At 50.6% G+C, this 57,671-nt stretch carries 44 protein-coding genes and 8 tRNA genes (1 of these 52 running past the window's edge); 40 read left to right on the top strand and 12 right to left on the bottom strand.

Features of this window, described 5'->3' with window-relative positions; all coding sequences use genetic code 11:
- Window positions 1–2,178, bottom strand: partial view of a magnesium-translocating P-type ATPase gene (gene mgtA, locus HMPREF1039_RS03550; protein WP_007391031.1) — the 5' portion only. It extends 471 nt beyond the left edge of the window; the window shows 2,178 of its 2,649 coding nt (coding positions 1–2,178); it begins with the start codon at window positions 2,176–2,178; its stop codon lies off the left edge, out of view.
- Between the two features lie 200 nt (window positions 2,179–2,378).
- Here mgtA and HMPREF1039_RS03545 point away from each other — a divergent pair.
- The 3 genes from HMPREF1039_RS03545 to HMPREF1039_RS03535 all read left to right on the top strand — a co-directional run bounded on the left by HMPREF1039_RS03545 (window position 2,379) and on the right by HMPREF1039_RS03535 (window position 2,635).
- A tRNA-Asp gene (locus HMPREF1039_RS03545) sits at window positions 2,379–2,455 on the top strand.
- A 5-nt stretch (window positions 2,456–2,460) separates the two neighbouring features.
- Window positions 2,461–2,536 (top strand) — tRNA-Phe (locus HMPREF1039_RS03540).
- 13 nt (window positions 2,537–2,549) lie between these two features.
- A tRNA-Leu gene (locus HMPREF1039_RS03535) sits at window positions 2,550–2,635 on the top strand.
- 239 nt (window positions 2,636–2,874) lie between these two features.
- On the opposite strand, the gene HMPREF1039_RS03530 is transcribed toward HMPREF1039_RS03535, so the two are convergent.
- Window positions 2,875–3,306, bottom strand: coding sequence for a hypothetical protein (locus HMPREF1039_RS03530; RefSeq protein WP_007391002.1), 432 nt, complete (start codon window positions 3,304–3,306; stop codon window positions 2,875–2,877).
- Window positions 3,307–3,446: 140 nt separating this feature from the next.
- On the opposite strand from HMPREF1039_RS03530, the gene HMPREF1039_RS03525 reads away from it, so the two are divergent.
- The 3 genes from HMPREF1039_RS03525 to purB all read left to right on the top strand — a co-directional run bounded on the left by HMPREF1039_RS03525 (window position 3,447) and on the right by purB (window position 7,719).
- Window positions 3,447–4,844, top strand: a complete 1,398-nt coding sequence (locus tag HMPREF1039_RS03525) for an NAD(P)/FAD-dependent oxidoreductase (RefSeq protein ID WP_007391042.1) — start codon at window positions 3,447–3,449, stop codon at window positions 4,842–4,844.
- A gap of 341 nt (window positions 4,845–5,185) precedes the next feature.
- Window positions 5,186–6,268, top strand: a complete 1,083-nt coding sequence (gene yedE / locus HMPREF1039_RS03520) for a YedE family putative selenium transporter (RefSeq protein WP_007391024.1) — start codon at window positions 5,186–5,188, stop codon at window positions 6,266–6,268.
- 158 nt (window positions 6,269–6,426) lie between these two features.
- Window positions 6,427–7,719: an adenylosuccinate lyase gene (gene purB / locus HMPREF1039_RS03515; protein ID WP_007391043.1), complete on the top strand. Its 1,293-nt coding sequence runs from the start codon at window positions 6,427–6,429 to the stop codon at window positions 7,717–7,719.
- Window positions 7,720–7,821: 102 nt separating this feature from the next.
- Here purB and HMPREF1039_RS03510 read toward each other — a convergent pair whose 3' ends face one another.
- Window positions 7,822–8,835, bottom strand: coding sequence for a LacI family DNA-binding transcriptional regulator (locus HMPREF1039_RS03510; protein ID WP_007391003.1), 1,014 nt, complete (start codon window positions 8,833–8,835; stop codon window positions 7,822–7,824).
- A 119-nt stretch (window positions 8,836–8,954) separates the two neighbouring features.
- Here HMPREF1039_RS03510 and HMPREF1039_RS03505 point away from each other — a divergent pair, with 119 nt between their 5' ends.
- Window positions 8,955–9,152: a toxin-antitoxin system antitoxin subunit gene (locus HMPREF1039_RS03505; protein ID WP_007391014.1), complete on the top strand. Its 198-nt coding sequence runs from the start codon at window positions 8,955–8,957 to the stop codon at window positions 9,150–9,152.
- 75 nt (window positions 9,153–9,227) lie between these two features.
- Here the strand turns inward: HMPREF1039_RS03505 and HMPREF1039_RS03500 are convergent, their stop codons facing one another.
- Window positions 9,228–10,064, bottom strand: coding sequence for an NYN domain-containing protein (locus HMPREF1039_RS03500; RefSeq protein WP_007391005.1), 837 nt, complete (start codon window positions 10,062–10,064; stop codon window positions 9,228–9,230).
- 129 nt (window positions 10,065–10,193) lie between these two features.
- The gene (locus HMPREF1039_RS03495) at window positions 10,194–13,628 is read right to left on the bottom strand and encodes a pyruvate carboxylase (protein WP_007391004.1); all 3,435 of its coding nucleotides are present in this window, start codon (window positions 13,626–13,628) and stop codon (window positions 10,194–10,196) included.
- 333 nt (window positions 13,629–13,961) lie between these two features.
- On the opposite strand from HMPREF1039_RS03495, the gene HMPREF1039_RS03490 reads away from it, so the two are divergent.
- The 8 genes from HMPREF1039_RS03490 to HMPREF1039_RS03455 all read left to right on the top strand — a co-directional run bounded on the left by HMPREF1039_RS03490 (window position 13,962) and on the right by HMPREF1039_RS03455 (window position 22,259).
- Window positions 13,962–14,037, top strand: a tRNA-Thr gene (locus HMPREF1039_RS03490).
- Between the two features lie 7 nt (window positions 14,038–14,044).
- Window positions 14,045–14,130: transfer RNA gene (locus tag HMPREF1039_RS03485), tRNA-Tyr, on the top strand.
- 4 nt (window positions 14,131–14,134) lie between these two features.
- Window positions 14,135–14,210: transfer RNA gene (locus HMPREF1039_RS03480), tRNA-Met, on the top strand.
- A gap of 65 nt (window positions 14,211–14,275) precedes the next feature.
- Window positions 14,276–14,351, top strand: a tRNA-Thr gene (locus tag HMPREF1039_RS03475).
- A 5-nt stretch (window positions 14,352–14,356) separates the two neighbouring features.
- Window positions 14,357–14,433, top strand: a tRNA-Met gene (locus HMPREF1039_RS03470).
- A 133-nt stretch (window positions 14,434–14,566) separates the two neighbouring features.
- Window positions 14,567–15,754 carry an elongation factor Tu gene (gene tuf / locus HMPREF1039_RS03465; protein WP_007391044.1) on the top strand — a complete coding sequence of 396 codons (1,188 nt, stop codon included), beginning with the start codon at window positions 14,567–14,569 and terminating at the stop codon, window positions 15,752–15,754.
- Between the two features lie 168 nt (window positions 15,755–15,922).
- Window positions 15,923–17,236 (top strand): SLC5/6 family protein, encoded by a 1,314-nt coding sequence (locus HMPREF1039_RS03460; protein ID WP_007391046.1) that lies wholly within the window; start codon window positions 15,923–15,925, stop codon window positions 17,234–17,236.
- 286 nt (window positions 17,237–17,522) lie between these two features.
- The gene (locus HMPREF1039_RS03455; protein ID WP_007391036.1) at window positions 17,523–22,259 is read left to right on the top strand and encodes a TonB-dependent receptor plug domain-containing protein; all 4,737 of its coding nucleotides are present in this window, start codon (window positions 17,523–17,525) and stop codon (window positions 22,257–22,259) included.
- A gap of 77 nt (window positions 22,260–22,336) precedes the next feature.
- Here the strand turns inward: HMPREF1039_RS03455 and HMPREF1039_RS03450 are convergent, their stop codons facing one another.
- Complete coding sequence (locus tag HMPREF1039_RS03450) at window positions 22,337–24,202, bottom strand: sigma 54-interacting transcriptional regulator (protein WP_007390990.1); 1,866 nt, start codon at window positions 24,200–24,202, stop codon at window positions 22,337–22,339.
- Between the two features lie 201 nt (window positions 24,203–24,403).
- On the opposite strand from HMPREF1039_RS03450, the gene iorA reads away from it, so the two are divergent.
- Genes iorA through HMPREF1039_RS03435 form a run of 3 tightly spaced genes read left to right on the top strand, consistent with a single transcriptional unit; the run spans window position 24,404 to window position 28,145 of the window.
- Window positions 24,404–26,185 carry an indolepyruvate ferredoxin oxidoreductase subunit alpha gene (gene iorA / locus HMPREF1039_RS03445; RefSeq protein ID WP_007391025.1) on the top strand — a complete coding sequence of 594 codons (1,782 nt, stop codon included), beginning with the start codon at window positions 24,404–24,406 and terminating at the stop codon, window positions 26,183–26,185.
- A complete protein-coding gene (locus HMPREF1039_RS03440) occupies window positions 26,186–26,803 on the top strand; it encodes an indolepyruvate oxidoreductase subunit beta (RefSeq protein ID WP_007391009.1) in 618 nt (205 codons plus the stop codon).
- 4 nt (window positions 26,804–26,807) lie between these two features.
- Window positions 26,808–28,145 (top strand): acetyl-CoA hydrolase/transferase family protein, encoded by a 1,338-nt coding sequence (locus HMPREF1039_RS03435; protein WP_007391038.1) that lies wholly within the window; start codon window positions 26,808–26,810, stop codon window positions 28,143–28,145.
- Window positions 28,146–28,204: 59 nt separating this feature from the next.
- Here the strand turns inward: HMPREF1039_RS03435 and HMPREF1039_RS03430 are convergent, their stop codons facing one another.
- Window positions 28,205–29,092, bottom strand: coding sequence for a mechanosensitive ion channel family protein (locus tag HMPREF1039_RS03430; protein ID WP_007391011.1), 888 nt, complete (start codon window positions 29,090–29,092; stop codon window positions 28,205–28,207).
- 194 nt (window positions 29,093–29,286) lie between these two features.
- Here HMPREF1039_RS03430 and HMPREF1039_RS08150 point away from each other — a divergent pair, with 194 nt between their 5' ends.
- The 7 genes from HMPREF1039_RS08150 (at window position 29,287) to sdaAA (ending at window position 40,226) form a co-directional block, all read left to right on the top strand.
- Window positions 29,287–29,433 carry a hypothetical protein gene (locus HMPREF1039_RS08150; RefSeq protein ID WP_009369533.1) on the top strand — a complete coding sequence of 49 codons (147 nt, stop codon included), beginning with the start codon at window positions 29,287–29,289 and terminating at the stop codon, window positions 29,431–29,433.
- A 21-nt stretch (window positions 29,434–29,454) separates the two neighbouring features.
- On the top strand, window positions 29,455–30,399 hold the full coding sequence (locus HMPREF1039_RS03425) for a cation diffusion facilitator family transporter (protein ID WP_007391019.1): 945 nt from the start codon (window positions 29,455–29,457) through the stop codon (window positions 30,397–30,399).
- Window positions 30,400–30,424: 25 nt separating this feature from the next.
- A complete protein-coding gene (locus HMPREF1039_RS03420; RefSeq protein ID WP_007390999.1) occupies window positions 30,425–31,468 on the top strand; it encodes an ADP-ribosylglycohydrolase family protein in 1,044 nt (347 codons plus the stop codon).
- A gap of 167 nt (window positions 31,469–31,635) precedes the next feature.
- The gene (locus HMPREF1039_RS03415; RefSeq protein WP_007391048.1) at window positions 31,636–35,010 is read left to right on the top strand and encodes a PD-(D/E)XK nuclease family protein; all 3,375 of its coding nucleotides are present in this window, start codon (window positions 31,636–31,638) and stop codon (window positions 35,008–35,010) included.
- Window positions 34,997–38,650: a helicase-exonuclease AddAB subunit AddA gene (addA, locus tag HMPREF1039_RS03410; RefSeq protein ID WP_007391032.1), complete on the top strand. Its 3,654-nt coding sequence runs from the start codon at window positions 34,997–34,999 to the stop codon at window positions 38,648–38,650. The genes HMPREF1039_RS03415 and addA overlap by 14 nt, the downstream gene beginning before the upstream one ends.
- 21 nt (window positions 38,651–38,671) lie before the next feature.
- Window positions 38,672–39,331, top strand: coding sequence for an L-serine ammonia-lyase, iron-sulfur-dependent subunit beta (gene sdaAB / locus HMPREF1039_RS03405; protein ID WP_007390993.1), 660 nt, complete (start codon window positions 38,672–38,674; stop codon window positions 39,329–39,331).
- Window positions 39,332–39,341: 10 nt separating this feature from the next.
- A complete protein-coding gene (gene sdaAA, locus HMPREF1039_RS03400) occupies window positions 39,342–40,226 on the top strand; it encodes an L-serine ammonia-lyase, iron-sulfur-dependent, subunit alpha (RefSeq protein ID WP_007391029.1) in 885 nt (294 codons plus the stop codon).
- A gap of 58 nt (window positions 40,227–40,284) precedes the next feature.
- Here the strand turns inward: sdaAA and HMPREF1039_RS03395 are convergent, their stop codons facing one another.
- The gene (locus HMPREF1039_RS03395) at window positions 40,285–40,506 is read right to left on the bottom strand and encodes a hypothetical protein (RefSeq protein ID WP_007390998.1); all 222 of its coding nucleotides are present in this window, start codon (window positions 40,504–40,506) and stop codon (window positions 40,285–40,287) included.
- A 215-nt stretch (window positions 40,507–40,721) separates the two neighbouring features.
- Between HMPREF1039_RS03395 and HMPREF1039_RS03390 the strand changes: the two genes are divergently transcribed.
- The 15 genes from HMPREF1039_RS03390 to HMPREF1039_RS03320 all read left to right on the top strand — a co-directional run bounded on the left by HMPREF1039_RS03390 (window position 40,722) and on the right by HMPREF1039_RS03320 (window position 53,315).
- Window positions 40,722–41,096, top strand: coding sequence for a fluoride efflux transporter FluC (locus HMPREF1039_RS03390; RefSeq protein ID WP_007390997.1), 375 nt, complete (start codon window positions 40,722–40,724; stop codon window positions 41,094–41,096).
- Window positions 41,097–41,216: 120 nt separating this feature from the next.
- Window positions 41,217–41,909, top strand: coding sequence for a suppressor of fused domain protein (locus tag HMPREF1039_RS03385; protein WP_007391018.1), 693 nt, complete (start codon window positions 41,217–41,219; stop codon window positions 41,907–41,909).
- A 25-nt stretch (window positions 41,910–41,934) separates the two neighbouring features.
- Window positions 41,935–42,171, top strand: a complete 237-nt coding sequence (locus HMPREF1039_RS03380) for a hypothetical protein (RefSeq protein WP_007391017.1) — start codon at window positions 41,935–41,937, stop codon at window positions 42,169–42,171.
- The gene (locus HMPREF1039_RS03375) at window positions 42,168–42,686 is read left to right on the top strand and encodes a hypothetical protein (protein WP_007391012.1); all 519 of its coding nucleotides are present in this window, start codon (window positions 42,168–42,170) and stop codon (window positions 42,684–42,686) included. Before HMPREF1039_RS03380 ends, HMPREF1039_RS03375 begins: the two co-directional genes overlap by 4 nt.
- Before the next feature lie 26 nt (window positions 42,687–42,712).
- Window positions 42,713–43,498 carry a selenium cofactor biosynthesis protein YqeC gene (gene yqeC / locus HMPREF1039_RS03370; protein WP_007391035.1) on the top strand — a complete coding sequence of 262 codons (786 nt, stop codon included), beginning with the start codon at window positions 42,713–42,715 and terminating at the stop codon, window positions 43,496–43,498.
- A 2-nt stretch (window positions 43,499–43,500) separates the two neighbouring features.
- On the top strand, window positions 43,501–44,430 hold the full coding sequence (locus HMPREF1039_RS03365; RefSeq protein WP_007391006.1) for a polysaccharide deacetylase family protein: 930 nt from the start codon (window positions 43,501–43,503) through the stop codon (window positions 44,428–44,430).
- 342 nt (window positions 44,431–44,772) lie between these two features.
- Window positions 44,773–45,792: a 3-deoxy-7-phosphoheptulonate synthase gene (gene aroF, locus HMPREF1039_RS03360; RefSeq protein WP_007391040.1), complete on the top strand. Its 1,020-nt coding sequence runs from the start codon at window positions 44,773–44,775 to the stop codon at window positions 45,790–45,792.
- Window positions 45,793–45,801: 9 nt separating this feature from the next.
- Window positions 45,802–46,680, top strand: coding sequence for a prephenate dehydrogenase (locus HMPREF1039_RS03355; protein ID WP_007391028.1), 879 nt, complete (start codon window positions 45,802–45,804; stop codon window positions 46,678–46,680).
- Window positions 46,667–47,728 (top strand): 3-dehydroquinate synthase, encoded by a 1,062-nt coding sequence (aroB, locus tag HMPREF1039_RS03350; protein ID WP_007390996.1) that lies wholly within the window; start codon window positions 46,667–46,669, stop codon window positions 47,726–47,728. The genes HMPREF1039_RS03355 and aroB overlap by 14 nt, the downstream gene beginning before the upstream one ends.
- 7 nt (window positions 47,729–47,735) lie before the next feature.
- On the top strand, window positions 47,736–49,016 hold the full coding sequence (aroA, locus tag HMPREF1039_RS03345; protein WP_039891742.1) for a 3-phosphoshikimate 1-carboxyvinyltransferase: 1,281 nt from the start codon (window positions 47,736–47,738) through the stop codon (window positions 49,014–49,016).
- Window position 49,017: 1 nt separating this feature from the next.
- The gene (gene aroC, locus HMPREF1039_RS03340; RefSeq protein ID WP_007391015.1) at window positions 49,018–50,112 is read left to right on the top strand and encodes a chorismate synthase; all 1,095 of its coding nucleotides are present in this window, start codon (window positions 49,018–49,020) and stop codon (window positions 50,110–50,112) included.
- Between the two features lie 2 nt (window positions 50,113–50,114).
- The gene (locus tag HMPREF1039_RS03335; protein ID WP_007391047.1) at window positions 50,115–50,972 is read left to right on the top strand and encodes a prephenate dehydratase; all 858 of its coding nucleotides are present in this window, start codon (window positions 50,115–50,117) and stop codon (window positions 50,970–50,972) included.
- Complete coding sequence (locus tag HMPREF1039_RS03330) at window positions 50,935–51,756, top strand: shikimate dehydrogenase family protein (RefSeq protein ID WP_007391027.1); 822 nt, start codon at window positions 50,935–50,937, stop codon at window positions 51,754–51,756. The genes HMPREF1039_RS03335 and HMPREF1039_RS03330 overlap by 38 nt, the downstream gene beginning before the upstream one ends.
- The gene (locus HMPREF1039_RS03325; RefSeq protein ID WP_007391001.1) at window positions 51,743–52,246 is read left to right on the top strand and encodes a shikimate kinase; all 504 of its coding nucleotides are present in this window, start codon (window positions 51,743–51,745) and stop codon (window positions 52,244–52,246) included. The genes HMPREF1039_RS03330 and HMPREF1039_RS03325 overlap by 14 nt, the downstream gene beginning before the upstream one ends.
- Before the next feature lie 103 nt (window positions 52,247–52,349).
- Window positions 52,350–53,315, top strand: a complete 966-nt coding sequence (locus HMPREF1039_RS03320; protein WP_007391039.1) for a D-alanyl-D-alanine carboxypeptidase family protein — start codon at window positions 52,350–52,352, stop codon at window positions 53,313–53,315.
- A 103-nt stretch (window positions 53,316–53,418) separates the two neighbouring features.
- On the opposite strand, the gene HMPREF1039_RS03315 is transcribed toward HMPREF1039_RS03320, so the two are convergent.
- The 4 genes from HMPREF1039_RS03315 to rbr form a co-directional block, all read right to left on the bottom strand.
- Window positions 53,419–54,639 carry a YadA C-terminal domain-containing protein gene (locus HMPREF1039_RS03315; protein ID WP_007391033.1) on the bottom strand — a complete coding sequence of 407 codons (1,221 nt, stop codon included), beginning with the start codon at window positions 54,637–54,639 and terminating at the stop codon, window positions 53,419–53,421.
- 244 nt (window positions 54,640–54,883) lie between these two features.
- On the bottom strand, window positions 54,884–55,738 hold the full coding sequence (gene panB / locus HMPREF1039_RS03310; protein ID WP_071585842.1) for a 3-methyl-2-oxobutanoate hydroxymethyltransferase: 855 nt from the start codon (window positions 55,736–55,738) through the stop codon (window positions 54,884–54,886).
- Window positions 55,662–56,582, bottom strand: a complete 921-nt coding sequence (locus HMPREF1039_RS03305) for a Rossmann-like and DUF2520 domain-containing protein (protein WP_007390991.1) — start codon at window positions 56,580–56,582, stop codon at window positions 55,662–55,664. The genes panB and HMPREF1039_RS03305 overlap by 77 nt, the downstream gene beginning before the upstream one ends.
- A gap of 281 nt (window positions 56,583–56,863) precedes the next feature.
- Window positions 56,864–57,400, bottom strand: coding sequence for a rubrerythrin (gene rbr / locus HMPREF1039_RS03300; protein ID WP_007391020.1), 537 nt, complete (start codon window positions 57,398–57,400; stop codon window positions 56,864–56,866).
- Window positions 57,401–57,671 lie beyond the last annotated feature (271 nt).

Raw genomic sequence — 57,671 nt, 5'->3', positions numbered from 1 at the left:
TTTCGGATAGGCAATATCTTCTTCATCGACCGTATCCCACGGCAGGACAATACAAAGGGCGTCATAAAATAAATTTAACAGCAGTAATTGCAGGGACGTCATGGGCAGGAAGGGCAGGCAAAGCCCGGCCATGACGACGGAAATAATATTTCCCAAATTGGAGCCGGCCGTAATTTTTAAATATTTTAACATATTCGTAAAGGTTTTTCGCCCTTCCCTAATGGCGGTTGCCAAAATTTGTAAATCTTTATCCAGTAATACGAGATCGGCGGAATCTTTCGTGGCCGGTACGGCCGTATCGACGGAAATGCCCACATGGGCGGCCAGTAATGCCGGCATGTCGTTAATGCCGTCGCCCATAAAGCCGGTCATGGCCGGTTGACGGTTGATACTTTGGACGATTTGCACTTTTTGTTCCGGACTGAGTTCGGCAAATACCGTGTTTTTTCGTACCGTTGCGTCGAAGGCCGCGGCATCCAGGTCCTGTAAGTCCGCCCCGCTGACAATATGCTGCGCCGGAATGCCGACGCGACGGCAGACGGATTTGGCAATTTCTTCGGCATCGCCGGTCAGCAGTTTGGGGGTAATGTGCAGGGCTTTTAATTCTTCCAGGGAAATGCGGGCCGACGGTTTGGGCGCATCGAAAAAGGCAATATACCCGAGGAGGGTCAAGTCTTTTTCATCCTGCGGACGGATGACGGTCGTGCCTTTCGGAAACGTTTTGACGGCAACGGCAATGACTTTCATGCCGTCTTCCAACATATCCTGTACGATCGTATAGACATCGGCAAAAGAACCGTTGCGAATCGGCAAGGTTTTGTTTTCATAGGCGACGGCGGTGCAGCGTTTATAAATATCTTTTAAATTTCCTTTGGCAATCAATATGGGTTGTTTTTTGGGGGCGCCCACCAGTACTGTCGCGATTTTACGGGTGTAATCGAAAGGAATTTCCGCCAATTTATGATAATATTCGGTTAAGGTGCGGTAATAGTCGGTGCGACGAGGCATGGCGGCGCAGGACAAAATGGCCGTGTCTATGGGATTGCGAATGCCTGTATGGTAAAAACTGTTGATATAGGCCAAATCCAGGACTTTATGACTTTCTTTGCCTAAAATATCCATAAAATATTCGAGAACTATATTTTCCCGCGTTAAGGTGCCCGTTTTATCCAGACAAAGCACTTGCAAACTGCCGAGCCCCTGGAGCGTATTTAAGTTTTTGACGATCGTTTTTTTGTGCGATAAGGAAATACTTCCCTTGGCCAAGCAGGCCGTTAAGACCATGGGCAGCATTTCCGGAATCAAGCCTACGGCTACGGCCAGGGAAAAGGCCAAGGCGCTGCTCCAATGGTGATCGGGAAGACCCCGTAAAATAAAAATGAGGGGAATAAAAATAAAAATAAAGCGCAACATGACATAGGAAATGGAGCGGGTGCCTTTTTGGAAACTGTCCTTAAACGGGCGGGACACCCGGGCGGCTTTTCCGTATCGGGTCCGGTTACCGACGGCAATGACCGCACCCAGTCCCGTGCCGGAGAGAACCGTCGTGGACATGTAGGCCATATCGGGCGCCGTACGACCGGCGGCCGGTGCGGCGGGAGCGGCCGTTTTTTCTATAATGCGGCTTTCGCCGGTCAGGGCGGCTTCCGAAACAAATAAATCGGCAGTTTGTAATAAGCGAATATCCGCCGGAATGGTTTGCCCGGCCGTGAGCAGGACAATATCGCCGACGACCAGTTCCGTATGGGCAATATGGCAGCACTTGCCTTGTCGCCGTACGGTGACGGTCGTATGGAGTAAGGCGCGTAATTGGTCGCCTGCATGTTTGGCTTTTATTTCTTGTGAAAATCGCAGCAGACCGCCGATGACAATCATGATGACAATAATGCCCGCCTCTACTTTCCCGCCGGCGGAAAAGCCGTTCGTATAGGAATCGGTGACATATGAAATAAAGGCGACAATGGCCAAAATAATACAAAAAGGATTAATAAACGCACAGCGTATACGATAGCATAAGGTATCGGCAGGTGCCTGCGAAAACGTATTTTCACCGTCTTGCGTACGGCGGTGGCGGACTTCTTCCGGGCGTAAGCCGTCAAGGGTTACCTGCAAGTGTTGCAATACGGCGTCGCCCGACATGGCGGCAAAATCGGGGGCGTCATGAGAATCCTGTGCCATATGGCGTTCATCCTTTCTTTTTATCAATGATTATCCTTATTGTAACACGGATTGTCCAAAATAATATAAGAAAAACCTTGCTTTTTTCTTGCTTCCCTTGTTCCGGGCAAGAAGGCGGAAAAAAAGACTTGCCAAAGAAACCATTACATGATAAAATGTTTTTTGTTCGAAGCTGGTTGCTTCGGAGGAAAGTATGATACGGCCCCGTGGTGTAGCGGTTCAACATGTCGCCCTGTCACGGCGAAGATCGTCGGTTCAAATCCGATCGGGGTCGCCATATTTGCTCAGGTAGCTCAGTCGGTAGAGCAGGGGACTGAAAATCCCCGTGTCGGCGGTTCGATTCCGTCCCTGAGCACCAACTATGTATATAGGCGGTCGTGGCGGAACGGCAGACGCGCTACTTTGAGGGGGTAGTGAACAATAGTTCGTATGGGTTCAAGTCCCATCGACCGCACCAACAGTACATAAGCGTTTCTCGAGAAATTCGGGAAACGCTTTTTTTGTTGTCGCCGAGAAGCGGGTAATGTGTCGTAATGCGGGCAGGGGAAAGCCTGCTTCGGCGATTTCCGGCAGGGCGCGCCGACCGGGCGGTTGCGGGGTAAGCGGAAGGGCTTTAAGCGGTACGCCGCCGGCCTTGCCGCAGTAAGCGGGCGGCGCCTTCCGCAGGGTAGGTCGAGCGGCAGCGGCGGCGTCTCTTCAGTTACGTCGCAGGGGAGGGGCCGTATTGCCTTTGATGATCAGGGTGCCGAGGCCGCGATATAACATATAGAGGGCGAAGAAAAAAGCACCGAGAAAAATTAAGGCGTCGTTTTCCGTGAGCGGTTGCCGCAGGGCATATACGTGCATACAGGCGAGGGTCAGCCCGGCGCCGAGGTAGGTGGACAGGGCGGCGCAGCAGGTCCGTTGCCCCCGTTCGCGGTGCCGAAAGAAGCGGCGCCGGCGATAATAGGTAAGGCCGCTCAGGGCGCATAGGAGTATGCCGGTTGCCGGACAGGCGTAGGGAAAGGGCGCCCGATAGAAACTGTATAGCAGGAAGAGGGTCAACACGAGGCTCAGGAGAAAGAGCTTTCCCTGCAAGTGTTTTTCGTCGGCGTCCGTCATTCGGTCCGCAGGTTTTACATGATACATGGCGATCATCCTTTCTTTATCGTGTACAGTTTATATGTATAAGTATAGCACAGGAAAGAAAGGAAGTCCGTCAGTAGCCTTTTTTACGGGTTCCGTGTACAATAGAAGGGAAGACAGCTATAGACGGAGGAGGATTTCGTATGAACAGGAAGGCGGTACAGACGTATGATGTCATTATTATCGGTGCCGGCCCGGCCGGCATTTTTACGGCCTTGGAGTTGGCCGATAAAGGCTTACGGATTTTAATCGTAGAAAAGGGGCAGGATATTGCGGAGCGGCTGGCTACTGCGCATAATCCCGGGGCGCGGAAAGAGGATAAAATGCGCAATGTCGTCAGCGGTTGGGGCGGTGCCGGGGCGTTCAGTGACGGCAAATTGACCTTGACTACGGAGTATGGCGGCAATTTGGACGAGTATATGTCCAAGCGGGAGCTGATGGATAAAATTCAATATGTGGACCGGGTGTATTGCCGCTTCGGCGGGCAGGATCGGAAGGTTTACGGCGAAGAAAATGAAGCGGCCATTCGGCAGCTGCAACGGCAGGCGACGGCGGCGGAACTGCGGTTGATTCCGGCCCGTATTCGGCATTTGGGAACCGATGTCAATGCGGAAATTTTGACGGCCATGCGCGCGTATTTGGAAGGCAAAGCGGATATTGCGGCGAATACGGCGGTTGAGCATATTGTCGTAAAAGAAGGGACGGCGGCCGGTGTTATGATCGGGGACCAATGGTATGCCGCCCCGTATGTGGTAGCGGCGCCGGGACGGGAAGGCTCGGAGTGGTTTGTCGGGGAAGCGGAGAAACTGGGGTTGAAATTCACTTCCAATGCGGTGGATATCGGCGTACGGGTGGAAATGCCGGCGGAAGTTTTGGAACCGATTACGGATATTGTGTATGAGTCGAAACTTATTTATTTCAGTAAGTTTTTTGATGATCGCGTGCGGACGTTCTGCATGAATCCGTACGGGTTTGTGGTAGAAGAAAATAATGACGGCTTGTTGACGGTGAACGGGCACAGCTATGCGCATAAAAAAAGTGAAAATACGAATTTTGCTATTTTAGTGTCCAAAAAATTTACGGAACCGTTCCATGAACCGATTAAATACGGAAAGTTTATTGCCGATTTAGCCAATATTTTAGGCGGCGGCGTGATGGTGCAACGGTTGGGCGATTTGTTGGACGGGCGGCGTTCCACGGTTGAACGGATTCAACGAGGACTGGTGCGGCCGACGTTGACCAAGGCCGTTCCGGGAGATTTGTCGCTCGTATTGCCGTATCGGCATTTGCAGGATATTAAAGAAATGCTGGAAGCGTTGGATAAGGTGGCGCCCGGCGCCAATTCCCGGCATACGTTGCTGTACGGTGCGGAAGTGAAATTTTACTCCAGTCGGTTGGCGCTGTCGCCGCAATTGGAAACGGCGATTCCTAACTTTTTCGCCATCGGTGACGGTGCCGGGATTACTCGCGGCTTGGTACAGGCTTCCGTCGCCGGCGTGACGGTGGGACAGGAGATTTTAAAAAGAGCGCAACACGCCTAGGCTTTTAAAAGACCGCTACGCAGGCAGCGGTCTTTTTTTTATGAAAAAACGGTCTGTATACTATGTGAAATAAGCAAGAAAAAAGTACGGCGTGCCGAGACTGTTAAAAAAACACGAAATATTACTAGGTAATAATAGCAGATGATTATAAAAAAATGAAAATAGTTAAAAAAAAAGATATAAACTGAAAATAAATTTAAAATGAAAATATATGAAAAACGGTACTTCATACAAAAGTATACTAAAAAGGTGATTTACATTTCTGAACTAATGGCATATAATGCAAGTGTGATCGGGAAGACATCACAAACGTTCAGCAGACTCGAAAGGAGGGTATTACAATGGACGTAGAAAACAAAAAGAGTTATGTAATTATAGGCGGTTTGATTATAGGTATTATTGCCGCATTATTATCGATGGCCGGTAACCCCGCCAATATGGGGTTTGATATTACAGGGTTTATTCGTGATACGGTCGGTGCGTTGGGCTTGCATCAGGATACGGGGGCGCAATATATTCGTCCCGAATTAGTCGGCCTGGTATGGGGCGCTTTGATTTTGGCGCTGGCTCGCGGACAACATAAGGCGGTCGGCGGTTCTTCGCCGTTGGTACGCTTTGTGATCGGCTTCTTTGTTACGGTAGGCGCCTTGGTATTTATGGGCGATCCGTTCCGTATGGTATTACGTATTGCCGGCGGTGATTGGAACGCTATTATCGGTCTTATCGGCTTTATTGTCGGCGTAGCGGTCGGGGTGTATTGCCTGAAGAAAGGCTTTGCGCTTAAACCGGCAACGGTTGCCGCAAAATTGGACAGTGCGTTTGCACCGATTGTTAAAATTGTGTTGTTGATTTTAGTTTGCGCCGCTCCCGCATTTATTGTGTTCTCCGACGGCGACGGCGTAGGGGCACATCATGCAGCGATTATCGCTTCCTTAATCGGCGGCTTGCTGGTCGGGGCGATTGCACAGCAGACCAAGCTCTGCATGGTGGGAACTTTCCGGGATTTGTTTATGGACCGGAAAACGACCATGCTTTGCGGGTGGATTGCCGTATTGGTAGCCGCCTTTGTGGTAAATTTACTTACCCATCAATTCCAGGGCGGTGTGGATATGCAACCCTTTGCACATACGGACGGCGTTTGGAATTTCTTAGGAATGGGCTTAGTCGGTTGGGGTTGCACCTTGTTGGGCGGCGACCCGTTGCGTCAACTGGTTCTCTCCGGTGAAGGGAATACGGATGCGGCGGTTACCGTTATCGGCATGGCTTTCGGTGCGGCTATTTCGGAAAACTTCGCGTTGGCGTCAACGGTCAGCGGCCCTACGATGAACGGTAAAGTAGCCGTTATTATCGGTTTGATTGTTGTCCTGATTATTTCGGGGTATTATATTTGCGGGAAAGGTTGCTCGCAGGAACAACAGGAATAACGCGCGTTTTCCCGACACAGAACGGTAAAAGGACGAAGCTTCGGCTTCGTCCTTTTTTTGTGTCGCGTTTTGACTATCTTCACGCATACAGTTGCGGTATAATAAAGGAGAAGTATATTTTATTGCCGACAATACGGCGGACAAAGGAGAGATTCATTGTGATTGAACGCTATACGGAAGAAGAAATGGGCCGGATTTGGACGGAACAAAATGAATGGAATACGTTAAAAGAAGTGGAAATATTGGCCAGTGAAGCACAAGCGGAATTGGGCAATATTCCGGCAGAGGCGGCCGCGGAAATTCGGGCGAAAGCCGCTTTTTCCGTAGACCGTATTCATGAAATTGAAGCGGAAACGCATCATGATATTGCCGCTTTTGTTTCCAACGTAGCGGAAAATATAGGCGATGCGGGAAAATATGTGCATTTGGGCCTTACTTCGACGGATGTGAAAGATACGGCGTTGGGGGTTATGTTGAAACAGGCTTCGGACGTATTATTGCGGGATTTGGAAGCGTTGCGGCAAGTGTTGCGCCGGCGGGCGACGGAATTCAAATATACGCCCTGCATCGGGCGCACGCACGGTATTCATGCGGAAGCGACGACGTTCGGCCTGAAGTTGTGCAATTGGCTGGCGGAAGTGGAACGGGATATAGACCGGATGCAGCATGCTAAAGAAACGATTGCTGTCGGCAAGATTTCCGGCGCAGTCGGTACGTATGCGGATGTGGATCCCTTTGTGGAAGACTATGTGTGCCGTCATTTGGGGATTGCACCGGCGCTTATTTCTTCCCAAACGTTACAGCGGGATCGGCATGCCGAATTTTTGACCGCCTTGGCGGTGATTGCCAGCTCCATTGATAAATTTGCCACAGAAATTCGTCATTTACAGCGAACGGAAGTGCGGGAAGCGGAAGAATATTTCAGTCCCAAACAAAAAGGGTCTTCCATTATGCCGCATAAACGCAATCCGATTACGTGCGAACGCATGTGCGGCCTGGCGCGGGTGATTCGCGGCAATGCACAGGCCGCCTTGGAAGATGTGGCCTTATGGCATGAACGGGACATTTCTCACTCTTCGGTGGAACGGGTCATTTTGCCGGACAGTACGATTGCTTTGGATTATATGTTGAAGACCTTCACCCGGGTTATAGATAAGTTGCTGGTATATCCGGAAAAGATGCTGGCAGATTTGAATTTGACGGGCGGCCTGATTTACAGTCCTATTTTATTGAATACGTTGGTGGCCAAAGGGGCGGTACGCGAACAGGCGTATCGTTGGGTGCAGCGAAATGCCATGAAACGTTGGCTGGAAGGGGAAGATTTCCTGGAAAATCTCAAGCGCGATGAAGATATTGCCAAGATTATGACTCCGGCGGAAATTGAAGCCTGCTTTGATGTACATAAGATGCTGCGGCATGTGGACACGATTTTTGCCCGGTTCGGGTTGTAAGATCGGAAGCGCGGTTCGTAAAAAAAGACGGTATGCGAAAAGCCCCCCGTACGTCGGTTTGCGGGCCGACTTCGGGGGGCTTTTTTCGTCGCGTCGGGTTTTTTATTCCGGTGACGATTGGCGAATGATTTTGGTGCCGTCCACATAGAGCACGGTAGGATTGGGGCGTCTTTTTTCCAGTAAATCGACGGCCAGGCGCAGACAGGCGGCGCCGATTTCGCCCATCGGAATGTCGATGCGGGAAAGGGACGGTACGGCGTAATCATTTACGGCCGGGCTGTTAATTCCCATGGTGAAGACTTCCAGCTGTTGCGGAATGGCAATTTGCAGATTATGGCAGGCGTAGAGCACGCCGTGTGCTAACAGATCGGATTCACAAAAGATGGCGCGCGGCAGGGCCTGCGCGGCATGTAACCGGCGAATTAACGCGACCGCGTCGCCGGCATGGGGCGAGCAGCGCAAAATATGGTCGGCCGCCAGCGGATGGCCGTTTTGACAAAACGTGTTTAAAAACCCGTGCGTCCATTGACTCATAATGGGCAAGTCCGCGTTATGCGTGAGAATGGCGGCATTATAGACTTTTTTTCGGAGAAAGTGGCGCGCCACCCGGCAGCCCAACTTGTAATTATCCATGGTGACACTGCTGTAGTAGGGCGATTCTCTATTAAACAGTACGACCGGATACGTCAGCCGGCAATGTTGCAGGTAGTCCATATCTTTATCGGAAGTGTTGGCGATGATAATACTGTTAAAAAATTCATTTTGCAGGGATTCCATCTGCTCCTGTAAATGATCCGCTTCATACGGTACGACCGCCAAATGAACGACGTTATGTTGGCGCATAATTTCCTGCTGAATACCCAGGGTAATACGGGCTAAATAATGAATCCGGAAGTCGGTGGCCCAATAAAAGGCGATGGCATAATGCCCTTGTCCGGCGGCGCGTAATTTTTTGGCCGACTGATTGGGCACATAGTGTAATTTTTGGGCAATCGCGTGAATGCGGGCCTGCGTTTCGGTGGAAATTTTGCGCGCCCCGCCTTTGCCGTTCAAGACGATGGAAACGGTGGCAATAGAAACGCCGGCTTCCCGCGCAATATCTTTGATAGTAGACATGGACCTCTCCTTATACATGATAGTACTTGTATTGTGACATAAAAGCACGCCTTTTTCAAGGCGGTCGCCGCGAGGGCGACGACGAGCGGGCAGGAAGGCGCAAAAAAGGGGGAAACTATATGGATGAAACGTTGCGGAAACAGGCGGCGGCTATTTTTCAGCGTCTGGGATTGGCGGAAGACGAGGCGATTACGTTGTTTTATAAACGTACAGTCGCGGCGGGAAAACTTCCTTTTGCCGCCGCCGGGGAGCGTAAAAAAGATATACGGAAGAAAAAAAGGATGAATGAACGGTTTGCGGAATGGGATGCCCGATAAGGGGTTTTTTCCGGAAACCGGGAACGCTTTTTTCGGAGCGAATAAACGGGGCACTCTGCAAGAGTGCCCCGTTTATTAAGTACGCGTATGTTTATGATGATAATGGGAGCCCTGTGAAGGCGGTCGATGTTGAATTTTCAGCTTGAAATAATTGTGTTTTACGGTTTTATTTTTATCATCCGTAATGGTATTGACTTCAAAAATACCCAAGGACTCAATAAAAGGAACAAATTTTTTAAAGCCGAAATTACGCACATCGAAATCGGAAAATTGTTTACTCAACAAGTTACCCAAGGTGCCTGAAAAAATCCACCCCGTATCATCGGAGTTTTCATCGGCCAGTTTGATAACCGCTTGTTTGATGATAATAAAATCTTTTCCCGGTGTCGTATCGGTGCGACGGACTTCGGGACTTTTTGCCGCTACGCTGTCCGTATCCGTCGGCGTGTCGCCGGTCGCCGTTTCTTCTTCCGCTTCTTCCACTAAAATATCCAGATACAAAAATTTATTGCATGCCGAAATAAAGGAACGGGGCGTTTTACTTTCGCCCATTCCCAGGACATATTTTTGCGATTCCCGTAAACGGGATGCCAAGCGCGTAAAATCACTGTCGGAAGAAACAATGCAAAATCCGTCTAAATTACTTTGATATAATAAGTCCATCGTATCAATAATTAATGCGGAATCCGATGAATTTTTACGAATAGTATTACTGTACTGCTGTACGGGTTGAATGGCGTTATCCAAGATGGTCGTGCGCCATGAGGCCATTTGCGGGGTAGTCCAGTTGCCGTAAATTCGCTTGTAAATCACATCTCCCAAATTGTTGGCTTCAGAAAGAATGACTTCAATATATTTACTGGAAATATTTTCCGCATCAATGACGACAGCCAATTTCATTTCATGATCCATAACTATATATCCTCCTTTCTGTATTGTAGCATTAGTGAACAAAAAAATAAAGGCGCACTCCGGCGGCATATAAAAGGCCCCTCGCGCCGGCGGCTGACCGTCGCAGCGAGGGGCCGGGGACAACGCCTGTCAGTCGACTATTTCCAATAAGCAATCGCCGCTGATAATGGCCTGGCCTTTGGCGGCGTAAATTTCCCCGACGGTACCGTCAATGGGGGCCGTAATGGTGGTTTCCATTTTCATCGCTTCCGTGACCAATAAGGGATCGCCTTTTTTTACTTTTTGGCCTTTGGTGACGAGGATATTGACTACCGAACCGGACAAGGTGGCGCCGATATCGCCGGGCACTTCGGGATCGGCCTTGCGTTTGGTTACGGTGTGCAAATCAATGCTTTTATCCGGGACTTGAATTTCCCGTTCCACGCCGTTAAAGAGGAAAGTAATCGTACGGATTCCGCTGTCATCGGGATCGCTGATATTAATCAGGGTAATAATCAAGTCTTTCCCTTTTTCGATTTCTACATGCAGTTCTTCGTTCTTTTTCATGCCGAAGAAGAACGTGGGCGTATCCAGCACACTGACATCGCCGTAAACTTTCAGCTTTTCATTATAGTCGCGGAATACTTTGTCATATTGACAAAAGGCGCTGATATCTTCGTCTTCGTGTTTATAGCCCGCATCGGCCAGTTTTTTGCGTACGCTTTCAAAATCAACGGGCGGCAAGGTTTTGCCGGGACGTTCACACAACGGTTTTTTGCCTTTTAAAATAATTTTTTGCAGACGTTCCGGAAAACCGCCGTACGGAACGCCCAAGTATCCTTGGAAAAATTCCACGACCGATTGGGGGAAATCCAGAATGTCGCCTTTGTCGTATACATCTTGTTCGGTTAAATTATTTTGTACCATAAACAAGGCCATATCGCCGACTACTTTGGACGACGGCGTTACTTTGATAATATCGCCGAACATCATGCTGACCGTATGGTACATGGTTTCGATTTCATGCCACCGGTCTCCCAGACCCAACGATTGCGCCTGCTGTTGTAAATTGGAGTATTGACCGCCCGGCATTTCATGCTGATAGACGGACGTATCCGGATAGGCCTTCGCCCGATCGACTCCTTTATAATAGGGGCGTACGGTCGCCCAATAGCGGGACATTTCTTCCATGGCGTGTACATCCAGCGGCAGACGGCGTTTGTTGCCGGCTAAGGCATAGTAGACCGTACTCATACTCGGTTGGCTCGTGCTGCCGGCCAAGGCGGAATACGTGGCGTCAATAATATCGACCCCGGCATCGACGGCACGGCATAAGGTGCCTACGGCATTGCCGGCACCGTCGTGCGTATGCAGATGCACCGGTACGGACAGGGCCTCTTTCAAGGCGGTAATCAGCCGGTAGGAAGCTTCCGGCTTGAGCAGACCGGCCATATCTTTGATGGCGATAATGTGGGCGCCGGCTTTTTCCGCTTCTTTGGCCATTTTGACATAATAGGCCAAGTCATATTTGGCACGCGCCGGATCCAGAATATCGCCGGTATAGCATAAGGCCACTTCGGCAATTTTTCCCGTATCCCGAACGGCCTGAATGGTTTCGTACATATTGTCCAAACTGTTGAGGCAATCAAAGATACGGAAGACGTCAATGCCGTTTTTGGCGGCCAGCTGCACAAAATGGCGTACCACATTATCGGCATACCCCGTATAGCCGACGCCGTTGGCTCCGCGAATTAACATTTGTAATAAAATATTCGGCGCTTTTTTACGCATTTCCCGCAACCGTTCCCACGGATCTTCCTGCAGGAAACGGTAGGCCACATCAAAGGTGGCGCCGCCCCAACATTCATAGGAAAATAATTGCGGGAGTTTTTTGGAGGACGCTTCCAGGACGCGCAACATGTCAATGGAACGAATTCGCGTGGCCATTAACGATTGATGAGCATCGCGCATGGTCGTATCCATCAAAAAGACCGTGTCCTGTTCTTTTATCCAACGGCAGAATTTTTCGGCGCCCAGGCGGTCGAACTGCTGCTTGGTGCCGGCGGGAAATTCGCCTTCCGGTACGGTCGGCAGTTGTAAAGGCGCGAACGACGGCTTGTCTACATGCCCTTTGCCGTTATACCCGTTAATGGTGGTTTCGCCGATATATTTCAGTAATTTGGTGCCGCGATCCTGTACGACCGGCAAATTAAATAATTCCGGATGATCGTCAATGAAGTTGACGTCATAGGACCCGTCTACAAATGACGGCGTACGCAATACGTTGATTAAAAATCCTATATTGGTTTTTACGCCGCGAATACGAAATTCTTTCAAAACGCGCAGCATTTTTTTTACGGCGCCCGCATGGGTTAAGGAGTAGGCTACGGTTTTTACCAGCAGCGAATCATAATAGGGTGTAATGATGGCGCCCGTATAGGCATTGCCGCTGTCCAGGCGGATGCCGAAACCGCCGCCGCTGCGGTAGACCATGATTTTTCCCGAATCGGGCATGAAATTGTTCATCGGGTCTTCGGTGGTAATGCGGCATTGAATGGCATTGCCCAGGCATCGTACCGATTCTTGCGAGGGAATGCCGATTTCTTTACTGTTTAACGCATACCCTTCGGCTACCAAAATCTGCGTTTGCACCACATCGATGCCGGTGATCATTTCCGTAATGGTATGTTCCACCTGTACGCGCGGATTGACTTCGATAAAATAGAAATTTTCATCGGGCGTGACGAGAAATTCCACCGTGCCGGCATTGACGTAATGTACGTTTTTCATTAACGTAATGGCGGCGTCGCAAATTCGTGCCCGTAACGCCGGAGGCAGAGAAAAGGCCGGCGCCACTTCCACCACTTTTTGATGGCGGCGCTGAATGGAACAATCCCGTTCATGCAAATGAATGACGTTGCCGTGTTCATCGCCCATGATTTGTACTTCAATATGTTTCGGATTTACAATACATTTTTCCAAATAAATTTCATCATTGCCGAAAGCCAATTTGGCTTCCGATTTGGCGCGATCGTACGCCTCCTGTAAATCCGCCATGTTGTTTACCATGCGCATGCCGCGGCCGCCGCCGCCGTTGACGGCTTTGAGCATAATGGGAAAGCCTACTTCCTTGGCGAACCGTTTTACTTCTTCATAATTCATGACCGGCCCGTCACTGCCGGGAATAAATTGAATGCCCGCTTTTTTGGCTTGAATACGGGCATTGATTTTATCGCCGAACATGATTAAATGTTCTACACGCGGTCCGATAAAAATAATGCCTTCTTCTTCACAGCGTTTGGCTAAATCGGCATTTTCCGATAAAAAACCGTATCCCGGATGAATGGCATCGACATCATGTTCGTGCGCAATGCGGATAATATCTTCAATATCCAAATAGGCGTCAACCGGTTTTTTTCCGGCGCCTACCAAATAGGATTCATCGGCGCGAAAACGATGGAGCGATAATGAATCTTCCTGGGAATAAACGGCAACGGTGCGAATGCCCATTTCATTACAGGCACGAAAGACACGAATGGCAATTTCTCCCCGGTTGGCCACTAAAACCGAACGAATTTTTTTCATGAAAACACCCTCCTGATAATTGCTATACCCAAATCCAGCGTCTAAGAAACGGTATGCGTTCTTCTTTTTCACTGTATTTTCCATTATAGCAAAATTGGCGTACATTACAAGGCAAACGGGACGGGAAGCAAAATAAATACTGTATACAATAGGATACAATAGAGCGGTTAAACGTAAAAAAAGCGGGGGCGGTTGCAATTTTAAACAAGTGTGGTATAATAAATAAGTCGGAGTTTTTCATCCGTAAAAATTCCGCGAGAAAATAGGAGCAGGGTCTTGACAAGAATATCTATGCCTAGTATAATCAGTTGTGTTCTCTGATGTAGCGAACAAGCCGACGTAGCTCAATTGGTAGAGCAACTGACTTGTAATCAGTAGGTTGTAGGTTCAAGTCCTATCGTCGGCTCCAATTATCAGGTGGGGTTCCCGAGCGGTCAAAGGGAGCAGACTGTAAATCTGCCGGCTTTCGCCTTCGAAGGTTCGAATCCTTCCCCCACCACCAATGACGCGGGGTGGAGCAGTTGGTAGCTCGTCGGGCTCATAACCCGAAGGTCGCAGGTTCAAGTCCTGCCCCCGCTACCATACTTTTTTTGTTTCCCGAAAGGGAAAGCACGATAATACTATATTGTTGCTTTGAACGGTAATAGGCTGTTGTAGCTCAGTCGGTAGAGCGTATCCTTGGTAAGGATAAGGTCACCGGTTCAATCCCGGTCAATAGCTCCACACATGGCGGCTTAGCTCAGTTGGCTAGAGCATACGGTTCATACCCGTAGTGTCCAGAGTTCGAATCTCCGAGCCGCCACCACATCATAACCTCGTAAAAAACGAGGTTATTTTCTATATGCAAATTATTTTTTCGGAAAAGAGAGAAAAAAATAATATTGTGTGGTAGAATACAGGTAGTCAATATATTGATCCTAAAGGAGGAATCGAGTGCTATGGCAAAAGAACATTATGAAAGAACCAAACCGCATGTTAATATTGGAACCATCGGTCACGTTGACCACGGTAAAACCACGTTAACGGCTGCGATTACAAAAGTATTGTCGAAAAAAGGCTATGCCAAGTTTGAAGATTATGCCGATATCGATAAGGCCCCGGAAGAACGGGAACGCGGTATTACCATTAATACGGCGCATGTGGAATACGAAACGGACAAACGGCATTATGCGCATGTGGATTGCCCGGGCCATGCCGATTATGTTAAAAACATGATCACCGGCGCGGCACAGATGGACGGCGCTATTTTGGTTGTTTCCGCCGCCGACGGCCCTATGCCGCAGACTCGTGAACACATCCTCCTGGCTCGTCAGGTCGGCGTACCGGCAATTGTTGTTTACCTCAACAAAGCCGATCAGGTGGATGATCCGGAACTTATTGAATTGGTGGAAATGGAAGTACGGGAATTGTTGTCTTCTTATGATTTCCCCGGCGACGACGTGCCGATTATTGTCGGTTCCGCATTAAAGGCTTTGGAAGGAGATGCGGAAGCGGAAAAAAGTATTCTGGATTTAATGGATGCTGTAGATTCGTATATTCCGACGCCGGATCGCCCGACGGACAAACCGTTCCTGATGCCTGTTGAAGACGTCTTCACCATTACCGGCCGCGGTACGGTGGCCACGGGTCGTGTAGAACGCGGTACGGTTAAAGTCGGTGATACGGTGGAAATCGTAGGCTTGGCGGATAAACCGAGAGAAACGGTAGTTACGGGCGTGGAAATGTTCCGTAAATTGTTGGATTTGGCGGAAGCCGGCGACAACATCGGCGCCTTGCTTCGCGGCGTGGATCGTAAAGAAATCGAACGCGGCCAAGTATTGGCAAAACCCGGTTCCATTCATCCGCACACCAAGTTCAAAGCGCAGGTATACGTGTTGACGAAAGATGAAGGCGGTCGTCATACGCCGTTCTTTAACGGCTATCGTCCGCAGTTCTACTTCCGCACCACCGACGTAACCGGCGTTATTCAATTACCGGAAGGCACGGAAATGTGCATGCCCGGCGATAACGTAAAAATGGACGTGGAATTAATCACGCCGATTGCTATTGAAGTAGGCTTGCGGTTCGCTATTCGTGAAGGCGGCCGTACAGTAGGCGCCGGCGTTGTTTCGGAAATTGAAGCGTAAGATAGGCGCGCAACAAGACTGTTTCCTTACAGAGGAAACAGTCTTGTTTTTTTATTTTTATAAGATTTTTTCGGTTAAAACTTTTCAAAAGCATAAATTTTCTGTACAATGGAAAAATAAACAGTAGTAAATCCCCGCAACAATTCTGAGAATATAGGAGGATGCAAAATGGCTATAGCGGAGAGAATTTGGGAAGAACGAAAATTCAGAGAGCAATCCGGTTTGAGTAACGAAGCGTGGCGACAGGCTACTCGCTTCAGCGGCATTGATTTGGGCTGGATTATTATGTGTGTCGGCATGTCGTTGGGAGCCGGCATTATTTTTTTACCGGTGCAGGTGGGGTTGTCCGGCGTGTTGATTTTTTTATTGGTGGCGCTTGTCGGCTATCCCATTGCGTATGAGCATCAAAAATTGTACTTGAATGTTTTGGCGGAAGCACCGCAGTGTGAAGACTTTGCCGGGGTCATTTCCGGCTATTTGGGAAAAAATTGGGGATTCTTTTTAGGTGTACTCTATTTCATATTTACGACGATTTTAATTTTTTTATATTCGACGGCCTTAACGAATGACAGCGCGTCTTTTTTAGTGACCTTCGGGGTTACGAAAACGGTGTTGTCGACCAATATTCTGTACAGCCTGGCCATTATTTCTTTTTTAGTACTGTTGGCCTCACAAGGAGAAAAAGCGCTGATGAAAATTTCCTCGGCCATGGTCTTTACCAAAGCCCTGGTGATTGCCGCCCTGGGGGTGATTATGATTCCCTTTTGGCAAGCGGCCAACGTGTTGATTCCGCCCGATGCTCTGTATGTGGTCAAACACTTTATTATTCTCTTGCCGTTTATTGCTATGTCCATTGAATTTTTTGTCGGCTTGGGACCGGTGACGATTTATTATCGCGGCCGGGAAGAAAATAAAGCGGTTGCCCATTATCGTTCCTTGCGGGTGTATAAAACGGCCTATTTATTTTTAGTGGGGTTGGTTGTGTTTTATACGGTTTCCTTTAATTTCGCCATGAGCCATGAACAAGCCTTGCAGGCATATACTGCCAATATTTCCGCCCTGGCCTTGGCGGCGGCGGATATGGACGGTTCGCTGTTTAAAATTTTAAATTTGGTGTTGAATATTTTTGCCGTTGTTACGGCCTATTTTGCCATGTTTTTGGGATTTCGCGATGCCTGTCGCGGCATTGTGCTGAATGTGTTGAAACGCTTTATTGACGAAACGCGGCTGCCGAAAAAATTGCTTACATACAGCATCAGTGTGTTTTGCATTCTGCTTTGTTGGGGAATTACTGTGTGCAATATTCCCATTTTGCGGTTTACGCCCGTTTTGGGCGGACTGATCGGGATTATTGCCTGTTTTTTACCGGCCTGGTTGGTGTGGAAACTGCCGTTTTTCAGCGCCTATAAAAATTGGAAATTAATACCGATTGTTTTCATGGGAATTATACTGGTCATTTCTCCCTTTATTGCCTCGTTATAATTTTTCGCGGAAACATAATCTCCCCCGCCTCTTGTTCGGACAGGAGGCGGGGTTTTTTGTGCGCTTTTTGGCGGCGGCAGTCGGGAGTAAGGCGGATAAGGCACATTAAACAGAGAATAAATATCAAAATACTTGTTAAGTATACATGTTGGGTGTATTATAAAGCGGGGTAGTTATGTAGCAGTACATATTGAATTTGACATTGTCGCGGAGGGGCTCGTTGCGGGTATTTCGCAAGGAGTGCGGCAATTCGTTTATATAGGCAGACAAGAGAGGAGTATATAGGATGAACGAGAAACGAATGCGTATATCTCGTACTGCCGCCTTATCCGGAGCCATCTTTGCATGGTTGACAATTTCGGGAGGGGCAGTCGGCGCCACGGCAGCCGTGACGACCGGAAATGTCCATGTACGGGCAAATGCGGTACAAGAAAATGCTAAGAATGATTCACAAAGTATCAGTGTCATTACGAAAGCGGATATCAATGAAATTCGCGCTAAATCGGCGGAAGATGTGGTATTCCGACAAACCGGGGTGCTGCGAACGGTAGATGCCATGGGGAATGTGGGCGTATCCATTCGCGGGGCGGAACCGCGGCATACGCTGATCGTCGTGGACGGACAACCGGTAATGGGATATTTATCAAAATACAGAGGCGCCGGGGATGCGTTGCTGCGTATGGGCGCGGAAAATATTGATCATATGGAAATCGTACGCGGCGCTTCGTCGGCAAAATATGGCGCCGATGCCATCGGCGGCGTGATTGATGTCCATACGAAACAGCCGTCGTCCAAGGCGGGTGCGGAATTGGGCATGGAATTTCGCTATCGCAAGGATTTTCGCGGCACCTCTTTGCCGATGAATTACTATTTTCGCGGCGATACGGGTCGGGTCGGCAAACTGAAGGTGGCCGTTACCGCATCCAAACGGGATATCGACCCGATTAATTCACAGGACCGGGTATATACAAAAGGCGTCAACTGGTATAATGATTTTCAACCGTCGCTGCGCTATTACGGCGAAATAAAAAATGCCGGTATACAAGGAGAATATGCCGTCAATAATCGGCAGAAACTGTCCTTTCAAACCATGACGGAACGGGAACACCTGGAACGGCGGAATAAATCGGTCGATCCGCGGGCTGCGCTGGTATCTTTTTTTGAACCGATGCAGATTTTTAAACGCGTACGACAAGGCGATACGAACCGGATTATGTGGGAAGGCCGGAACGGTCGTACGGATTGGCGCTTGCAGACGTCGTACGGGAAGGTAAAGGAACAGGATATTACTTTGCTCACCTATTATGACAAAGGGAGTGACGCATACGGCGGTTGTAATGATTTAGGCGGTGTCGATTGGCTCAAACAGAACCGTTGGGCCGTCGATGTTACGGCGAATACGGCGCTCAATGATCGGCATATCCTTTCTTATGGTTTGGGGTACAGTCGCGAAACGGGAGAAGGTTCGCGCCTGAAAAGGGCACCGCATACCCGCGTAGAAACCATTGATCCCTGGGATTATGATAAATCGCTTTGGGTAGCGGATAATACAGCGATGAAAGATGATAAGCCCCATTCACATGTTCATAATTATGCGTTGAAAGAAACCGCAAACGGGTTCATTTGGGATAAGAATAGAGAATATTACGGGACATCGGAATTGCCGCCAATTACGTATGAAGAGGCAAAAACAATGGCCCTTTCTTTATTGATGGGAGCACCTGCATCTCCGGATCTTGCCGCTCGGTATGCGAAGTTTAAAACAATATTGGAAAAAGAGAATTCGCCGGCGCTTATCGGGAAAGATATGTATCATTCCGCCATGTCTCCTTTGGTGTATTTCGGTACTTTAAAGGAGTTCCCCGGTATGGTGCCTCCGGATTTTCCGCAAGATTTACGATATAAAGGAAAGCTTTACGGAGAAGAGTTTAAGGAACGACAAAATCAACTTCTTATAGGAAAAGCGTCTATTAATAAGAAATATGCGTACTTGCAGGATACGTGGCAGATATCGGATCGGCTGCGCGTAAGCCCTATTCTCCGTTTGGATCACAGCAACTTGTTCGGAAATCATGTGACGTTTAATTTAGGCGGCGTTTATACCGTCGGCAACAACCGACGCCTTAAAATGAATGTCGGTACGGGCTATGCCGAACCGGGATTGGCGGAGCTGTATTACAGCTGGCAAATGTTCGGCGGTGCGGGCGAAGCCCATCCCGGCTGGTATTGGTTGGGAAACCCGCAGTTACAGCCGGAAAAATCATTTAATATCGATGTATCGTTGGAAGGGGAAAATAAAAACACGTATGCGCGGATCGGCATTTTCCACAATCATATTCGGGATTATTTGGCACCGTATTTTACGGGACAATATATTGACTTTGACTTTATTGCGGCTGCCGACCGTCGCCCCATTTCTATCGATCGCATTTATCGTTTCCGCAACATCGGCAGCGCCGATATTACCGGCGTGGAAGCGGAAGTACGTCATCAATTTACGCCGGCCTGGAGCATAAAAGCGGGGTATACGTATTTACATGCCGTTAATAATTCGGAAAGCGATTTGCCGAAGCGGTTGACGGACAGACCCGTCCATAAGGTGGACCTTTCGGTGACGTATAACAACCGCAAGAAGGGGATTCGGGCGACCATATGGAGCGATTATTATATTCGCATGTTGGACAGTAATTCCGGCTATGTGCAGGATCCCTATAAAAAAGATAAGAACGGCAATTATATTAAGCAGCAAGCGAAATATAAAGAAAAGACGTTCGGCCTTTGGCATATGTTGGTAGAAAAACAAATCAACAAGGATACTGCCGTATACTTGGGCATTGATAATCTCTTTAATCATCACGATGATGAACGGGCCTATCAGGAACGTTCGTACCGCTTGGGGATGCATATGAAATTGGCGGATATAGCGGCGCCGTTTACTGACGGTGCTCAGTCTTGGGGGCAATGGTCCGGGGAACCGCAGCCGTTTATTTCCCGGTATGCTTTTGCCTCGTCCGCGCCGCGGCATCTCTCGCTTTGGGGGGAATACGATGTTCGCAGCGAATCGTTTACCGGGGAAAACAAGGCGAATATGCGGCTGACGAAAGAAACGGCGGCGACGGCGGACGCGGCTCGCAATAATGCGGACGCTTCGTTCCATGGCAGCCGGCAACGGTTGCGGTTGGGACTGGCGTATGCGCTTACTAAGCACGTGGAAGTGAAGGCCGTAGGACGTATGGGTGCAGAGGATACGTCGCGGGAAGCGGGATCGCGGGGACTGACGCCGGCCCGTTTGGAAACGGCGGAAGTGAATATAAAACATCCCGCTTGGGACTATACGATCGGACGGATACACGAAAAGATGGGCGTCACCGGCTATTGGTTTAATAAAGAGTACGACGGTGTGCGGCTGGTGTATACGGATGCCGCACATGGGTGGCAGACCCGCCTGGGCTACGGTGATTTCAGCCGTACAACGGGGCACGTAGACAGTGCGTACAATCATAAAGAACATGGAGTTATTCATCGGGCGCCGACGATAAATGAATTATTCGGGGTTTATGCCGCTGATGACGGTATTCATTCGGTACCGATGATTTATCCTATGAAATATGATCCTAACGGTAAATATAATTATCGGGAAAAATTTAATCATGCCGGAGAAATACAAAATGAAAAAGGGGAATGGATACGGGATCCCAAGCTTTCGGATGTGGAAATTGCCCGCAGAAAACTGCAGGTGGCACAAGAATGGTTGCAAATTGTGAAGAAAGTGGATTATCCGGATGCGGATACATTGAGGCAGAAAGCGAAAAGTGAAGGAAAAATGTATCGTTCGGCGTATGACGAAATTATTGACAAGATGACGCAGCGGAAAGAGTTGGACATTTATTATGGAGATGCACAAGTACGACTTCCGGACGGTACCATTGAAGATTGGTATGCGCATGAAGAGAACAGAGAGAAAAAAAGAAATGAAAAAGATGCGTGGTGGGTACAACGATATGGGAATGCAGTGGTACGCGATGCCGTGAGGAAGGAAGTACTTAAAGTTCCGGATCGGAATTTTAGTCCGGAAGAGCGGTTAGAAGAAAAAAATATTCGCCTCATGATGAGTGATTATTATGATCGTATCGTTGCTCACTATAAAAATGAGAAACAAACGGGCTTTCAGTTTATAAATGCCCGCACCGGAAAAGTATTAACACGAGAACAGCAAATAGATAAATTTTTTGCCGGGTTTGTAGGTAATCATATGTTTGTTTATGACGATACGTCGCCGGGACATGCCGAACCTAATGTCGGGGATTTTGTAAGTAGCGTGTTTTATAATATGCTTGGTGATATGTATGATCCTAATCATGGAACCCCGGTGCCTTTGTACGGTGCTCCTAAATCAATTACGCAAGAAGGGTATTTGTTAGCGCAGGATAAGATTCCCGCCATGGAAAGAGCCGGGTATATTCAATTGAAGAAGCAGGTCACGCCGACAGTAGGGTTGGAAGTATGGCATGTACGCTCGTTAGGGGATAAGAAGATTATTCACGGAACCGATATGAAGGTGGCGAATGTGGTTGCTGCGGGCATACAGGCTAAGGTGGGCAAGTATGCGCAACTTTCTGCCGAATACGGGGTGAATTTCTCTTCGTTGGGTAAATATTTCCACGGCGGTCATACGTACGGTGTGCCTACCGATACGGGAACGGCTCCCGCTTTCGGCGTAGTACGGCTGGATATAGGCCGGGCGGATACGGAACGCCGGGGCAGTTGGCAGGCTTATCTTGATTATAAGGCGTTTGCTCATGGTGCTTTCTTTGGTGGCACGGGAGCAGATGTACCGGATCGTTATTTAGATGGTATTCGTTCGTTTACTTTCGGTTTCAGTTATGTGCCGAGAAAGAAGATGTTGTTGCAAGGGTTCTATACGTTTGGCGCCAAAGGGTTGCAAAAACGGGATACGCTGTATACGCCGGAAAACTTCTCTTTAGGAGACTATGTGCGGTTGCAGGCTACGTATCGTTTTTAACGGTCGGCGCGGAATACAAAACCCCCGCCTCCTGTCGGGACAGGAGGCGGGGGTTTTTGTGCGTTGGTGGCGGTATATTATTGGTTACGTTCTTTATTAAATAAGGTTTGGCGGCTGATCTGTAAGAGTTGTGCAATGCGGGTTTTGGAGAAACCCTGTCGGAGCAATTCTTGAATGATCAGGTTGTCCATGTCCCGATGCAGTTGTTTTAAATTTATGGTTCCAAGCGCCGGAGCGGGCGGCGCAGTGACAGTGTGCGGCGTATCGAACAGCTCGTCGTAGCGGTCGGGCGTTTGCGGCGCCAAAATATGGTACCGCAGGGCGACGCTGTATAATTCGCGAATGTTTCCCCACCAGCAGTGTTGTTGTAAGACCTGTTGCAGGGCCGGCGGAATTTTGGCGGGGCGGCCGGCGATTTTTTCGGTAAATAAGGAAAACAAGTAGAGTATATCCGCCGGGCGCTCATTTAATGACGGCAAATTCAGGGTTAGCGTATGGAGCCGGAAAAATAAGTCGCGACGAAAGCGGTTTTCCCGGACGGCTTGTAAAATATCCGTATTGGCGGCGGAGATGATGCGAATGTCCAGGGGAATGACATAGTCGGAGCCGATACGCATGATTTGTTTGTTTTCCAGGACACGCAGCAATTTGGATTGAATGGCCGGCGACATGCTGTTGATTTCATCCAGAAAAATGGTGCCCGTATGTGCCAATTCAAAGTAGCCGATTTTTCCTTCTTTGCGGGCGCCTGTAAAGGCGCCGCCGACGTAGCCGAATAATTCGCTTTCCAAGAGTTCCGGCGGCAGGGCGGCGCAGTTGACGACGACGAAAGGCCCGTGTCGACGCGGCCCGGCGTTGTGGATGCTTTGGGCGAATAATTCTTTGCCGGTGCCGCTGTCCCCTTGGATTAACAGGGGTTCGTTATAGGCGGCAAATTTTTGTGCCAAGGCGATGATGCGCTTCATTTCGGGATCGACCGTATGAATATGGGCAAAGGTGTGTGTGGCCGTTAAGCCTGTACGGGTTAATTTGTAGCGAATGTTTTTTTCCAGGCGTTGCAGTTCCGTAATATCCCGTAAGGTAATAATGGTATGTGTTTCTTTATTGATTTTAAAGGTATCGGCAGTGGCCACCAGCGTATAGGGCGGGCGGTTAATAATGGTTTCTTTGCCGGCGGTCGTGCGGTGCAGGTCGGGCGAAATTTGGCGGATGTGTTGCGGCATTTGTGACAGTTGAAAAAATTGTTCGGTCTTTTTGTTTAAGTGGGAAATGCGCCCTTCCGCATTGTGCAGAATAATGCCTTCTTCCACGTGGGACAGGATAGAGGTGACAATGCTTAATTGCCGTTGCGTGTGACGTTGGAAATTCAGCAATTCCCGGGCATAATTCAGGGCGGACAGAATGACCGATTCGCCGGGGTATATAGGAAAGGTGGGAAAGGGCAGGCGGGGGGCGATTTGCGGCAATAAGGTGCAGCCGACAAGGGCTGTGGCGGGGGCGGGCGGGATTTTGCGGATTAAGGACAGTAAATGTTCGTAGGGGGCTTCCGCTTTATACGGGGGATATAGTTGTAATTTTTCGCGTAACCGGGGCGGACAGTTTTCGAGACGAAACATAAAATTTTTGTTTAACAGCAAGTGAATTTTTCGGTACGCTTCCAAGGCGGACAGGGTGTATAACACATCGGGCGTGGAACTGTACAGGCAAAGAAGGGGAATGGATTTTATGTGCTCTTGCAAAATTTGATGGGCGCCGCTGTTGGTAATGATTACTTTCGTGCCGGTTTGCAGCAATTCTTTCGCTTGCGGCACCAGGCGGGGAAAGTCGATAATTTCGATTTTCGGCAGCGTCCCTTTCGGCCATTCCGGATAGTAAGCGGTGAGCGTATGCAAAATGGTGTCTTTTAAATAGGTGTCGGCAATAAGAAAACAAATTTCTTTCATAGGGACCTCCTGCGATAAACATAATACGAAATGAGTTCTTTTATGTAAAAATATTGTAACAATAATTTTACGTAAAAGAAAGCGGCCGTATCGGAATGTACGGTTTTACAGGACCGGACGGTTGGCACGGGGATTGCATAGATACGGGCAGAAGGAGTAAATAGGTTGCAAGTGCAGCGAATAGTAAAGGAGGGTATGCGCATGAAAAGGTTAATGACCGGCAACGAAGCCATTGCCCGCGGCTTATATGAAGCCGGGGTGACGTTCGCTTCGGCGTATCCGGGAACGCCGAGTACGGAGATTTTGGAACAAGCGGCAACGTATGAAGAAATGTATGCGGAATGGGCTCCGAATGAAAAGGTCGCCGCAGAAGCGGCCATAGGGGCTTCCATTGCCGGCGTGCGGGCGTTTGCGGCGATGAAAATGGTGGGCCTGAATGTGGCCGCCGATCCGTTGTATACGTTTTCGTATTTGGGAATTAACGGCGGGTTTGTGTTTGTTTCCGCCGACGATCCGGGAATGCATTCGTCTCAAAATGAACAGGATAACAGGCAGTATGCCAAGGCGATGAAAATCGCCATGTTTGAACCGAGCGATTCGCAGGAATGTTTAGCCATGGTCAAGGAGGCGTATGCGGTCAGTGAAACGTACGGGGTTCCCGTTATGTTGCGGTTGACCACCCGTATTTGTCATTCCGAGAGTGCCGTGCAAACGGCGGCACGAACAGAATTTACGCCCGTTCCCTATGTAAAGGCGCGAGAAAAAATGGATGCCGTGCCGGCGATTTCCAAAGTACGGCGCTATGTGGTGGAAGAACGGGAAGAAAAGTTGCGTCGATATGCGGAAACGTCGCCGTTCAATGTTACGGAAATGCATGATACGCGGATCGGCATTGTAGCGGCCGGCGCCGCTTATATGTATGCGAAGGAAGCGTTGGGAGAACGGGCTTCGTATTTAAAATTGGGGTTTACGTACCCGTTGCCTTTAGAAAAAATAAGGGCCTTTGCCGCACAGGTGGACACGTTGTATGTCGTAGAAGAATTGGACCCGTTTATGGAAGAAATGATTCGTGCCGCCGGGATCCCCTGTCGCGGTAAAGAGGTGATTCCCAACATAGACGAGTTGAATCCGAATATTGTCGGTAACGGTATTTTACAGAAAGCGGCCGTCGGCATTCAGCTCGATGACGGGTTTACGGTGCCGCGACCGCCTACGCTGTGCGCCGGCTGTCCGCATCGCGGGTTTTTCTATGAATTGGGCAAGCGTAAAGATACGGTGATGGTGGGCGATATCGGCTGCTATGCGTTGGGGGGAGCGGCGCCGCTGAGCGCCAAGGATTTGGCCGTCTGTATGGGGAGCGCATTTTCCGTCAGCCACGGGTTGTGTCACGGGTTTGCGCAGAGCGGGCAACAAAAACGTGTCGTAGGAGTTATGGGGGATTCTACGTTTTTCCATACGGGGATTAATTCGCTTATAGAAGTGGTGTATAATCGTTCGCCGGCCATTTGCGTTATTTTGGATAACCGCATTACCGGGATGACCGGCCACCAGGATCATCCCGGTACGGGGTATACGCTCAAGGGCGAGGCGACAACGTCGATTGCGATTGAAACGGTAGTCCGGGCCTTGGGGATTCCGCGGGTACGCAGTGTCAATCCTTTGCAGTTACAGGAGATGAAAGAGGCGCTGGATTGGGCTTTTGCGGTTACGGATGCGCCGAGCGTCATTATTACGAAATGGCCGTGCGTTTTGAAAAAATTTACCCCGGAAGAAACGCGGCAATATAAGGTGCGGCGCGTACCGTGCCGGGTGGATCGGGACACGTGTATAGGGTGTAAAACCTGTTTGCGTACGGGGTGCCCGGCGTTGCGTTATGAAACGGACAGCCGGAAGGCGCATATATCGCAAGCGGATTGTGTCGGTTGTACGGTGTGTTTGCAAGTTTGTCCCGTACAGGCTATTGCAGCGGAGGAGGGAGCGTAAATGACGGCGGTAACCAGTGTTGTATTGGCGGGGGTCGGCGGTCAAGGCACGATTTTGGCCGGCAAAATTTTGACGTCCGGATTAATGGCGGCGGGCTATGATGTGAAGATGGCGGAAGTCCACGGGATGAGTCAGCGCGGCGGCAGTGTAAGTTCGCAAGTGCGGTTCGGCGATGCTGTGGCCTCGCCGATTATCGGGGAAGGTATGGCGGATATTTTAGTGGCTTTTGAAGAAATGGAAGCGGCTCGGTATGCAAAATTTTTAAAACCGGACGGGATTGCCGTCGTGAATATGCATCGGATTCCGTCAATGCCGGTGCTTTCCGGTGCCTGTACCTATCCGGAAGGCGGCGTGGCGGCGTTGCAACAGAAAATCCGGGTCGTGCGGTTGGAGGCTGCAAAAATAGCCGCCCGGGCGGGCCATGTAAAAAGTGCGAATATGGTGCTGTTAGGGGCGTTAATTGAAGTCTTGGGCTTACTGCAGATAGATTGGCAGGCGAGTATTGCGCAAACGGTAAAAAAAGAGTATGCGGCGGTCAATATACAAGCCTTTGAAAAAGGACGGCAGGCGGCAGGAAAAACGACGCCGCCGGGGGAGATACGCCATATAAGCGGGTGATCGTGTGAAGGTATATGAGGAATATAAGAAAAAATTATGTACGCCGCAAGAAGCGGTACAAGCGGTAAAGAGCGGTGATTGGATTGATTACAGTCAGGGCTGTTCGTTTCCGACCGCTTTGGACTGCGCCTTGGCCGCCAGACGGGACGAATTGAGGGATGTCAAGATTCGCAATGCCATTTCCTGTCGCCCCGTACAGGTGGTGGAGCAGGATAAAGAACGGCAGGCGTTTACGTATAATTTGTGGCATTGTTCGGGATTGGATCGGCAGTATTTGGATCAGGGACGGGCCTTTCACGCGCCTATGGCGTTTCGCAACTGCGGTTCGTATTACAGTCGCGGCCTGGCGCCGGTCAATGCGGCCATGATTACGGTTGCGCCCATGGATGCACGCGGCAATTTTTCTTACGGACTGACGAATTGCTGTCAGCAGGAAGTGTTGGATGCGGCGGAAGTGATTATTTTAGAGGTCAATCCGCATATGCCGGTCGTTTACGGTATGGAAAATGATCATATCCATATTTCCGAGGTTACGCACGTGGTAGAGTATGACGGTTCGTTATGCACCGCTCCCGGGCGTGCGGCGACGGAGTCGGATCGGCAAATTGCGGCCCATATTTTTCCGTATTTATATGACGGCATGAATTTGCAATTGGGAATCGGCGGCATTCCCAACGCGCTGGGAGAATTGATTGCCGCTTCGGACTTGCAAGATGTGGGGATGCATACGGAGTTGATGAGCGACGGCTATTTGCAGCTGTACAAGGCCGGGAAAATTACCAATAAGCGCAAGCGACTGCAGCGACATAAAGGCGTGTTTTCTATTTGTCTGGGATCGGCGGAATTGTATGAGTTTTTGCATTATAATCAAGATATTCTTTCGGCGCCCATGAGCTATGTGAATAATCCGGAAGTGATTCGCCAATTGGATAATTTTGTGTCCATTAACGGCTGTATTGCCGTGGATTTATACGGGCAAGTTTCTTCCGAATCGGCGGGCATACGGCAAATCAGCGGTACCGGCGGCCAGCTGGATTTTATTACGGGCGCGTATATGGCGGCGGAAGGTAAGGCCTTTTTGGCTATGCGTTCGATGCATGCGGATAAACATGGCGTGAAACATTCGCATATTGTGCCGCGGTTTACGGCCGGGGACATTATTACTACGCCGCGGACGCAGGCGCCGTATTTGGTCACCGAATACGGTGTGGCGCAGTTGGCGGGATTAACGACGTGGCAACGTGCGGAAGCGCTGATTGCCATTGCCCATCCGGAGTTTCGGGAGATGTTGATTCAAGCGGCGGCGGCGCAGGGGATTTGGCGACAGAGTAATAAGCGATAGTAAAAAAAAGAGGGACGAAGAAAGAATATCTTTCTTCGTCCCTCTTTTTTTCAGGGGGGTTATTTTTTTTCGGCAGTCGCCTCCGCTTTCATGTAGACGACGCGTTGCGGGTAAGGAATTACAATATGATGCGCGTCGAACGCATCTTTTATGGCGGACAGCAGGTCATAGCGCACGGCAATAAAATGACTGTTTTTTACTAGCGGATAGGCGGCAATCCGTACGGCATTATCCGCAAATTCCCGAATGCCGATTTCCGCCGTGTCGGCATTGAGAATGCGCGCATCGTTGCGAAAGACTTCTTTTAACAGGCGGATGACCTGATGATGATCATTGTCATAACTGATATCGAGGAGCAGCGGAATATAGCGTTCCTCCATATACGAACTGTTGGTGACTTGGGAAGACGTGATTTGCGAATTGGGAATGAACACGGTTTTATTGTCTTTGGTAATCAGGACGGTATTCATGAGTTGAATGCCTTTAATGGTTCCTTCGGTGGCAGGTAAACTGACCCAGTCACCGGCTTTAAACGGTTTGAAGATTAACAGCAGAATTCCCGAAGCGAAATTGGCCAAATTGTTTTGCATGGCCAAGCCGACGGCGAGACCGAAGGCGCCGAAGACGGCAATAAAGGAGTTGGTGGGAATGCCGAGTTTATTGACGGCCGAAAGGATGACGAGCGCCAAAAGTCCGTAATAGATGATTTGGCTGACAAAGGTATTCACCGTATGGTCATAGTCGGCATGACGCATCATTTGGCTGATGAGTTTTTTGCAAAATTTGGCGATATAACGGCCTATGATAAAAATAATAATCGCATAGACCACATTGGGGCCGTGGGCGAGGAGAAAATGGGAAACTTGTTCAAACGACAGCAGTCCGGAGGAAACTTGCCGACCTACATGCGAAGTAACGGCGGCTGTCGAATTCGGGTATACAGTCATAGGAAATTTCCTTTCTTATTCAGATATGTTTATTGTACTCCGGACGAGCGGTTCTGTACAGGTATGGGCGGATAATGCACGAAAAAGGTAAAGATTTGCCAAGAAGGGTAACAATCCGGTATACTTGGTAAAGAATATAAAATATTTATGATATACTAATATGATGAAAATGTAAATACTTTCGGAGGAATTTTATGTGCAGGGCAAGCGGCACCGGGAGAGAGGTACCGGCGTGTACGGAGCCGGGCGGAGAGGCGGCGCGTCGCGCCGTACGCTCTTGCATCGGCGCGGAAAAGCGGTATTACAGTGCGTATTTGGACAGGTTCCCGACAAGCGTATAATTTTTGTCGGGAGGAAAGAGGATGACACAACAAATTTGGCGTCACGGAGAAACGAGATTACTGTTTTTATCGGCTCTTATGATGGGAGTCGTGGCGGTCGGCGGTTTATGGATGGGGATTCAAAGCCATTCACAGGCGATTTTATTGGACGGTATTTTTTCGGTGGCGGCGATGATTATTAAGTTACTGATGATGTTGACGGCCCTGTTGACACGTCGAAAAACGGGCAAACGGTTTCCGTTCGGATATTGGCAATGTGAGCCGGCGGTCATGCTGCTGGAAGGGATATTCACCTTTTTTATCGTCCTATATGCGGTGGTTGCCGGCATGTGGGGCCTGTGGCACGGCGGTCGCGAAGTGGAGTTCGGGACGGCCGTATATTATGCGGCGTTTTTTACGCTTGCCGATTGGAGTTTTTACGGCTATGTACGCCGGGCCAATAAAAAAGTACACTCGTATTTAGTACATTATGATAATGTGAGTTGGTTGATTGATGCCGTATTGGCCACCGGGTTATTGATCGGTTTCGGCGGCGCCCGGGCGCTGCAGTTCACGCCCTATGCGAACTTGCAGGTATATGTGGATCCGGTGATTATGATGGCCTTGGGAATACAAATGATTTTCCCGACCGTGCAAATTTTAGGGCCGGCTATCCGGCAAATACTGGGCATGGCTCCCGTAGCGTTACATGAGCATGTACAAGCCGTTATGGACGGCTTTACAGTCCGGTACGGGTTTTCCGACTATGTTTCCGGGGTACAGGTATTCGGACGGGCCGAATTTATTGAAATTGATATTTTAGTAGCTCCCGATTATCCCCTGCAACAGGTGACGGAGTTGGATTTTATTCGGAATGAAATTGCTGCGGCGTTAGGCTCCGGAGACCATGAAAAACGGGTAACCATTACGTTTACGACGATGAAAAAATGGTTGGCACGGAAGTATGATACGGAGGAGCGGGCGTAACGGCGCGTATAGGAGGGACGACGGTATGGAAGGAACGGAACGGTTCGACGGTTGTTTATTAGGCGGTGCGACAGGCGATGCGCTGGGATATTTTTTGGAAAAGTTGGACTTAAAAACGATTCATAAGCGGTACGGTTCTCACGGCTTGCGAACCGTGTTGGCGTTGCCCAATCACGGGAATAAAAGTGTCGTTTCCGACGATACGCAATTAACAATTTTTACTGCCGACGGCCTGCTTTGGGCGGCGCATGAAGGACTGGCGTTCGATCAGGGCTTATATCGTTCGTACATGCGCTGGTATTATACGCAGACCGAACGCGTGGTGGAGCCGGAGCAGGAAGCGTGGATGCGACGACAGGCGCATGAAACGGCATGGGGCTATGATTTAATGGGTGATAAGAGTTTGTTTGCCCGGCGGTATCCGCGAAAAAATTCGTTAGTTACGCTGGCGGCGGGAGAGTTTTTTGCCGATCGGCCGGCTCCCAATGATTGTAACGGCAGCGGTGTATTGCGTTCGGCGCCGGTGGGGTTGTATTTTTCCGCCGATCCGGAAAAGGCCTTTGCCGTCGGTTGTCGTTCCGGTGAATTGACGCACGGGAATCCGGCGGCGTATTTAACGGCCGGCACGTTGAGCGCCGTCATTGCCGTGTTGACCGGGGGCGGCGCTCTACGGGAGGCGCTGGCGGACGCTTTTCGCTTTTTACAACAGCGGCCGCAAGGGATTCCCGTGTTGAAGGTGTTGGTGCGTGCCGTCGATGAAGCGGTTACGGATCGGAATCCGGTACATTCGTTGCAGAAACTCGGCTTGGGATGGCGGGCGGATGAAGCGTTGGCGATTGCCGTGTATTGTGTGTTAAAAAATGATTCGCTGCGGGAAGCGGTAATTATGGCGTGCAATCATGACGGCGACAGCGATACGTGCGGTGCCGTGTGCGGCAATATTGCGGGCGCGTTATACGGTTGTCGGGCCGTGCCGAATCATTGGCAAAAAAATTTGGAATGTTTAGGCGTGCTGAAAACTATATCCGCGGCATTATATGCGGCGGCAAATCGGGAAAAAACGGCATAACTGCCGTTTTTTTCTCGTGTATTGAGCGGTATTGACATTCGCAGGGGGCTACGTATAATGAAAAAGATAAGCGCGTACAGGCAAGGCCGTACACGCGTTACGGGAACGACCGGGCACGGGGTGAACGGCGCGGGAAGCAGTGTCGGACAGGAAGGAATGTATATAGTATGGCGGTAAAACTTATTCTGGGGCGCAGCAACAGCGGTAAAACGGAACGCTGCTTACGGGCATTGGCCGCTTGTCAACGGGCCGGCCGGGCGGCGTTATTTTTAGTGCCGGATCAGGCGACGTATACGATGGAACGGCGACTGGCGGAACGGATGCCGGGCAAAGGGTATACGGGGATACAAGTTGTCGGTTTTTCGCGGTTGGCTTATTTAGTGTTGCAGGAGCGGGGATGCAAGCGGGCGGCGGTCTCCGAATTGGGGCGCATGTTGGTGTTGCAGCGATTATTGCGACAAATGGAAAGCGAGTTGACCGTTTTGCGGAAAGCGGCTGTACAGCCGCATTTTTCGGAAACGGTCGGGACGTTTATTGAAGAATGTCGTTCGTTTTGCGTGTCCCCGGCGGCGCTGCAGGCGGTGGCGACGACCGTGTCGGATCCGTCGTTGGCGGATAAATTGCAGGATATAGCCCGGGTATACGAGGCATATACTAGGGTGTTGACGGCGCGTTTCGGCAACGCCGATGATTTGCTGACGGCGTTGGCGGCCGAAATTAAATATGCCGGTTTTTTACAACATATTCCCGTCCTGGTGGACGGCTTTCAGTGGTTTACGCCGCAACAACTGCAAGTGCTGGAACAATTGGAAAAGTATGCGGGACCTTTAACGGTCACGTTGTCTCTGGACGGGGAGCATCTTGCCTCGCAAGCCGGGGAAACGGCCCTGTTTCACCGGTCGTATGAAACGTACGGCGCGTTGCGGCGGCTTTTTCCGCATAGTGAACAAATTTGTTTACCGCCACGATTGACCAACGGTGCGGCCCGTATGGCCCATGCGTTTTTTCGCCCTGTACCGGCGGTGCGGTCCCGGGCGACGGCGGGGATTCATATTTGGGAATGTACGTCGAAAGAAGCGGAATTTGAAGGAGTGGCGAAAAAAATTATCCAATTATGCCGACAGGGATATCGGTATAAAGATTTTCTTTTGGTCGTACGCACGAGCGAGGAGTACAATCAGTTGGCGGAACGTATTTTTTCCATGTACCGTATTCCGCTGTTCAGTGATTATCAACGGCCCATGGCTTCGCACCCGATTGTAGAAACCGTCGTGTCGTTATTGCAGGTGTTTCGCACATCCTGGACGTATGAGGCGCTATTTCAATTATTAAAAAGCGATTTGTTCCCTATTTCCCGCGACGATGCGGATGCGTTGGAAAATTATTGTTTGGCGTACGGCATACAGGGCGGGCAATGGTTGGCGGATAAAGCGTGGTACGACGACGGTACGGACGCCCGTACGGCAAGCGGGATCAATCGTATTCGACGGCAGGTACGCGACCTGTTATTGCCCTGTTGGCAAGAATCCCGTTCGTCTCATACGTTGCAAACGTGGTGTACGTTATTATACACGTGGTTAAAACGGTTGCAAGTGCCTGCAACGCTTCGCCGTTGGCGGCAGGAAGACGCGGATGCCGGTTGTCCCGGAGAGGCGAAAGAACATGAACAGGTATGGAAGGAATTGTTGGCTTTTTTGCAGGAGATTGTGACACTTTGCGGCGAAGAGGAAATGGGGTTGGAAGACTTTGCCGTTATTTTGGAAGACGGTTTGAAAACATTGAAGTTCAGTCTCATTCCGCCGACGTTGGATCATGTCACGTTGACTTCCGTAGAGCGCGGCTATACGTTGCAGGGAAAGACGGTGTTTATTTGCGGTATGAATGACGGTATTTTTCCGAAACGAAACCGAGAAGAAGGCCTGTTTCATGACGGAGAACGGCAACAATTGGAGAAGGCCGGACTCTATTTGGCGCCGGGCAGCCGCTTTCGGTCATTACAGGAAAAATATCTGTTTTATTTGGCCGTCACGAGAAGCTTGCAGGAGGTATATTTGACGTATGCGTTGGCGGATGAAAGCGGGGCGGCCCGGGAACCGTCTTTATGGATACGTCAATTGCTGGAACGCGGCTATGTGGACGGAGTGCGTACGGTAAGCGACGGGATTTCACCGGGGGAAGAAGCGGCGGCGATTACGAGTGCGGAAGCGGCCGTACGGCTGTTGCCGGGGCAATTGCAGCCGGCTGTCGACGGCGGTGAGGTAGCGCCGGTTTGGTGGGCGTTGTATGATCAACTTTTGCGCACTTCGCAAAAACAAGCGGTACGGCAAGCGGTACGGGGGTTGTTTCATACCAATGTTGCCGCCCCGCTGACGGCATCCGTCGTGCGGCGGTTATTTGCTCCGCAAGGGATTTTACACGGCTCGGTCACCAAATTTGAACAATACGGCACGTGTCCGTTTGCTTTTTTTGCCCGCTACGGGTTGCAATTGGAAGCCCGACAAAGGTATCGCTTTGTCGCTCCCGATTTGGGGCTGTTGGTACACGGCGCCTTGAAGTATATGGGCGATGCCTTATTGCGGGAGGGAAAACAGTGGCGTGATTTGGAAATGCGGCAAATTCCGGAATATTGTCGTCAGGCGACGGAAGTGACGGCGCCGTCCGTTCGGCAGGATATTCTCATGTCGAACGCATATTTTCGACATATTAAGGAACGGCTTATTCAGACCTTGATTCGTACGGTACGGCGATTGCGGGAGTTTAGCGAAGTATCGAATTTTCAAATGAAAGGGCTGGAAATTGCCTTCGGCGGTAAAAACGGTGTGTGGGAACCGTTACAGTTTACCTTGCCTTCGGGAGGGAAAGTGTCGATTAGCGGTCAAATTGATCGGTTGGATATGCTGCAAGAGGGGGAAATCTCCTATGTTGCGGTTATCGACTATAAGTCGGGACGCAAAGAACCGGCGTTACAACCGGTATTTTTGGGGTTGGATTTACAGCTCTTGACGTATATGATTGTCGCGTTGCGGCAGCTGGGCGAAAAGGCCGTGCCGGCGGCAGTATTATATTGTTATGTGCGCGATGATAAGATTTCTGCGGATCATATGGTGACGGAGACGGAAAAAATGGCGTTGTTTCAAAAAAAGAGTAAAATGAGCGGCTTTTTTCTGGACGACGGGCGGACGATGCGGCAGCTGGATACGTCTATGCAGGCCTATTCGGAGTTTTTAAATTTACGGTTAAAAAAAGACGGCAGTTTGAGCAATGCCGGCAATCAAATGTATACCGAAAGCGGCTGGTCGCATATGTTGGCGGTCGTACAACGGCGGTTGCGACAGGCGGCGCAGAAAATTACGGAAGGGGATATTGCCGTCCGACCGGTATTATGGCAACACCGGATGCCGTGTACGTATTGCCTGTATCATGCTGTATGTCGGTTCGATACGGCGTTCGGGAATACGTATCGGGTATGTCGGACCATAGGAAATGAGGACTTGCGGGATAAAATTCGAGTAGAAGGAGAAGGGGAAGATGGCATGGACTGAAGCGCAGGAAGCGGCGATGAACAGTCGCGGACAAACGTTGTTGTTATCGGCGGCGGCGGGTTCGGGAAAAACCGCCGTTTTAGTAGAGCGGTTGGTACGGCGGTTATTGGATCGGCAGAATCCGATCGATATGACGGCAGTACTGGTGGTTACGTTTACGAAAGCGGCGGCCGCGGAAATGCGGGAACGTATCGGAGCCGCTTTGACGGCGGCCTTGGAAGCGACCGGACGGCCGGACGCGGAACGACAGTTGGCGTTATTGCCGGCGGCTTCTATTTCTACGTTGCACTCCTTTTGTCAAGAGGTGATTCGGACTTATTTTTATACGATTGATCTGGATCCGGCATTTCGCGTGGCGGGTGAAGAAGAATTAAGCTTATTGCGCAAACAAGTGTTGGAAGATTTGCTTCTATCGTACTATGAGCAGGAGGAGAAGGCGGACGTGTTATATCCTTTGGCGGATATGTTCGGTACGGAGCGCGGCGATGACAATATAGTGCGGACGGTAGAACGCATGTATCAGTATTCCCGCAGTATGCCTTTTCCGGAACAGTGGTTGCGACAGGCGGCGGTCGCGTATGATATCCCGTCTTCCGGCAGTATTGAGGAGACGCCCTGGTGGGAGCCGGTGAAAGCGGAGATTCGGCGCAGCCTGCAGGAGGCGGTTCGGCAATATGAATGGGCAGTACGGCAAATCGAAGCGCGACCGGCCCTGCAAGGCGTTAAAGATTTGATCTACAGCGAATATAGGAGCTTACAGGGGGTATTGGAAAAACATACGTGGGAGATGACGGCGCGAGCTGTAAAAGCGGTGACCTTTACGCGTTTGCCGGCGTTGCGAAAATTAACACCGGAAGACAAGGCGTGTTGGGAAGCATGTAAAAAAATCCGTACGGACAGTAAGAAGCTGATACAAGATAAGCTTTGTCCCGTGTATTTTTCCGTATCTTCTGCCGATCTGCTGGATGGTATGCGGGCGGTATTGCCGGTGATGAAGGGGTTGGTGCAGGTCACGTCGGATTTTGCCGCCGCCTATGAAAAGGCAAAACGGGAAAAGGGATGGATTGATTTTAGTGATTTGGAGCATTTGTGTTTAAAGATTTTATCGGCTCCCGAATCGACGCCGGACCGGATAGTGCCCTCCGCCGTCGCCCGCAAGCTGCAGGAAAAATATGCGGAAGTATTAATTGACGAATATCAGGATACCAACGGTGTGCAGGAATTGATTACGCAGTTGGTGTCGCGGACGAATAATCGCTTTATGGTCGGCGACATAAAGCAAAGTATTTATCGCTTCCGCCTGGCGGATCCGTCGTTGTTTCTGGAAAAATATAAACGGTTTCGTCGGGAGCCGCAGGCCGTGGAGCGGTGTATCGATTTGAATCGTAATTTTCGCAGTATGCCGCAGATTTTGGCGGCTGTTAATGAGGTGTTTGCCGCTATTATGACGGAAGAAGCGGCGGGGCTGGCGTACGGAGAACGCGAATTTTTGCATGCCGGCCGCGGTCCGTCCGATCATCCCCATTCGGTAAGCGGGCGGACGGAAGTATGCCTGCTTTCTACGGGGGAGAAGGAAAAAGAAACAACGGAAGCGACGGAAGCGACGGCACAAGAGCAAACGGCCTTTGAACAGGAGAGTGCATATATTGCCGAAAAAATTCAGCACCTGTTAGCGTCGCATACGTATATTACGGAAAAAGACGGTACGCACACGCCGTTATCGTACGGCCATATTGTTATTTTATTGCGTTCGCCGGCAGGCAAGGCGGAGGTGTTGGTACAGGCTTTGCAACAGGCCGGCATCCCTTCGTTTGCCGAGCAGAACGGCGGCTATTTTGCGGCGATAGAAGTACAAATTATGCTGTCCTTGTTGCAGTGTATTGATAATCCGCAACAGGATATTCCGCTGGCGGCTGTTTTAAGGTCGCCTTTGGTGGGCGTATCGGAGGCCTGTTTGGCGGAGCTGCGGCTGCTCGGTGCAGGTCCTTTGTGGCGGAATGCGGCACGCTATATAACGCAGGGAGAAAATTCGTCCGCCGTAACGGCGCTGCAACAATTTTTACAGCAGCTGGAATCCTGGCGAACGTATAGTCGGCGGCACAGCGTGGCGGAGCTGATTTGGCGATTATTTTCCGATACCGCGTATTATGAGTATGTCGGCGGACTTCCCGGCGGCAGTATACGACAGGCCAATTTAAAGGCTTTATATGAACGGGCCCGACAATATGAAGAACACGGCTTTCGCGGCTTGTTTCGGTATTTGCGGCTGTTGGATAAGATGAAAGAAGACGGCGTCGACTTGGCCCCGGCAAAGGTGGCGGGAGAAAAAGAAGATGTAGTACGCATTATGAGTATTCATAAGAGCAAGGGGTTGGAGTTTCCCGTCGTGATTGTTGCGGACATGGGCAAAGCGTTTAATCGGCAAGATTGGAATGAACCGATTTTATTTCATCATACGTTGGGGATCGGTCTGAAACAATATGACACGGACTGGCGGATGTCGTATCCGACGTTGGCCTGGAACGGGATTCGCGCGCAGTCGGCTTGGGAAAGTACGGCGGAAGAAGAACGTATTTTGTATGTGGCCATGACGCGTGCGAAAGAATTGCTGCTGTTAATCGGGCATACTTCGCATCTTGCCAATGACTGGAACCGTTGGTGTCAGGGAGTACCGCCGGAACGGGCGAAATCGTATTGGGATTGGGTGATGCCGACAGTTTTAAAAAATTGCCGTACGGCGCCCGCTCTGACGACGGCAATAGAAACGGCAACGGACGGAGTTTGGCAAAATGATATATGGCAAGTACGGGTACAATGTTCCCTTCCCGCCGTCCGTTCTTCGCGGTGTAAGGGCGAAAGAGATCCGCGGTTGGCGGCGTTGCAAGAGGGAAATCCTACCGGCATCGAGCCGCCCGCCTGGCTGGAAGAACGGTTGCAGTGGCGGTATGCGTATCCGCAAGCGGTAACCGCGGCGGCTAAAATGTCCGTTTCGGAAATCAAACGACAACAACAGGAGTGGGAACAAGCGGCGTTACAGGCGGAAAGGGGATTGTCCCGCCTGTTGCCGGAGATGGCGACGGAGGAAGATCCGTTTGCCCAACCGCCGCTGTGGGAAGTGACGGACGAGAACAAAATGACGGGGGCCGCCTACGGGACGGCGATGCATAAAGCCATGCAATATATAGCGGGCAATACGCATGCGGGATTGGACGAAATTCGTGCGGATTTGGTACAATGGGAAAAAGAAGGCATATTTTCTGCGGCGGAACGGGCTGCGATCAAGGTGGCGCAAATTCGGGCGTTTTGGTTGCAACCGTTGGGAAAACGCATGGCGGCTTCGCCCGTTGTACACCGGGAATACCCCTTCAGCGTACTGTTACAGGGAAATCCGTATTTGCCGACCTTGGAAGCGGGAGAAGCCGTATTGGTACAGGGCGTGCTGGACGTTCTTTTTCAGGAAGGGGAAGAATGGGTTATTTTAGATTATAAGACGGATCGTCTGTCGACGCCCGAGGCGTTTCGGGAACGGTATCATGTGCAGCTGGCGATATACAAACAAGCGGTGGAACAAGTGACCGGAAGAAAGGTAAAAGAAGTGTATATTTACAGTTTTCATTTGCAACAGGCCGTCGCCTGTTAGGCGAAAGAGGTGGAGGTATTTATGGGAATTTTTGATGTTGTGGGACCGATTATGATCGGGCCGTCCAGTTCTCATACGGCCGGAGCTGCGCGTATCGGCTTGATGGCCCGTAATATTTTAAAGGACGAACCGGTAAAAGTGCAGCTTACGGTATACGGTTCTTTTGCGAAAACGTATAAAGGGCACGGGACGGATAAGGCGTTGGTGGCCGGGCTCTTGGGATTTTCCGCGGACGATGTGCGATTGCGGGATTCGTTTGCGATTGCCGCCCGACAGGGATTGCAGGTGGAGTTGCAACGAAGTACGGCGGAAACGGCACATCCCAATACGGTACGCATTGCCATGCAGGGCAAACAGGGGCGCACGATGGAAGTGGTCGGCGTTTCTCTGGGCGGCGGCAAAATTGAAATTCGTGAAATTAACGGCGCGCAGGTTTCGTTGCGCGGCGAAGAACATACGTTGATTACCGTACATCGGGATTTACCGGGAATTATTGCACAAGCTACGACAATTCTGGCGATCGGTCATATTAATGTGTCGAATATGCGGGTTTTTCGCAGCGGTAAAAATGCCGCGGCGGTCATGATTGTTTGTACGGACAGCCCCGTACCTGCGGATATGGTGGCCATGATCCGAAAAATTGAAGCGATAGAAAGTGTAGTTACGTTATTGCCTTTATAGGAGAAAAGTTATGTGCCGATATGAATATAACTCATTACAGGAATTATTGGATTTGGCGGAACAACATGCCGTTTCTTTGGCGGAAGTAATTTTGCGTCATGAAATGGAACGCGGCGAATGTTCCGAGCGGGACGTACGACAACAGATGGCCGGCCGTATTGCCGTGTTTCAAGAATCGGTACAGGCCGGTTTGCAGAATACGGAAAAATCGGTGAGCGGATTGGTCGGCGGTGATGCCGCGCGGTTACAGAAAAAAAGTCATGTCCTTTTGGGAGCGTTGGCGAATACGGCATCCGTGTATGCGATGGCGATTGCCGAAGCGAATGCCAAAATGTTTAAAATTGTCGCCTGTCCGACCGCCGGGTCTTGCGGTATTGTGCCGGCCGTGTTATTGGCCATCGGAGAAGCCCGGCAGGCGGGTGAAAAGGAGCTGACGGAAGCGATGCTTACGGCGGCCGGGGTAGGCGCCGTTGTATCGCACAAAGCCACGGTGGCCGGGGCGGTAGGCGGTTGTCAGGCGGAATGCGGCTCGGCGGCGGCCATGGCGGCGGCCGTGGCGGCGCAATTATGCGGTGCTTCGAATCGGCAAATTTTACAGGCCTTTGCTTTATGTATGAAAAATACGTTGGGACTGGCGTGCGATCCGGTGGCGGGATTGGTGGAAGTGCCCTGTGTAAAGCGCAATGCCTGCTATGCCGTGTTGGCCTTAACGGCGGCGGAAATGGCGTTGGCCGGGATTGAAAGCGTTATTCCTCCCGATGAGGTAATTGAGGCTATGGGCGAAATCGGTCGGTTAATGCCGGTCGCGTTGAAAGAAACGTCCGAAGGCGGGTTGGCGCAAACCCCTACGGGAAAAGCGATTGCCGCACGCTTGGAACAAGCTATGGCGCAGTGAGCGGGCAGCCTCATAAAAAAAGAGGTCGTGCAGGACGGCACGACCTCTTTTTTCGTTGCTATATAATCTGTTTATGCGGGTGCAGGGGCGCGACGGCCGGTACGGCGGCGACCCGGGCATAGGGGGTCGCCGGGGCGGCGGTGTACACCTCCTGTTCATGTACATGGCGATATATTATGCTGCAGAGACGTAAAGGAACCGGCGCATTTTTTTCTCGGTTCATATAGTGCCGGAATAAATCGGTTTCAAAGGATGTTAACGTCAGGCAACGAGTTTTCAATACTGGTCATTCCTTTCTTTACGGAAAATAAAACAATCGGTTGCTGTTATTTTACTACAATTGATAAAGAATCACAAGATATAGTAGACGGATGTTGATTTTTTACCGTATATGGGGCGGACGGTTGTGTCGGAGAAACAGGCGTGGTATACTGAGGCAAATATAAGAGAAACGGCCGGTATATGCGGCGATTTTTTATAAAGGAGGGAAACGGCATGAAGAGTATGGCAGTAGCTCTCGGAGGCGCCATAGGCGCTGTTTTGCGCTATAGTATCGGGGTGCTGACGGCGGGCAGCGGCACCTTTCCGTACGGCACGGTTACGGTAAATTTAGCGGGCTCGTTCGGGATTGCCTTGGCCTATTGTTTTTTTCAAAGTCACAGTTCGGCGCCGCATACGTGGCGACTTTTTGTCATTACCGGCGTCTTAGGCGGGTTTACGACGTTTTCCGCATTTTCGTGGGAGTGGTTACAGATTTGGAAACAGGCCGGTTGGGTCGGCGGTACGGCCTACGGCTTGTTACAAGGGGCGGGCGCTTTCCTGTGTTGTATGGGCGGGTTGGCCGCGGGACAATGGCTGTGGGGACGTTGAAGGATAGGAAGACGGGTACCGGGCAAGCGGGGAATCCGTGCAGCAGACCCGGGACTGTTATTTTTAAAGCATTGGTATCTATGGTATAATGATAAAGGATAAAAGAAGAGGAGTGTTGGCATGTATTCGGATATGGAAGAACGGATAAAACGCCGGCTGGCGTTAAGTAAACCGGTCTCTTTTATCAGACAGCGACAGTATGCGGATACGATAACGGAATATTTTCAAGCCTGTTTTCCGCAGCGACGTACAGAAGTTCTTACAGGCGGGGAACAACACGGTTCGTCCATATCCGTACAAGTGTTATATCCGCTGCCTCAGGAGCCGTTTTATGTGGTACATACAGTGCGGCTCATGGCGGCAACGGCGTCGGCACCGGCTTGTGAACTGTGGCTGCTGCTGCCGTCGACTTGGCCTTTTCAACAGGCCGGTCTTATTCACCTGCAAGAACCGGCGGCATGGCCGTTGCGGTTGCTCGGGAAGTTGGGCGAACAGGTGCGGGCGCATCGTATTTCGTTGGCGAACGGCGTTTCTGTGCCGTATTGTCAAGCCCCGGAGGGCGCGGCAGGGGAGCGGGCGCCGGCCGGCGTGATTATGGCGCAAATTTCCGGCGATTTGGCGGCGGTAAAAGAAAAAAATCATATAGTAGCGGAGCTGTTTATGCCTGTTTTAGTATATAAAGAAGAGTGGGAACTTATGAAAGACATGGGGACGGATGCGTTGCTTGAATCTGTCATTGCGTGTAATCAAGGTTCGTTTCAATTGCAATTACATAGGTCGAATGTGGCGGATATGGAATTTATATTGCAGTAAAGGCAGGAGAAGGGGGCTGGTACAGATGAAAAACCGGCAACAACGAAAAAAATCCGATTCTCTCGGTCCTGTATATAAAGATATGTTAACGATTACGCCGACGGCGTTCGGAGATACTGCGGGCGGGTCGGCGCGGAATTATATTATAGATACGGGGGATGAAGTGGCTATCGGTGCCGATACGCATTTTGAAACCTTGGAAACGGACGGACAAATCAAAAAAATAGCCGGCAGCATGATTACTTTTTTTTACGGGAAATGAAAGAGCAGTATGGCGGCTTGCCGGGAACGGTCGGCGAATTGGTGGAAGCCAAGGCGGCCCGTTCCGTATTGTTGCCGATGTTGGTATCGCTTAAAGTGGATGTTGTTTTGCATCATAAAGGCCGCATGTGTTTACGGGATTATATTTCTTGTCCGCCCTTGGGAGAACGCGTACAGGAAATTCGCATTGTCAAAGAAAAAGTATTTGCCTCCTATGCGGCGGTACGCCAGGAACAGACGCGGATTCCCTATGTTACGGCCGCCATTGCCGTACGGGAAGAAGGCTGGCGGGTCGTCATCGGTGCGCGCCCCGGCGTAGCGGTAGTAGCGGCGGGCGCCGGTACGGAATTAACGGAAAAAGGGATTGACGTACGGGAAAATGCCGCACATTTAGCCGCGGAAGAAACGGAGTTCGGCGATGATGCGTTGTGTACGGCGGCGGAACGGCGGCAGATGACGGCAGCTATTGTGCGGGTGCTGATTAAACAAGCGTGGCAAGGATATAATAAACTATAGTAAAAGCAGGAAATGAGGGGATCGGTATGTTTGCGGATAATCGGTGGTTACGTATGTTACATCCGGGCATTACGGCTATTGTCGGTGCAGGGGGGAAGACGACGGTATTGGAACGGCTGGGCACGTTCGGTCACGCCGGCAATTATCCCCTGATGGTCAGCAGTACCGTGCCGGTAGAGCGTACACGGGTAGATACGGTGGAACCGTTTGATGTGATTTGTACGGAAGATATAGCGCGGGGAGAACAATTTTGCGTCGAACGCATTGCGGCGGGACATGTGCCGGCCTGGTTTTCGGCGGCGGACGACCGGGGTCGCTATGCGGGTCTGTCGCCCGAGCTTATAGACGGTATAAAACGGCGGCATCCGGCGTGGTATATTCTCCTTGAGGGGGATTGCGCCCGCGATAAGTGGTTAAAAGCGCCCCTGTCGGATGACGTGCCTTTGCCTCTGTCCTGCGATACGGTTATCGGGGTGGTGAACTTGCAAATGTTGGGAAATACGCTGTCCGCCGATAAAGTGGCCGGCATAGAAACGGCTGCGGCTATTATGGGACGTCCCGTCGGTGCCGTTATTACGCCGGCTATGTTGGCGAAATTGCTGAAACATCCGCGCGGCTTGTTTCGGGGCATGCCTTGTCGCAAAATTCTTTTTTGTACCGGTTATAATGCTGTACAACATCGCATGACCGCCGCGTTATTGGATGATTTGGAAGATTTGGGATTAGCGGCGAGCGTATTGGCGGACGGATATAGAACGACATGTACTATTCGGCAATATGTTTGCTATGATTTTACACGGGAAAGAGAATAAATATGCTGCAAAAGCACATACGGAACACGGTGCTCGGGACGGTGTTGGCAGTCGTACTGGTGTGCACCGGCACTTGGGCACATTATTGGGAAAAACAAGCCGTTCGGCAGTCGCGCCCGGCAGTCGGCGTCGAAGCGGCGAAAGAGGCAACGGAAGCCGCCGTGCCGGTGACCCCGGCGGCGACGGTGCTGTTGCCGGATTCGTTTCGCCTGCCGGCGCCGGATACGGATTTGCCCGTTTATGATCGGTATACGATTCGGCAACGAAAAGATAAAGGATTGCCGGTAACATACGGAACCAAGCGGGCGTATTACTACGGCAAAAAAGTAGCGTACCTTACGTTTGACGATGGGCCGGACAAGAAAAACACGCGGGAAATTTTAAGCATTTTAAAACAGGAAAAGATTCACGGTACCTTTTTTTTGGTCGGCTTGAATGTGCGGTTGCATCCCGGCATAGTGAAAGATATTTATGTTTCGGGAAATGCGATCGGGTTGCATTCGTATACGCATAATTATAAAATTTTGTACAGCTCTCCGCAGGCCTATTTGCAGGAAATGATGATGACGGAAATCCTCATTCATCAAATTATCGGCGTGCGTCCGATTATTACCAGAGCTCCCGGCGGTACGGCCGGCCATTTTACGAAAGCGTATTGGCAGGCAATTCGGGAAAACGGGTATATAGAAGTGGGTTGGAATTCCTTAACCGGAGATGCGGACGGAACCGGCAAGACTGCGGCTAAAGCGGTGCAAAATGTTATTCGGCAAATACAGGGACAGCCGCATATACAGTCTCATTTGGTGATTTTAATGCATGATTCTTCCGGCCACGGAGAAACGGTGAAAGCGTTGCCGCCGATTATTCATTATTTAAAAAGTAAGGGATATACTTTTCGGGTGATTACGCCGTCTGTACCGCCGGCATGGTAAGGTATTGAAATTTTTTCTTGACAACATTTATGGTTAGGCGTTATTATAGTCCTAACAAATTTTTATATTGCATAAGGGAGTATTGATTATGAATCAGGCATCTGTTCTTAACTGTGCAATTGAATATGTTGTAACGTATTTTATCCGGAGCTATTTCTTTTTTAGCGCCGGCTACTTTTGGTACAACAAATTCAATATACAGATACTGAACATGAGAAATCTTCCGGGCATAGCGCCTTGCAGGTCGTAGACTTACAGGGAATAAGCAAGAGAGCATTATAAGGAATGGCGAAGCGGACTCATGAGAGTCCGCTTTTTTTTTGGAACAGGAGGAATGGCGCCATGATTATTGTCATCAAAGAGGGGACAGAGGCAGAGAAAATGGAAGCATTACAAGAGGAATTACGTACACAGGGTGTAGAAGTTGATGTGAGCAGAGGGAAGCGGAAAACATTATTGGGGTTAATCGGTAATACTTCCCGTATTAATCAGAGCCATGTAAAGAGTCTGGATTTTGTGGAACAGGTTATTCGCATTGATGAGCCGTATACGCGGGCGAGTCGGGCTTTTCATCCGGAAGATACGGTGGTGACGTTGGCGAACGGGACACAAATAGGCGGTAAAAAATTGACGGTTATGGCCGGCCCGTGTTCGGTGGAAACGCCGGAACAAATGACGACGTTAGCCGCGCATATGCGGAAAACGGGCGCGGCAGTAATGCGCGGCGGCGCATTTAAACCGCGTACTTCCCCTTATTCTTTCCAAGGGTTAAAAGAAACCGGGCTGGAAATGTTGTGCCGGGCGGCAAGAAAAGAAAAGTTGCCGGTTGTGACGGAAATTATGTCGGCCGATAAGTTGGATGTATTCTTGCAACAAGAGGTGGATATTATTCAAATCGGCGCCCGCAATATGCAAAACTTTGAGTTATTGCGGGCTGTAGGGAAGACGCGTAAGCCTATTTTATTAAAACGCGGCTTGAGTGCTACTATTGAAGAATGGCTTATGGCGGCGGAATATATTATGGCCGGCGGTAATCCGAATGTTATTCTTTGTGAACGCGGTATTCGTACGTATGAAACGTATACGCGGAATACGTTGGATTTAAGTGCCGTATTGGCGGTGAAACGACAAAGCCATTTACCGATTATTGTCGATCCCAGCCATGCTACGGGAAAACGCTGGATGGTACCGGCATTGGCCAAAGCCGCTATTGTCGCCGGGGCGGACGGTATTATGGTGGAAGTGCATAATAATCCGTCAGAAGCGCTTTGCGACGGCGAAGAATCCATTACGCCGGACATGTTCGACGAGTTAATGCAATCCTTACGACAATTGGCGCCGATTTGCGGCCGTGAATTATAGAGGCGTCCTATGGAACAAGGAAGCAGCGAGTTTAATCGGCACCGGATCTTCGGCATTATAGGGATGGGATTAATGGGAGGCTCTTATGCGAAACGATTGCGACAAATAGGAGTACAGGAAATTATCGGGGTGGATATATCCGCACAGGTTTGTGTACAAGCCGAGAAAGACGGCTGTGTGGATCGGGCGAGTACGGATCCGCGGATATTGCGACGTGCGGAGGTCGTGATTTTTTGTTTACCTGCGGCGGCTATGGTGTCGTTTTTGCGACAATATGGAGCGGTTTTCCGGGCGCATGCCTTACTGACCGATATTACGGGGATTAAAGAGCCCCTCGTACCGGCTGTTCGTCAGTATGTGCGCGCCGATTTGGACTTCATCCTGGCACATCCTATGGCCGGCAGAGAAGGCAGCGGGTATGCCGCTTCCCGTGCCGATATATTCGACGGCGCAAATTACATTATTGTACGGCGGGAAGAAAATACGGCGGCTCATTTGCGGGACATCGGGCATCTGGCTCGGGCCTTAGGCTGCGCACATATTGTGACGGTTACGCCGGCCGTGCATGACCGCTATATTGCCTATACGAGCAATTTGCCGCATATACTGGCCGTTGCGCTGGTAAACAGCGCGGGACTGCATCGCCGCGCCGCTTATTTTACGGCGGGCAGTTTTCGGGACGCGTCTCGGGTTGCCGATATTAATGCGCCCTTATGGACCCGGTTATTGTTGGCGAATAAAGAAAATGTGTTACATGAAATTTCTTCGTTTCAAGCCTCCTTACAAGGGCTGACGCAGGCTTTGCGGGACGGTGATGAAGACGCGTTGCTGACGCTTTTGGAAAAGGCGGGACAGCGAAGGAGGGAATGGCTGCATGAAAGAAATTAACGTGCCTTTAGAAAAAGAGACGTATTCTATTCGGATTGAACGGGGATTGTTGGACCGCTGCGGGGCATTGGTTTCGAACGTTACCGCGGCACGGCATATTGCCGTGATCAGTGATGCGCAGGTGGATGCGTTATACGGACAACGGTTGGAAAATACGTTGACGGCCGCCGGAATACACGTGGTGCGACTGGTATTTCCGCAGGGAGAAAAAAGTAAATGTGTCGATCGGTTGGTGCAATTATATGAGCAATTGGCCGCCGCCGAAATTACCCGTGACGATTGTATTATTACGCTGGGAGGCGGGGTCAGCGGCGATTTGGGAGGATTTGCGGCCGCCACTTTTTTACGGGGGATTCCGTTCATTCAGATTCCCACGACGGTTATTGCGCAAGTGGACAGCAGCGTAGGCGGCAAAGTGGCGATTGATTTACGCAGCGGCAAAAATCTGGTAGGCAGTTTTTATCAACCGTCGGCCGTATGGATTGATCCGGATTTATTGCAAACGTTACCGCAGGCATTTATACGTGACGGCATGGGGGAAGTTATTAAATACGGATATATTCGGGATATCCGCCTGGTGGAACGGTTGGAAGCTTGGAATGAAACGACGCTGTCTTCCCATTGGGAAGAAATTATTGCCGCCTGCTGCACTATTAAGGCGGCTGTCGTGGCGGCCGATACTCGCGATACGGGAGAACGACAAATTTTGAATTTCGGCCATACGATCGGGCATGCGGTGGAAGGATTTTATGGTTTCGGTACGTATACGCACGGACAGGGCGTCGCGATCGGCATGTCGCGGTTAACGGCGCGGACGGAAGCTGCGGGCATGACCGAAGCGGGGGTTACGAAACGGTTGCGACGGCTGTTGCAACGATATGGATTGCCGATTGACGTACCGGCTTCGGCAGAGGAATTATTACCGTTTATTAAACATGATAAGAAACGTCGCGGACAGATGATAACGCTGGTTGTTGTACCTCGGCCGGGAACGTGTCGATTGGTTCCGATCGCGTTATCGGAGGCGGCGCAGTATATCGGAAAGTGAGCCCGGCATGCAGATGGAATTGACAGCAAACACTTGGGACGGCGCGATTCGGGTACCGTCCTCGAAAAGTATGGGACACAGGCATCTTATTTGCGCCGCTTTAAGCCGCGGTACGAGTACGGTGCAGGGCGTTTCGCCCTCGCAGGATATAGAAGCGACCTTGCGTATTTTGCAAGCGTTGGGGGTGCGGATACATACGGATACGGACGGTACACACTGTACGTATACGGTGACCGGCGGCATGCGCTCTTTCGCCGACACGGTTCTTTGTGATGCCGGAGAATCGGGATCGACGTTGCGATTTTTATTGCCCCTTGCCGTGTGGAGCGGCAATACGACCCGGTTTATCGGGCGCGGGCGATTGCCCGAACGGCCGTTGCAACCGTATTATTCTATTTTTCAGGCACAACATATTGCGTTTCACCGGGAAAACGGCTCGTTACCGCTTACGGTACACGGCGTATTTCATCCCGGGACGTATGTGTTGCCGGGCAATATGAGTTCGCAATTTTTTTCAGGTCTGTTATTTATGTTGCCTCTATTGCGGGGAAATTCGGAACTACGCAGTACGACTCCGATAGAATCGGCCGGTTACCTTGCGTTGACCTTGGATTGCTTAGCCGCACACGGAATAGAGGTGCAGCGGCAGGCAGAGGACGGGTATTTTATTCGGGGCGAACAGTCGTATCGTGCCGGGTCGTATACGGTGGAAGGCGATTATTCGCAAGCCGCTTTTTGGTTGGTGGCCGGTACGTTACAGGGCCGGGTGGTTTGTAAGGGCTTGCAGCCCCGTTCCCGGCAGGGCGATAAGGCGATTATCTCCTTATTGCAAGCCATGGGAGCGAACCTGCACGTCGTGGGCGATACGGTACGGGCGGAAACTTCTTCTTTGCACGGGATTGCGGCGGATGTTGCGGATTGTCCCGATTTAGTTCCCGTTTTGGCGGCCTTGGCGACGCAGGCGCAGGGCGTTACGTATTTATATCATGCCGCACGTGTACGATTAAAGGAATGTGATCGCTTACATGCTATGACAGTAGAATTACAAAAATTGGGAGCGCACATTGAAGAAACGCCGGACAGTTTGCGCATTGTCGGGAAGACTTCGCTGCGCGGCGGTCGGGTATACGCCTGGCGGGACCATCGCATTGCCATGGCGTTGGCCGTTCTGGCGGCGTCTTGCGAGACGCCGTTGCAGTTGGAAGGCGCAGAGGCGGTACAGAAATCATATCCGCAATTTTGGCAGGATTTTCAAACATTGGGCGGTTCTTGTCGTCAGGAGGCGTAACGTGAATACATTCGGACAACATATACATATTACTCTTTTCGGAGAATCACACGGTGCCGCCGTCGGTGCCGTGCTGGACGGTTTGCCGCCCGGTGAAACGGTGGATTGGGAGGCGGTGAAGCGGGAAATGGCACGGCGCGCTCCCGGGCAAAGCGCCTTGACAACGGCTCGCCGGGAAGCGGATGCTTTTCAGATTGAAAGCGGATATTTTGAGGGACATACGACGGGAACGCCGCTATGTGTACGCATACAAAATACGGATACGCATTCGCAGGATTATGCCGGCTGGCGGCAGCGCATACGGCCGGGGCATGCGGATTATACGGCACAAGTCAGGTATAGAGGCTGCCAGGATTATCGCGGCGGCGGGCATTTTTCCGGACGGTTGACGGCTCCTCTGGTGTTTGCCGGCGCTATAGCCAAACAAATATTGGCCGGGCAGGGTATCCGTATTGCCGCGCATATACAGCAAATCGGTGATATTCGGGATGACTCTTTCCGACCTGTAGGGGAAGAACCGGCCGTGTTGAAGAAACTGTCGTCTGCAGCTTTTCCGTTGTTGCACGAAGACCGGCGGACCGCGATGGAAGCGTGTATTTTGCAAGCTAAACAAGAAGGGGATTCGGTAGGCGGTATGGTGGAATTGATGGCGCAGGGGATTCCGGCCGGTTGGGGCGATCCTTTTTTCGGTTCTGTAGAGTCGGTATTGGCCACACTTTTTTATGCCGTTCCCGCCGTCAAAGGGGTGACCTTCGGCAGCGGCGCGGCGTTTGCCGCCATGCGCGGTTCCCAAGCCAATGATGCCTGGTATTATGAAGCGGGAAGATTGCGGACCCGCACGAATCACAACGGCGGCATTAACGGCGGCATTACCAACGGTATGCCCCTGCTTTGCCGCGTGACCGTCAAACCGACGCCGTCTATTGCCCGTGTGCAGGAAACGGTCGATATAGAGGCGCAGACCGCCTGCACAATACAAGTGCCGGGACGGCACGACCCTTGTATTGTGCCGCGGGCCGTACCCGTTTTGGAGGCGGTATTGGCCTGGGGTTTATTGGATTTATATCTCGGCAGCGATACGTATAGAGGTGCATGAGGATGGAGAAACTGGCTTGTTTTGGAGGTCCCGGTTCGTACAGTCATTTAGCCGCTTTGCAACAGGACGATATATCGTCGGCGGCGATTGTCTTTTATGATACATTTGCCGCCGTTATCGAAGCGGTGGCCCGGAAAGAAGCGTGTGCCGGGATGGTACCGGTGGAAAATTCTTCGACCGGCAGTATTACGGCCGTATACGATGCCTTACAAGAATCGGGTTGTCGAATCGGCGGAGAAATTTACATTCCCATTCATCATTGTTTATTGGCGTTGCCGGGAGTGGAAATGGATGAGTTGCAATCTATTTATTCGCATGCGCAGGGATTGGCGCAATGCGGGAAATTTATGCGGGCGCATCCTCGTTGGCAAGGCATTGCCTATGGCAGTACGGGACGCAGTGCGGCGAAAGTAAGACGGGACGGCATTCGCAGTCAAGGGGCGATCGGCAATCGGCAAGCGGCGATTCGGTACGGCCTTCGCATACTGGCGACGGATATTCAGGACAATACTACAAATTATACGAGATTTTTACGCATTTGCCGGCCGCCGTCCGACTTACGGGACGGCAATAAAATGACACTGGTATTGACAGCGCCGCATGTACCGGGAAGCTTGTATCACATTTTAGAAGTTTTTTATGCCGCCGGCTTAAATTTGACCCATTTGGAATCACGCCCCATATACGGACGTCCGTTTGAATATCGGTTTTATGCGGATGTGGTCGGACGGATGCCGTCGGATATAGTAAAGCGCTTGGAAAAAACGTGTGAATATGTACAAAGTTTGGGGCAATATGAGGAGAATACGGGAGGTGAAATACATGCGATTCGGTCTCATCGGGGGAACGTTGGAACATAGTTGGTCCCCGGTTATTCATGAGCAACTATTTTCGTTGGCAGGGGCGGCCGATCTTCATACGTATACGGCGGTACCGTTGGGAGCGGAAGCGGCGGATACCGCCTTATGCCGATTGGAAAGGGCCGGGTTTGTCGGCTTGAATGTTACGATTCCATATAAGACCGCCGTGATGCCGTATATCCCGCATATAGCGCCGGCAGCGCGACATATAGGGGCCGTCAATACGATTTATTTTACGCCGCAAGGCCGATATGGATATAATACCGATTATGGCGGCTTCGGTCGGGCCTTGACGGCGGCGCATTGGGAAACGGCGCGAAAAAACTGTACCGTTTTGGGAACCGGCGGAGCCGCACGGGCGGTGGTACAATATTTGCGGGATCACGGTGCGGACGTTACCGTTCTTTCACGGCATCCGGAGAAACAACGCGCGTTTGCGGCCTTTTGCAAGCGTTGCGGCGCGACGCTGACGGATTATTCTTCTTCCCGCGGCGGCGATATGCTGATCAATTGCACGCCTGTCGGGATGTTTCCCCGTACGGAAGAGATGCCGGCAGTACCGCAATTAGATGGTTATGCGGCGGTTGCCGATTTGATTTATAATCCGTATGAAACGCGATTGTTACGGCAGGCCCGCATACAGGGAAGTCGCACGTTGAACGGGATGTATATGCTTATTGCCCAAGCGACGGAGGCGGAAGAAATTTGGCAGCAACGGACGTTTCCGCCTGCGTGGACGGAACGAATTGCGGCCTTTATGGAGAAGAAGTATGGCGGTAGATAATATTATTTTAATCGGCATGCCCGGTTGCGGAAAAACGACGTTGGGAAGAAAATTGGCCGATAGGTTGGCATGGCCGTTTCGGGATACCGACAGGGTGGCGGAACGGTTATCGGGACAGAGCGTAGCGGCGTTATTTCAAAGGGGCGAAGCGTATTTTCGGGACTGGGAAACACGTGCGTGTCGTGTATGCGGCGGGGAAACACATACGGTTATTGCCTGCGGCGGCGGAACGGTGCTGCGCCCGGAAAATATGCAGTGTTGGAGTCACCGGAGTGTGATTATTTGGATCCGCCGGCCGTTAGCCTTGCTGGCGACCGCCGGTCAGGTTGAAACGCGGCCGCTGTTACAGGGAAACAAAGAAACCGTATATTCTTTATATGCGCAGCGGCGCGGCTTATACGAACAGTATGCACAAGCGACGGTGCGGAATGACGGGGAGGAAGAAACGGCGTTGCAACAATTGACGGCATGTGTAAAAAATCGCCTGTAAGGGCGATTTTTTTTCGCCGTACGAACGGGCGGGAGCGATTGACAGCACCGCCTTTTTGCTTAATAATAAGACGTACTATGAACTGAAGTAAGGAAGTGGCAGTATGAAGTGGTTATATAAGGGAAAAGTATGTCTTGCGGTGCTCGGAGTATGCGTATGGATGGCGGGGGGCGTCATGGGGACGGAAGCATTTTCCGTGCCTTTGCCGGAAGTTTCTTCCCCGACGGCGGAGGCGGAACCGGTTACTGCCGCCGAGAGTGCCTGCTTATTGGATGTGAATACAGGAAAAATTTTATTTTCTTATCATGGCAATAAATGGGTGCATCCGGCCAGTACGACCAAGATTGTTACGTTGTTGACGGCCTTGGCGCAGGGACGGGAGCGATTGGAGCAACCGCTGTACATTTCCCGACAGGCGGTAGAAACGGAACCGTCCCGATTGGGGCTGGCGACTACGGACAAGGTGTCCGTACGGGAAGCGCTGACCGGGATGATGGTGGTTTCCGGCAATGATGCCGCCGTGGCGGTAGCCGAAACGTTGGGCGGATCTGTACCGGCCTTTGCGGATATGATGAATGGGCAGGCCAAAAAAATGGGCGCAACTCATAGTTTATTTTTAAATCCCAACGGTCTGACACAGGTTCATCATCACACGACGGCTATCGACATGGCACGGATGGCCGCTTACGGCATGAAAAATTATGCGGAATTTCGGGACATTGTAGGGTTAAAATCGTATACCATGAAATATTTGGACGCGCATAAGCCCAAAACCGTGTATACTACGAATCGGTTTTTGCGCAGCGGCTATATCGGCGCCGACGGCATTAAAACCGGATACACCCGGGCGGCGGGGCCTTGTTTGGTGGCTTCGGCGACCCGTAACGGACATACGTTGATCGTCGCCTTGTTTAATGACGCCGCTCGTTGGCAGGATGCCGCCCGGATCTTGGATTACGGGTTTCGGCATTTGCCGCAGGAGCGGTTTGTACCGAACAAAGAACGTCGTATACAACCGGGGATGCGCGGCAAACGACGCGGGCGCTACGGAAAATTGCAACGTGTATAAGGCGGCTAAAGACGGCCTGCGCGTTCCGCAAGGCGCAATAAAGGGCATGGCTGCAGGGATATGCAGCCATGCCCCGAGGGTTTTTACAACGGCGAAGGAAAGATTAACGAACGGCTTGCAGTTGTAAAAGCAGTTGCTTGTGGCGAGCCGATTCGGCTTGTAATTTTGCCAGCGCGGCGTATAGTTCTTCTATCCGGGCGGACGGTTGCGCGGTTGCGTGTTCGCGTCCTTTTCCCAACCGTACGGATGCGCCGAAGGTGTAGGCATTGTCCGCAGCGGCGAGAGAAGACCCGAAACTGAACAGCATATCCCGGTTCGGTTGATAAAAAGCGCCCATGGCTACGGCATGTTCGTTTTTATAGGAACCGGTCGCAACCGAAAGACTCCATTTCGCATTTTTATCAAAGGATAGAGGACGTAAGCCGGATACGGCCGTGACCTTGGCCAAGCCTTGACGTGTGTGGTGGCGTAAGGTCTGCAGGTCGGTTTGCAAGTCCGTAACCGTACGCAGGTTTTGTACATGGAGTTGACGGATTTCCCGGGTGTCCGCTTGGGCGGCTTGGGCGGTTCGGTTTGCCGTTTCGGCCGTTTGGCGGATCGCTTGGGCGGTTTGTTGTGCCGTCGTCGCGGTTCGGGCAGCGTCTTCGGCACTTTGTCTAGCTGTTTCCGCTGTTCGGGCAGACGCTTCGGCACTTTGTTTAGCTGTTTCTGCCGTTCGGGCGGACGTTTCGGCACTTTGCTTTGCCGCGTCGGCGTTCTGTTTTGCCTCTGTTGCGGTTTGTTTTGCCTCTGTTGCGGTTTGTTTTGCCTCTGTTGCGGTTTGTTTTGCCTCTGTTGCGGATTCTTTAGCCTCCTTGCTGATGGTGGTGGTGCCTTGGAATAGGTTTCGATATTTTTCGTCCGTGCCACCTAATTTGTTTTCTAATTCGGATACCTTGCGGGCGGACGTTTCGGCACTTTGTTTAGCCGTTTCCGCGGTTTGGGCGGACGCTTCGGCACTTTGCTTCGCCGCGTCGGCGTTCTGCTTTGCCGCGTCGGCGGTTTGTTTAGCCTCTGTTGCGGCTTCTTTAGCCTCCTTGCTGATGGTGGTGGCGCCTTGGAATATTTGTTGATATTTTCCGTCCGTGGTGCCTAATTGTCTTTCCAAGTTGGATACCTTCTCTTTATGTTGCGTCAGGTCTGTTTGCATGGTTTGTACTTTTTGATCGATGGCATTTACCTTATCTAACGCTTGGGTCGCTTTGTCGTCCGGCGAATCGGCGGTAACGGTAGCATACGAACAAAGGGCGGTAAAAATGACTGCTGCTGAGATAATTCGTTTCATGTATAGTCCTCCTGAGAAAAAGAATCATAGATATGATTAGCATTATACAGAATAACCGGATGAAAAAGCAATATATTATGAATGTGAAATACGCATACTCTATACGCAATCGGTATACATGTTGAACTGTATCGGTCGGGCAGTCGGGAAGACATAAAAAAAGAGCTCCCCCGAGATGGATACGCGAGGGGAGCTCCCATATAACCCTGCCGTTCACCGCTATAGGAGGAAGGGAATGGCGGGTTTAATGCAAGGCGGAAGCGTCTTTTTGTATGGCTTGTAAGACGTCATCCGCCATAGAAAAGGTATGTTCTTTTTTCGGAAAGGTCCGATTTTTGACGTCTTCAACATAGGTGCGTACGGCACCGGTAATCATGGTATGAAGGTCGGCATAGGTTTTAGAAAATTTGGGACGAAAACCGCCGCTCATGCCTAATAAATCGGTGCAAACCAATACTTGGCCGTCGCAGCCGTTTCCCGCGCCGATGCCGATGGTCGCCGCTTTTTTCAGGGAATGTGTCAGTAAGGTTGCCAAGTCGGCCGGTACACATTCCAACACAATGGCGAAGGCGCCCGCATCTTCCAGCGCTTTGGCATCCTGCAGCAGTTGTCGCGCCGTGTCTTCTTCTTTTCCCTGGACACGAAAGCCTCCCAGTTGGTGAACCGATTGGGGCGTCAATCCTAAATGCCCGACGACCGGAATCCCGGCGGCGGTGATTTTATGTACCGCTTCGCAAACGGCTTCGCCGCCTTCGAATTTTACCGCATCACATTGGGCTTCTTTCATCATGCGTCCCGCATTATATAATGCCTTGGCGGGGCTTTCCTGATAGCTCATAAAAGGAAGATCGCCTACTACCAGCGCATGTTTCGTACCGCGGACAACACAGGCGGTATGATGAATCATATCTTCCATGGTAACCGGTAAGGTGGAGGAATAGCCCATGACGACATTGCCGAGCGAATCGCCCACAAGAATCATGTCGATTCCCGCTTCATCCACATTTTGCGCCATGAGTACATCATAGGCGGTGATCATGGAAATGGGAGTGCCTTCTTTTTTCATTTTGCGAATGGTCAGGTTGGTTATTTTTTTCATGATAATCTCCTTTTGCCATCGCCAGGATAGAGCCGATTTGTTCATACTGTTCTTTACAAATTGTTCCGTTGCGGAGCGCCAAGGCCGCAGTTTTCATTCCCGCTTCGCAGTATAACGGACGTAAGGATTCGGGAAGTACGGCGAGATGGCGTGTCAGAGTTGTTCGATCGCCGCGGGCAATCGGTCCGGTCAGGGCTGTACGCCACAGAGGCGCGGTTTTTATGTTTTCTACTGTTCCTTTCAGTAAGGGAAACAGCGCTTGCGCCGCTTCTTCCGGACGCAGCCAGGAGCGAAACAGCTCTTGTGCCGTCGCGGCCATGGTTACGACATAATTGGAGGCAAAACAGGCGGCGGCATGATAGGCGGCGCGTTCCGCTTCCGGTACGTAAAAGCTGTGCCCGCCGAGTTGTTGTACCAGACGGTTGCCCGCTTTCCGTGCGGCCGGTTCCCCGTCGACGGCGAAATACGTGCCGCGAAAAGCATGATTGCGCGGTGTGTGAATACTTTGCAAGGGATGCAAAGCGCCGATACAATATCCCCGGTTTTGCCAGGGTTCTAAAATATGTACCGGCAGGGCGCCGCTGCAATGAAAGACACAACACGGGTGTGCGGCATCCGTCGGCGGGCGGAGGGTCGGCAAGACATCGTCCGGTACGGTTAATAAAAGCAGATCGCATTGTCGGGCGATCGTACGCGGCGTAGCGGCCTGTACTTGCCAAAGACGCGCCTGTTTTCGGGTTTTTTCCGGTGAGGAAGCGACAATACGGATTTCGTTTGCCGGGTCACGGAGAGATAATAAAAAAGAAACACCCATATTTCCGGTGCCCATAATTCCGATACGCATATTGACTCCTTACAGAGACAGTTTGAAAGATGGTAATGCAGCGTGGTTATGTTTCGTCCCGGTCTGATGATCCAAGCGATATGACACTGTTTTATGTGGAAGACGAAAGACTGTCGATACAGATATACGTATTCCGTTCGACCTTCGACTTCATGTGAATTGTATCACAAAAGAGACGGATATACAAGAAAAAAGAAAGAAAGGAAGAGAAAAGGTAAAAGAAAAAGAAGTGCCTGTGAGGAGCAGGCACTTCTTTTTAGGAGGAAGAGAGAGGAAAAGACTTAATAGTTTTCTTCGCGAATTTCAAAAAAGGATTGCGGTACGGCGCAAACGGGACAGACTTTGGGCGCTTCGTCTCCTTCATAAATGAATCCGCAGTTGCGGCAAACCCAGGTTTTCTTTTCGTCCTTTTTAAAGACTTTATCATTTTTTACATTTTCTAAGAGTGCCAAGTACCGTTCTTCATGATGGCGTTCAATTTCACCTACTTTTTCAAAAAGAAAGGCGATTTTGTTAAATCCTTCTTCTCTGGCTTCTTTGGCAAAGGTGGGATACATATCGCTGCGTTCATAATGTTCGCCGGCGGCCGCATCGGCCAAATCATTAATGGTATTCAGTTTGTCGCCATGTAAGAGACGGAACCAGAGCTGTGCATGAGCTTTTTCGTTGCGTGCCGTTTCTTCAAAAAGGGCTTTAATTTGTTCGTATCCCGATTTTTCCGCTACTTCCGCATAGAAGGTGTATTTGTTACGGGCTTGTGATTCACCGGCAAAAGCGGCTTGTAAATTTTTTTCTGTTTTGCTTCCTTTTAATTCCATAGTGTGTACCTCCTGTACCTGTGTATGATAAAAAATTTGTACTATACTGTTCTATTGTAAGGGAAGAGGTTGGCTTCTCTTTACAAACATAGTATAGCACAACAAAAATGTAATATCAATAGATAATTTTTATTTTTTAATATTTTTATTTAAAGATAATGACTATTAATTATTAATATGGAAAAATGATAGTGCTGTAGGGATGTATGGCAAACGGTAAGTGTCGGTGCAAGCGGTAATATACATAGAAAAATGAATCATACCGGCGTAT

It is taken from the genome of Megasphaera lornae (genome assembly GCF_000214495.1).
Lineage (GTDB): Bacteria > Bacillota > Negativicutes > Veillonellales > Megasphaeraceae > Megasphaera > Megasphaera lornae.
The sequence above is the reverse complement of the archived record's forward strand: the minus strand, read 5'-3'. Positions and strand labels throughout refer to the sequence as shown.

Bases quoted from the DNA above. Each gene is read 5' to 3' on its own strand.
- HMPREF1039_RS03530 (WP_007391002.1), bottom strand. From the start codon at position 3,306: ATGTATCATGTAAAACCTGCGGACCGAATGACGGACGCCGACGAAAAA.
- HMPREF1039_RS03525 (WP_007391042.1), top strand. From the start codon at position 3,447: ATGAACAGGAAGGCGGTACAGACGTATGATGTCATTATTATCGGTGCC.
- yedE (WP_007391024.1), top strand. From the start codon at position 5,186: ATGGACGTAGAAAACAAAAAGAGTTATGTAATTATAGGCGGTTTGATT.
- HMPREF1039_RS03510 (WP_007391003.1), bottom strand. From the start codon at position 8,835: ATGTCTACTATCAAAGATATTGCGCGGGAAGCCGGCGTTTCTATTGCC.
- HMPREF1039_RS03505 (WP_007391014.1), top strand. From the start codon at position 8,955: ATGGATGAAACGTTGCGGAAACAGGCGGCGGCTATTTTTCAGCGTCTG.
- HMPREF1039_RS03500 (WP_007391005.1), bottom strand. From the start codon at position 10,064: ATGGATCATGAAATGAAATTGGCTGTCGTCATTGATGCGGAAAATATT.
- HMPREF1039_RS03495 (WP_007391004.1), bottom strand. From the start codon at position 13,628: ATGAAAAAAATTCGTTCGGTTTTAGTGGCCAACCGGGGAGAAATTGCC.
- tuf (WP_007391044.1), top strand. From the start codon at position 14,567: ATGGCAAAAGAACATTATGAAAGAACCAAACCGCATGTTAATATTGGA.
- HMPREF1039_RS03460 (WP_007391046.1), top strand. From the start codon at position 15,923: ATGGCTATAGCGGAGAGAATTTGGGAAGAACGAAAATTCAGAGAGCAA.
- HMPREF1039_RS03455 (WP_007391036.1), top strand. From the start codon at position 17,523: ATGAACGAGAAACGAATGCGTATATCTCGTACTGCCGCCTTATCCGGA.
- HMPREF1039_RS03450 (WP_007390990.1), bottom strand. From the start codon at position 24,202: ATGAAAGAAATTTGTTTTCTTATTGCCGACACCTATTTAAAAGACACC.
- iorA (WP_007391025.1), top strand. From the start codon at position 24,404: ATGAAAAGGTTAATGACCGGCAACGAAGCCATTGCCCGCGGCTTATAT.
- HMPREF1039_RS03440 (WP_007391009.1), top strand. From the start codon at position 26,186: ATGACGGCGGTAACCAGTGTTGTATTGGCGGGGGTCGGCGGTCAAGGC.
- HMPREF1039_RS03430 (WP_007391011.1), bottom strand. From the start codon at position 29,092: ATGACTGTATACCCGAATTCGACAGCCGCCGTTACTTCGCATGTAGGT.
- HMPREF1039_RS08150 (WP_009369533.1), top strand. From the start codon at position 29,287: ATGTGCAGGGCAAGCGGCACCGGGAGAGAGGTACCGGCGTGTACGGAG.
- HMPREF1039_RS03425 (WP_007391019.1), top strand. From the start codon at position 29,455: ATGACACAACAAATTTGGCGTCACGGAGAAACGAGATTACTGTTTTTA.
- HMPREF1039_RS03420 (WP_007390999.1), top strand. From the start codon at position 30,425: ATGGAAGGAACGGAACGGTTCGACGGTTGTTTATTAGGCGGTGCGACA.
- HMPREF1039_RS03415 (WP_007391048.1), top strand. From the start codon at position 31,636: ATGGCGGTAAAACTTATTCTGGGGCGCAGCAACAGCGGTAAAACGGAA.
- addA (WP_007391032.1), top strand. From the start codon at position 34,997: ATGGCATGGACTGAAGCGCAGGAAGCGGCGATGAACAGTCGCGGACAA.
- sdaAB (WP_007390993.1), top strand. From the start codon at position 38,672: ATGGGAATTTTTGATGTTGTGGGACCGATTATGATCGGGCCGTCCAGT.
- sdaAA (WP_007391029.1), top strand. From the start codon at position 39,342: ATGTGCCGATATGAATATAACTCATTACAGGAATTATTGGATTTGGCG.
- HMPREF1039_RS03390 (WP_007390997.1), top strand. From the start codon at position 40,722: ATGAAGAGTATGGCAGTAGCTCTCGGAGGCGCCATAGGCGCTGTTTTG.
- HMPREF1039_RS03385 (WP_007391018.1), top strand. From the start codon at position 41,217: ATGTATTCGGATATGGAAGAACGGATAAAACGCCGGCTGGCGTTAAGT.
- HMPREF1039_RS03380 (WP_007391017.1), top strand. From the start codon at position 41,935: ATGAAAAACCGGCAACAACGAAAAAAATCCGATTCTCTCGGTCCTGTA.
- HMPREF1039_RS03375 (WP_007391012.1), top strand. From the start codon at position 42,168: ATGAAAGAGCAGTATGGCGGCTTGCCGGGAACGGTCGGCGAATTGGTG.
- yqeC (WP_007391035.1), top strand. From the start codon at position 42,713: ATGTTTGCGGATAATCGGTGGTTACGTATGTTACATCCGGGCATTACG.
- HMPREF1039_RS03365 (WP_007391006.1), top strand. From the start codon at position 43,501: ATGCTGCAAAAGCACATACGGAACACGGTGCTCGGGACGGTGTTGGCA.
- aroF (WP_007391040.1), top strand. From the start codon at position 44,773: ATGATTATTGTCATCAAAGAGGGGACAGAGGCAGAGAAAATGGAAGCA.
- HMPREF1039_RS03355 (WP_007391028.1), top strand. From the start codon at position 45,802: ATGGAACAAGGAAGCAGCGAGTTTAATCGGCACCGGATCTTCGGCATT.
- aroB (WP_007390996.1), top strand. From the start codon at position 46,667: ATGAAAGAAATTAACGTGCCTTTAGAAAAAGAGACGTATTCTATTCGG.
- aroA (WP_039891742.1), top strand. From the start codon at position 47,736: ATGCAGATGGAATTGACAGCAAACACTTGGGACGGCGCGATTCGGGTA.
- HMPREF1039_RS03335 (WP_007391047.1), top strand. From the start codon at position 50,115: ATGGAGAAACTGGCTTGTTTTGGAGGTCCCGGTTCGTACAGTCATTTA.
- HMPREF1039_RS03330 (WP_007391027.1), top strand. From the start codon at position 50,935: ATGCGATTCGGTCTCATCGGGGGAACGTTGGAACATAGTTGGTCCCCG.
- HMPREF1039_RS03325 (WP_007391001.1), top strand. From the start codon at position 51,743: ATGGCGGTAGATAATATTATTTTAATCGGCATGCCCGGTTGCGGAAAA.
- HMPREF1039_RS03320 (WP_007391039.1), top strand. From the start codon at position 52,350: ATGAAGTGGTTATATAAGGGAAAAGTATGTCTTGCGGTGCTCGGAGTA.
- HMPREF1039_RS03315 (WP_007391033.1), bottom strand. From the start codon at position 54,639: ATGAAACGAATTATCTCAGCAGCAGTCATTTTTACCGCCCTTTGTTCG.
- panB (WP_071585842.1), bottom strand. From the start codon at position 55,738: ATGAAAAAAATAACCAACCTGACCATTCGCAAAATGAAAAAAGAAGGC.
- HMPREF1039_RS03305 (WP_007390991.1), bottom strand. From the start codon at position 56,582: ATGCGTATCGGAATTATGGGCACCGGAAATATGGGTGTTTCTTTTTTA.
- rbr (WP_007391020.1), bottom strand. From the start codon at position 57,400: ATGGAATTAAAAGGAAGCAAAACAGAAAAAAATTTACAAGCCGCTTTT.